At 70.5% G+C, this 54,422-nt stretch carries 57 protein-coding genes (2 of these 57 cut by a window edge); 39 read left to right on the top strand and 18 right to left on the bottom strand.

Features of this window, described 5'->3' with window-relative positions:
• Both K7W41_RS01865 and K7W41_RS01860 read right to left on the bottom strand, forming a co-directional pair.
• On the bottom strand, positions 1-1,018 hold the 5' portion of the coding sequence (locus tag K7W41_RS01865; RefSeq protein ID WP_224604115.1) for a YkoP family protein. 197 nt of this gene lie to the left of the window's left edge; the window shows 1,018 of its 1,215 coding nt (coding positions 1-1,018); the start codon lies at positions 1,016-1,018; its stop codon lies off the left edge, out of view.
• A 52-nt stretch (positions 1,019-1,070) separates the two neighbouring features.
• Positions 1,071-2,516 carry a carboxylesterase/lipase family protein gene (locus tag K7W41_RS01860; RefSeq protein ID WP_224604112.1) on the bottom strand — a complete coding sequence of 482 codons (1,446 nt, stop codon included), beginning with the start codon at positions 2,514-2,516 and terminating at the stop codon, positions 1,071-1,073.
• Between the two features lie 124 nt (positions 2,517-2,640).
• Here K7W41_RS01860 and K7W41_RS01855 point away from each other — a divergent pair, with 124 nt between their 5' ends.
• On the top strand, positions 2,641-4,377 hold the full coding sequence (locus K7W41_RS01855) for a hypothetical protein (RefSeq protein WP_224604110.1): 1,737 nt from the start codon (positions 2,641-2,643) through the stop codon (positions 4,375-4,377).
• 45 nt (positions 4,378-4,422) lie between these two features.
• Here the strand turns inward: K7W41_RS01855 and ilvD are convergent, their stop codons facing one another.
• Positions 4,423-6,117 (bottom strand): dihydroxy-acid dehydratase, encoded by a 1,695-nt coding sequence (ilvD, locus tag K7W41_RS01850; protein WP_224604109.1) that lies wholly within the window; start codon positions 6,115-6,117, stop codon positions 4,423-4,425.
• Between the two features lie 92 nt (positions 6,118-6,209).
• On the opposite strand from ilvD, the gene K7W41_RS01845 reads away from it, so the two are divergent.
• The 6 genes from K7W41_RS01845 (at position 6,210) to K7W41_RS01820 (ending at position 10,549) form a co-directional block, all read left to right on the top strand.
• Positions 6,210-6,371 carry a hypothetical protein gene (locus K7W41_RS01845; RefSeq protein WP_224604108.1) on the top strand — a complete coding sequence of 54 codons (162 nt, stop codon included), beginning with the start codon at positions 6,210-6,212 and terminating at the stop codon, positions 6,369-6,371.
• Positions 6,372-6,632: 261 nt separating this feature from the next.
• The gene (locus K7W41_RS01840) at positions 6,633-6,809 is read left to right on the top strand and encodes a hypothetical protein (RefSeq protein WP_224604107.1); all 177 of its coding nucleotides are present in this window, start codon (positions 6,633-6,635) and stop codon (positions 6,807-6,809) included.
• A 45-nt stretch (positions 6,810-6,854) separates the two neighbouring features.
• Positions 6,855-7,235 carry a hypothetical protein gene (locus tag K7W41_RS01835; protein ID WP_224604106.1) on the top strand — a complete coding sequence of 127 codons (381 nt, stop codon included), beginning with the start codon at positions 6,855-6,857 and terminating at the stop codon, positions 7,233-7,235.
• Between the two features lie 115 nt (positions 7,236-7,350).
• Positions 7,351-7,677: a hypothetical protein gene (locus tag K7W41_RS01830; protein ID WP_224604105.1), complete on the top strand. Its 327-nt coding sequence runs from the start codon at positions 7,351-7,353 to the stop codon at positions 7,675-7,677.
• Complete coding sequence (locus tag K7W41_RS01825; protein ID WP_224604104.1) at positions 7,677-8,660, top strand: DUF6745 domain-containing protein; 984 nt, start codon at positions 7,677-7,679, stop codon at positions 8,658-8,660. The genes K7W41_RS01830 and K7W41_RS01825 overlap by 1 nt, the downstream gene beginning before the upstream one ends.
• 41 nt (positions 8,661-8,701) lie before the next feature.
• Positions 8,702-10,549, top strand: a complete 1,848-nt coding sequence (locus tag K7W41_RS01820) for a vWA domain-containing protein (RefSeq protein ID WP_224604102.1) — start codon at positions 8,702-8,704, stop codon at positions 10,547-10,549.
• Between the two features lie 94 nt (positions 10,550-10,643).
• Here the strand turns inward: K7W41_RS01820 and K7W41_RS01815 are convergent, their stop codons facing one another.
• Both K7W41_RS01815 and K7W41_RS01810 read right to left on the bottom strand, forming a co-directional pair.
• Entirely contained in the window at positions 10,644-11,444 is an 801-nt protein-coding gene (locus tag K7W41_RS01815) for an intradiol ring-cleavage dioxygenase (protein ID WP_224604101.1), read from the bottom strand.
• A gap of 125 nt (positions 11,445-11,569) precedes the next feature.
• Positions 11,570-12,559: a peptidylprolyl isomerase gene (locus tag K7W41_RS01810; RefSeq protein ID WP_224604099.1), complete on the bottom strand. Its 990-nt coding sequence runs from the start codon at positions 12,557-12,559 to the stop codon at positions 11,570-11,572.
• A 91-nt stretch (positions 12,560-12,650) separates the two neighbouring features.
• Here K7W41_RS01810 and K7W41_RS01805 point away from each other — a divergent pair, with 91 nt between their 5' ends.
• Positions 12,651-13,715, top strand: coding sequence for a lipid II:glycine glycyltransferase FemX (locus K7W41_RS01805; RefSeq protein WP_224604096.1), 1,065 nt, complete (start codon positions 12,651-12,653; stop codon positions 13,713-13,715).
• Positions 13,716-13,775: 60 nt separating this feature from the next.
• Positions 13,776-14,477: a hypothetical protein gene (locus K7W41_RS01800; protein WP_224604093.1), complete on the top strand. Its 702-nt coding sequence runs from the start codon at positions 13,776-13,778 to the stop codon at positions 14,475-14,477.
• A gap of 4 nt (positions 14,478-14,481) precedes the next feature.
• Here the strand turns inward: K7W41_RS01800 and K7W41_RS01795 are convergent, their stop codons facing one another.
• A complete protein-coding gene (locus K7W41_RS01795; protein ID WP_224604090.1) occupies positions 14,482-15,858 on the bottom strand; it encodes an MFS transporter in 1,377 nt (458 codons plus the stop codon).
• A gap of 77 nt (positions 15,859-15,935) precedes the next feature.
• Here K7W41_RS01795 and K7W41_RS01790 point away from each other — a divergent pair, with 77 nt between their 5' ends.
• From K7W41_RS01790 to K7W41_RS01780, 3 genes are all read left to right on the top strand, one after another.
• The gene (locus K7W41_RS01790) at positions 15,936-16,931 is read left to right on the top strand and encodes an aldo/keto reductase (protein ID WP_224604087.1); all 996 of its coding nucleotides are present in this window, start codon (positions 15,936-15,938) and stop codon (positions 16,929-16,931) included.
• A gap of 235 nt (positions 16,932-17,166) precedes the next feature.
• A complete protein-coding gene (locus K7W41_RS01785) occupies positions 17,167-18,033 on the top strand; it encodes an ABC transporter ATP-binding protein (protein ID WP_224604084.1) in 867 nt (288 codons plus the stop codon).
• 56 nt (positions 18,034-18,089) lie between these two features.
• Entirely contained in the window at positions 18,090-18,971 is an 882-nt protein-coding gene (locus K7W41_RS01780) for an ABC transporter permease (RefSeq protein ID WP_224604081.1), read from the top strand.
• 538 nt (positions 18,972-19,509) lie between these two features.
• Here K7W41_RS01780 and K7W41_RS01775 read toward each other — a convergent pair.
• The gene (locus K7W41_RS01775) at positions 19,510-20,805 is read right to left on the bottom strand and encodes a hemolysin family protein (RefSeq protein ID WP_224604079.1); all 1,296 of its coding nucleotides are present in this window, start codon (positions 20,803-20,805) and stop codon (positions 19,510-19,512) included.
• 85 nt (positions 20,806-20,890) lie between these two features.
• Between K7W41_RS01775 and K7W41_RS01770 the strand changes: the two genes are divergently transcribed.
• The 7 genes from K7W41_RS01770 to K7W41_RS01740 all read left to right on the top strand — a co-directional run bounded on the left by K7W41_RS01770 (position 20,891) and on the right by K7W41_RS01740 (position 28,366).
• A complete protein-coding gene (locus tag K7W41_RS01770) occupies positions 20,891-21,916 on the top strand; it encodes an ABC transporter ATP-binding protein (RefSeq protein ID WP_224604076.1) in 1,026 nt (341 codons plus the stop codon).
• On the top strand, positions 21,913-22,716 hold the full coding sequence (locus K7W41_RS01765) for an ABC transporter permease (protein ID WP_224604074.1): 804 nt from the start codon (positions 21,913-21,915) through the stop codon (positions 22,714-22,716). Before K7W41_RS01770 ends, K7W41_RS01765 begins: the two co-directional genes overlap by 4 nt.
• A complete protein-coding gene (locus K7W41_RS01760; RefSeq protein WP_224604071.1) occupies positions 22,713-23,501 on the top strand; it encodes an ABC transporter permease in 789 nt (262 codons plus the stop codon). Before K7W41_RS01765 ends, K7W41_RS01760 begins: the two co-directional genes overlap by 4 nt.
• A gap of 16 nt (positions 23,502-23,517) precedes the next feature.
• Entirely contained in the window at positions 23,518-24,105 is a 588-nt protein-coding gene (locus K7W41_RS01755) for a hypothetical protein (protein ID WP_224604068.1), read from the top strand.
• A 413-nt stretch (positions 24,106-24,518) separates the two neighbouring features.
• Positions 24,519-25,601 (top strand): NADH:flavin oxidoreductase/NADH oxidase, encoded by a 1,083-nt coding sequence (locus K7W41_RS01750; protein WP_224604066.1) that lies wholly within the window; start codon positions 24,519-24,521, stop codon positions 25,599-25,601.
• Positions 25,602-25,836: 235 nt separating this feature from the next.
• Positions 25,837-27,258 (top strand): hypothetical protein, encoded by a 1,422-nt coding sequence (locus K7W41_RS01745; protein ID WP_224604065.1) that lies wholly within the window; start codon positions 25,837-25,839, stop codon positions 27,256-27,258.
• The gene (locus K7W41_RS01740) at positions 27,245-28,366 is read left to right on the top strand and encodes an ARPP-2 domain-containing protein (RefSeq protein WP_224604064.1); all 1,122 of its coding nucleotides are present in this window, start codon (positions 27,245-27,247) and stop codon (positions 28,364-28,366) included. Before K7W41_RS01745 ends, K7W41_RS01740 begins: the two co-directional genes overlap by 14 nt.
• A gap of 112 nt (positions 28,367-28,478) precedes the next feature.
• On the opposite strand, the gene K7W41_RS01735 is transcribed toward K7W41_RS01740, so the two are convergent.
• Positions 28,479-29,168, bottom strand: a complete 690-nt coding sequence (locus K7W41_RS01735; protein ID WP_221088883.1) for an ABC transporter ATP-binding protein — start codon at positions 29,166-29,168, stop codon at positions 28,479-28,481.
• Between the two features lie 75 nt (positions 29,169-29,243).
• On the opposite strand from K7W41_RS01735, the gene K7W41_RS01730 reads away from it, so the two are divergent.
• The 3 genes from K7W41_RS01730 to K7W41_RS01720 all read left to right on the top strand — a co-directional run bounded on the left by K7W41_RS01730 (position 29,244) and on the right by K7W41_RS01720 (position 32,125).
• A complete protein-coding gene (locus K7W41_RS01730; protein ID WP_221088882.1) occupies positions 29,244-29,939 on the top strand; it encodes a Crp/Fnr family transcriptional regulator in 696 nt (231 codons plus the stop codon).
• A 102-nt stretch (positions 29,940-30,041) separates the two neighbouring features.
• A complete protein-coding gene (locus tag K7W41_RS01725) occupies positions 30,042-30,794 on the top strand; it encodes a fumarylacetoacetate hydrolase family protein (RefSeq protein ID WP_224604063.1) in 753 nt (250 codons plus the stop codon).
• 398 nt (positions 30,795-31,192) lie between these two features.
• The gene (locus tag K7W41_RS01720) at positions 31,193-32,125 is read left to right on the top strand and encodes a diacylglycerol/lipid kinase family protein (RefSeq protein WP_224604062.1); all 933 of its coding nucleotides are present in this window, start codon (positions 31,193-31,195) and stop codon (positions 32,123-32,125) included.
• A gap of 138 nt (positions 32,126-32,263) precedes the next feature.
• On the opposite strand, the gene K7W41_RS01715 is transcribed toward K7W41_RS01720, so the two are convergent.
• Positions 32,264-32,959, bottom strand: a complete 696-nt coding sequence (locus K7W41_RS01715; RefSeq protein WP_224604061.1) for a hypothetical protein — start codon at positions 32,957-32,959, stop codon at positions 32,264-32,266.
• Between the two features lie 145 nt (positions 32,960-33,104).
• On the opposite strand from K7W41_RS01715, the gene K7W41_RS01710 reads away from it, so the two are divergent.
• From K7W41_RS01710 to K7W41_RS01695, 4 genes are all read left to right on the top strand, one after another.
• The gene (locus K7W41_RS01710) at positions 33,105-35,951 is read left to right on the top strand and encodes a helicase HerA-like domain-containing protein (protein ID WP_224604060.1); all 2,847 of its coding nucleotides are present in this window, start codon (positions 33,105-33,107) and stop codon (positions 35,949-35,951) included.
• Positions 35,952-36,334: 383 nt separating this feature from the next.
• Positions 36,335-36,742 carry a DUF3208 domain-containing protein gene (locus K7W41_RS01705; RefSeq protein ID WP_224604059.1) on the top strand — a complete coding sequence of 136 codons (408 nt, stop codon included), beginning with the start codon at positions 36,335-36,337 and terminating at the stop codon, positions 36,740-36,742.
• Positions 36,739-36,936: a hypothetical protein gene (locus tag K7W41_RS01700; protein ID WP_224604058.1), complete on the top strand. Its 198-nt coding sequence runs from the start codon at positions 36,739-36,741 to the stop codon at positions 36,934-36,936. Before K7W41_RS01705 ends, K7W41_RS01700 begins: the two co-directional genes overlap by 4 nt.
• The gene (locus tag K7W41_RS01695; RefSeq protein WP_224604057.1) at positions 36,933-37,550 is read left to right on the top strand and encodes a DJ-1/PfpI family protein; all 618 of its coding nucleotides are present in this window, start codon (positions 36,933-36,935) and stop codon (positions 37,548-37,550) included. The genes K7W41_RS01700 and K7W41_RS01695 overlap by 4 nt, the downstream gene beginning before the upstream one ends.
• A 265-nt stretch (positions 37,551-37,815) precedes the next feature.
• Here the strand turns inward: K7W41_RS01695 and K7W41_RS01690 are convergent, their stop codons facing one another.
• Entirely contained in the window at positions 37,816-38,634 is an 819-nt protein-coding gene (locus tag K7W41_RS01690; RefSeq protein WP_224604053.1) for a PIG-L deacetylase family protein, read from the bottom strand.
• Positions 38,635-38,718: 84 nt separating this feature from the next.
• Here K7W41_RS01690 and K7W41_RS01685 point away from each other — a divergent pair, with 84 nt between their 5' ends.
• The gene (locus K7W41_RS01685; protein ID WP_224604050.1) at positions 38,719-38,940 is read left to right on the top strand and encodes a hypothetical protein; all 222 of its coding nucleotides are present in this window, start codon (positions 38,719-38,721) and stop codon (positions 38,938-38,940) included.
• On the opposite strand, the gene K7W41_RS01680 is transcribed toward K7W41_RS01685, so the two are convergent.
• Positions 38,895-39,125 carry a hypothetical protein gene (locus K7W41_RS01680; protein ID WP_224604572.1) on the bottom strand — a complete coding sequence of 77 codons (231 nt, stop codon included), beginning with the start codon at positions 39,123-39,125 and terminating at the stop codon, positions 38,895-38,897. The two genes, K7W41_RS01685 and K7W41_RS01680, sit on opposite strands and share 46 nt — an antisense overlap.
• Positions 39,126-39,172: 47 nt before the next feature.
• Here K7W41_RS01680 and K7W41_RS01675 point away from each other — a divergent pair, with 47 nt between their 5' ends.
• The 7 genes from K7W41_RS01675 to K7W41_RS01645 all read left to right on the top strand — a co-directional run bounded on the left by K7W41_RS01675 (position 39,173) and on the right by K7W41_RS01645 (position 45,489).
• Positions 39,173-39,778, top strand: coding sequence for a ParA family protein (locus tag K7W41_RS01675; RefSeq protein WP_224604047.1), 606 nt, complete (start codon positions 39,173-39,175; stop codon positions 39,776-39,778).
• A 15-nt stretch (positions 39,779-39,793) separates the two neighbouring features.
• Entirely contained in the window at positions 39,794-40,024 is a 231-nt protein-coding gene (locus K7W41_RS01670; protein WP_224604045.1) for a hypothetical protein, read from the top strand.
• Complete coding sequence (locus K7W41_RS01665) at positions 40,003-40,521, top strand: hypothetical protein (protein ID WP_224604043.1); 519 nt, start codon at positions 40,003-40,005, stop codon at positions 40,519-40,521. Before K7W41_RS01670 ends, K7W41_RS01665 begins: the two co-directional genes overlap by 22 nt.
• The gene (gluQRS, locus tag K7W41_RS01660) at positions 40,518-41,423 is read left to right on the top strand and encodes a tRNA glutamyl-Q(34) synthetase GluQRS (RefSeq protein WP_224604042.1); all 906 of its coding nucleotides are present in this window, start codon (positions 40,518-40,520) and stop codon (positions 41,421-41,423) included. Before K7W41_RS01665 ends, gluQRS begins: the two co-directional genes overlap by 4 nt.
• Before the next feature lie 34 nt (positions 41,424-41,457).
• The gene (trpB, locus tag K7W41_RS01655; RefSeq protein WP_224604041.1) at positions 41,458-42,741 is read left to right on the top strand and encodes a tryptophan synthase subunit beta; all 1,284 of its coding nucleotides are present in this window, start codon (positions 41,458-41,460) and stop codon (positions 42,739-42,741) included.
• Entirely contained in the window at positions 42,738-43,541 is an 804-nt protein-coding gene (gene trpA, locus K7W41_RS01650; RefSeq protein ID WP_224604040.1) for a tryptophan synthase subunit alpha, read from the top strand. The genes trpB and trpA overlap by 4 nt, the downstream gene beginning before the upstream one ends.
• A 148-nt stretch (positions 43,542-43,689) precedes the next feature.
• Positions 43,690-45,489: a tetratricopeptide repeat-containing diguanylate cyclase gene (locus tag K7W41_RS01645; protein WP_224604039.1), complete on the top strand. Its 1,800-nt coding sequence runs from the start codon at positions 43,690-43,692 to the stop codon at positions 45,487-45,489.
• 185 nt (positions 45,490-45,674) lie between these two features.
• On the opposite strand, the gene K7W41_RS01640 is transcribed toward K7W41_RS01645, so the two are convergent.
• The 6 genes from K7W41_RS01640 to K7W41_RS01615 all read right to left on the bottom strand — a co-directional run bounded on the left by K7W41_RS01640 (position 45,675) and on the right by K7W41_RS01615 (position 50,543).
• Positions 45,675-46,616: a class I SAM-dependent rRNA methyltransferase gene (locus K7W41_RS01640; protein WP_224604557.1), complete on the bottom strand. Its 942-nt coding sequence runs from the start codon at positions 46,614-46,616 to the stop codon at positions 45,675-45,677.
• 108 nt (positions 46,617-46,724) lie between these two features.
• On the bottom strand, positions 46,725-47,648 hold the full coding sequence (locus K7W41_RS01635) for a phospho-N-acetylmuramoyl-pentapeptide-transferase (RefSeq protein ID WP_224604038.1): 924 nt from the start codon (positions 47,646-47,648) through the stop codon (positions 46,725-46,727).
• A 201-nt stretch (positions 47,649-47,849) separates the two neighbouring features.
• Complete coding sequence (locus K7W41_RS01630; RefSeq protein ID WP_224604037.1) at positions 47,850-48,623, bottom strand: hypothetical protein; 774 nt, start codon at positions 48,621-48,623, stop codon at positions 47,850-47,852.
• 130 nt (positions 48,624-48,753) lie between these two features.
• Positions 48,754-49,206: a hypothetical protein gene (locus K7W41_RS01625; RefSeq protein WP_224604036.1), complete on the bottom strand. Its 453-nt coding sequence runs from the start codon at positions 49,204-49,206 to the stop codon at positions 48,754-48,756.
• A 46-nt stretch (positions 49,207-49,252) separates the two neighbouring features.
• Positions 49,253-49,885: a GNAT family N-acetyltransferase gene (locus tag K7W41_RS01620; RefSeq protein WP_224604034.1), complete on the bottom strand. Its 633-nt coding sequence runs from the start codon at positions 49,883-49,885 to the stop codon at positions 49,253-49,255.
• 217 nt (positions 49,886-50,102) lie between these two features.
• Positions 50,103-50,543 (bottom strand): 23S rRNA (pseudouridine(1915)-N(3))-methyltransferase RlmH, encoded by a 441-nt coding sequence (locus tag K7W41_RS01615; RefSeq protein WP_224604032.1) that lies wholly within the window; start codon positions 50,541-50,543, stop codon positions 50,103-50,105.
• Between the two features lie 89 nt (positions 50,544-50,632).
• On the opposite strand from K7W41_RS01615, the gene K7W41_RS01610 reads away from it, so the two are divergent.
• Genes K7W41_RS01610 through pfkA form a run of 4 tightly spaced genes read left to right on the top strand, consistent with a single transcriptional unit; the run spans position 50,633 to position 53,266 of the window.
• Entirely contained in the window at positions 50,633-51,061 is a 429-nt protein-coding gene (locus K7W41_RS01610) for a hypothetical protein (protein ID WP_224604029.1), read from the top strand.
• Positions 51,058-51,291, top strand: coding sequence for a hypothetical protein (locus K7W41_RS01605; protein WP_221088859.1), 234 nt, complete (start codon positions 51,058-51,060; stop codon positions 51,289-51,291). Before K7W41_RS01610 ends, K7W41_RS01605 begins: the two co-directional genes overlap by 4 nt.
• Entirely contained in the window at positions 51,284-52,210 is a 927-nt protein-coding gene (gene rsmI, locus K7W41_RS01600; RefSeq protein WP_224604027.1) for a 16S rRNA (cytidine(1402)-2'-O)-methyltransferase, read from the top strand. The genes K7W41_RS01605 and rsmI overlap by 8 nt, the downstream gene beginning before the upstream one ends.
• 45 nt (positions 52,211-52,255) lie before the next feature.
• Positions 52,256-53,266, top strand: coding sequence for a 6-phosphofructokinase (gene pfkA / locus K7W41_RS01595; RefSeq protein WP_221088857.1), 1,011 nt, complete (start codon positions 52,256-52,258; stop codon positions 53,264-53,266).
• Positions 53,267-53,684: 418 nt separating this feature from the next.
• On the opposite strand, the gene K7W41_RS01590 is transcribed toward pfkA, so the two are convergent.
• Positions 53,685-54,092, bottom strand: coding sequence for an Hsp20/alpha crystallin family protein (locus K7W41_RS01590; protein ID WP_224604024.1), 408 nt, complete (start codon positions 54,090-54,092; stop codon positions 53,685-53,687).
• Between the two features lie 59 nt (positions 54,093-54,151).
• On the opposite strand from K7W41_RS01590, the gene miaA reads away from it, so the two are divergent.
• Positions 54,152-54,422 carry the start of a tRNA (adenosine(37)-N6)-dimethylallyltransferase MiaA gene (gene miaA, locus K7W41_RS01585; RefSeq protein ID WP_224604021.1) on the top strand. Its footprint extends 629 nt past the window's final position, so the window shows 271 of its 900 coding nt (coding positions 1-271); it begins with the start codon at positions 54,152-54,154; the stop codon falls past the right edge of the window.

The raw sequence follows: 54,422 nt of genomic DNA, 5'->3' as shown, positions 1-54,422 counted from the left end.
CCAGCACGTCGGCAAAGATGCTGATGCTGAACACCGCCGGGTGCTCGCGGCAGGCCGGGTCATCCTGCAGGGCGGCGGCGAGGTCCCGAATGGAGTGCGTCACAATGCGCCGCCCCGCCAGTGGCCGCTCGGCCAGTTCGACGAGGCGGGCGCTGTCCAGGTGAAACTCGGTGAGGCGCTCGCCGCGCCGGATGGTGAGGCCCCCGGGCAACTGGGGATGGGGCACCGTCACGTCGGCCAGCGGATAGGACGCCGCGCCCACCCGGAAGAGGCTGCTGACGTGGCCCCCAATGCGGTGGATGCCCCCCAGGCGGTCGTACAGCACATCCACCCCTTGCAGCGCGGTGGCGGGCAGGTCGCGCCAGTTCTCAGGCCGCACGCCCCGCAACCCGTCCAAGCCCCGGACCTCGTAACCACGCGCCTGCAGGTTGCCCAGCAGTGGGGGCAGGTGTACAGCCGCCGCCGGATCGGTGCCGGACCGCTGCAGCAGCGCGCCGGGGCGCCGCCCGCGCAGTGGCCCGCCCCACGCGCCGCCCGGCTGGCCCACCACGGGCGTCAGGCCGCTCCAGCGCCCAGCCAGGGCGGCGGCCACCCGGCTCACCCCGGGGCCGGGGGCGAACAGGGTGGGGGGCGTGCCCAGCAGGGCCGCGAAGTCATGCCGGGCCACCCGCACCTGCCGGGCCAGCGCCCACGGACCAGTCCACGGCCCCCGTCCCACCAGGGGCAACACCGTGTGCCCTTCGCGGGCGGCCTGCTGCACCAGGGCCGGGTGGGCGCGGGCGGCTGCCTGGTCAAAGAGGAAGGTGGCGGTGGCGCCGGCCGCCGGCAAGGCGCTCAGCAGGGGGGGCGTCACCTGGGGGTCCGGGCCACCTTGCAGCAGCAGCCCCACCCCTGGCTGGGCACTGCGGGCCCGGCGCACGGTGCCCAGCCCGGCCCAGCGCGCCGCACGTTCAGCCGCCCAGGCGAGGCCGCCCAGGGCCGCCCCCAGCGCCAGCACCCGCCCCCACGCCCTGTTCACAGCGGCCACTGTAGCAGCCTGCCCTGCGCGGGGCAGCGGGGCCACGGTCCCTTCAGGGCATGGGGACCAGGGTGTCCTGCCACAGGGCGCGCCGGGCCTGTTCGCCTGCCGTGGAAAGGGTGAGCCCCGAGAGCGACAGGGCGGCCACCTGCGGCGCCGGGGCAGAGTATGCCGGCCAGTCTGGACCCGGCGAACCGCGATGCACAAACGCCGCCCACGCGGTCTGCATCTGGCGGGCCAGGTCGGTGCGGCGCCCGGCCTCGCCCCCACGCAGCAGCCCCGAGGCGTGGCCCAGCGGGCGCGGCCACAGAAACAGCAGGTCCATGCCGTGCGTGGCCCCCAGCCCAAACAGGCGGGTGCCCCAGTCGAAGCGGTAGCGGTACACCGGGGCCGCTGGCGGATGGGCTCCCAGCAGGGCGTCGTTGCCCACATGGAAAAACAGATCCGTGCCCAGGGCCACCAGGCCGTCCGGGGTGTCCGGGTACTGGGCCAGCACCGCGCGCACCTGCCCCGGCGCCAGGTGGGGCACCATCACCCGGGTCAGCAGGGCGCGGTCGGTGCGCGGAAAGATGCGGTCGGGCACCTTTACGAACAGGGAATAGTCCTCGCGGGCGGCGCCCAGCAGCAGCGGCACAGGGGCCGCCGGGGCCGCCAGCAGGGCCTCTGGGCCGCCCGGCAGCACCCGGCCGTCCAGAAAGGGGCGGGAATTCAGGCGCCGGGGCCGCACCTGTTCCAGGCGGTGCAGCGCCCGCACGAACGCGCCCGGCGGCAGGGTGAGCAGCCGGTCCACGGTGCGCGGGCCCACGCCCAGCACGTCGGCATACGCCTGCGCCAGCGCAAGGCTGTTGTCCCAGGGACTCACCTGATTCAGCGTGCCGCTTTGCAGGATGGCCCCGGCGATCCAGGGGGCGGCCTGGGGATCGCGCAGCATCAGCGCCGCCGCCACGGCCCCCGCCGATTGCCCCCCCACCGTGATGCGCGCCGGGTCCCCGCCAAAGGCCGCGATGTTGGCCGCCACCCAGCGCAGGGCCGCCACCTGATCCTGGTAGCCCGCATTGGGGGTGAACCGCTCGTCCCCGAACAGACCCCCAAAGTTGGCGTAGCCCAGCGGCCCCAGGCGCGAATTGACCGTGACCACCACCACGCCGTGCCGGGCGGCGTACTCGCGCCCGTCGTACAGGCGCCCGCTGCCCGCGCGAAAGGCCCCGCCATGCAGCCACAGCAGCACCGGGTGGCCGCAGCCCTCGGGCGGCGCCCAGATGTTCAGGGCCAGGCTGCCCTCGGCAGGCCGGGCCAGTGTGACCGAGGGGTCCAGGGGCTGCAGCACGTCCGGGGCGTAGGCCCGCGCGTCCCGCACCCCCGTCCAGCCGGGGTGCGGCTGGGGCGGCGCAAAGCGCAGCGGGCCACAGGCGGGCGCGGCGTAGGGCACGCCCAGCCACGTGCGGGCGGCCTGGGTGCCCACCCGGAGGTCCAGGCCCTGAAGGCGGCCAGTGGCCATGTCAACCAGCGTGGGCACGGCTGACCTTAGCAGGTGGGCCAGGGCCGCGCCCAGGGTATGCTGACCGGCAGCTCAGTTGCGCTTTGCCTCTCCCTGCCGCTCTGCACTTTGCCCCGAGGTGTTCATGCCCACATCCCACACCATCCGCGCTGGCCTGCTGGCGCTGCTGGGCGGCGGTTTGCTGCTGCCCGCCGCCGGTCAGAGCCCCGAGCCCGACCCCGCGCTGCTGCGCGCAGCCGCCACCCTGTACGCCACCGCCCAGGTGGGCGCCGTGGTGCGTGACTGGTGCCTGAAGGTGGCCCCGGCCCAGCGCGCCACGACCGAACAGGGCTACGCCGCGTGGCGCGCCGCCGCCGGGCTGCCGGGCATCGAAGCGTACCTGCAGCGCCACGCCGCCGCGCAACTGCCCGCGCTGCGCGCCCCGGCCGAGGAACGCCGCGCCCAGCTGTACGCCGAACTGGACCGGGCCAGCCAGAACCCGGCCGCCGACTGCCGCACCATTCAGGCGCAGCTGACCGAGCAGGTGAATCTGGCCACCCTGAACCCGCAGGAGTACGCGCTGACCCAGGCGCTGCGGCGGGGCCCAGCGGCGCCCGTCACTCCGCCCCCGGCCGTATCTTCTGCCTCGGGCGACGGCGGCCCCTTCATTACCGGCACCGCCTTCAGTCCCCTGGCCCGCGCCGGGGTGCAGGCCCTGCTGGGCAAGGCGGGCGGGCAGCCGCCTTACCGGGGAGGTGGGCCCCTGAAAACGGGCACCTACGGCTGCGTGATGCAGCAGACGAACGATTTCGAGACCCTGCTGTCGCTGACCAGCTACACCCTGACCCTGTACAGCGACCAGGGCGTGCGGGTGACCGACCAGCAGTACCGGAGCCAGAGCAGCGGCGCCGTGTCCCCCCTGAAGAACCTGGAGGGCACCTACCGCTATCAGCCCGCCACAGGCGAGCTCTCGGCCCAGGCCGACTTCGCCAATGATGACCTGACAGAACTGCTGGGCCCCAATGGCCGCTACGACGGCGTGGGCGACGACGAGCCGCTGTACAACATCTTCCGCGTGCTCACCGACCGCAGCGGCACTCCCATGATTTACGGCCAGCAGGCGTACGGCTACCGCGACGGCCGCGTGACCGTGTGCCGCTACGCGGGCGCCGCGCAGGGCACCTCACCTGTGGCCCAGGCCCGGCAGGCGGCGCAGGCCGAGGCCGAGCGGCTGAACCGCTACCGCCTGAAGTCCAATGCCGGCCCCACCCTGGCCCAGATTGAGGGGCTGCTGCACACCTACGAGAACGAGTACGTGGGCATCAACGTGCTGGGCCGCGAGACCACCATTCTGCTCCTGAAAGACGGCACGGCCTACCTGAACCTGCGCTGGAGCCCCAACGATCTGGACGTGGCGGCCTCGCGCAGGGGCGAGCCGAAAGCCTGGACCAAGTGGCGCCGGCAGGGCGGCGGCTACGAACTGCTGGAGGGCGGGCGCTGGGTGCCCAGCAAAGGCACGCTGGGGTATCCGGCCAGCAAAAACGAGGCCATCAGCGGCAGTTACCGCTTTTTCAGTGCGTACACCTCGGGCACCCTGATGAACGGGGCCACCGCGTCCAGCGAGGACACCTACCGCTTTGGCCCGGGCCAGCAGTTCACCCGGCTGGGCCACAGCGGGGTGGCCGGCACCCTGAATACGGGCGCGGCAGTGACCACAGGCGCGGCCAGCGGGCCGTCCACCCGGGCGGGGGGCACGTACACCTTCAGCGGCTACACACTGGAACTCCGGCGCGGCGTTGAGGTGACCCGCACCTACGCCTTTTACTGGAGCAGGGACAAGAAGAATCTGAATATCGGCGGCACCACCTACACCCGCGAATAGGCGCGGGGCGGGGCAAAGCGCCTGCCCCGCCCCGCAGCTGCCCCCTCAGTCGGTGTACGCCCCCACCGCCGCGCTGCTCACCAGCTTGGCGTATTTGGCCAGCACGCCGCGCGTGTAGCGGGGTTCCGGGGCCACCCAGGCGGCGCGGCGCCGCTCCAGTTCGGCCGGGTCCACCTGCAGGTTTAGCACCCGGGTCTCGGCGTTGAGCTCAATCGTGTCGCCTTCCTGGACCAGCGCAATGGGGCCGCCCACGTAGGCTTCGGGTGCCACGTGCCCCACCACCAGCCCAAAGGTGCCGCCCGAGAACCGCCCGTCGGTGATCAGGCCCACGCTGTCGCCCAGCCCCTTGCCAATGATCGCGGAGGTGGGCGAGAGCATCTCGCGCATGCCGGGGCCGCCCTTGGGGCCCTCGTAGCGGATCACCAGCACGTCGCCGGCCCGGATCTGGTCGGCCATGATCGCGTGCATGGCCTGTTCTTCAGAGTCGAACACGCGCGCGGGCCCGGTGATCTTGATGCTCTTCAGGCCGCTGATTTTCGCCACGCTGCCTTCGGGCGCGAGGTTGCCGCGCAGAATGGCGAGGTGGCCCTCGGTGTACACCGGCTGATCAAAGGGCAGAATCACGTCCTGGCCCGCGTCCGGAGCGTCCGGCTCGTCGGCCAGATTCTGGGCCACCGTCTGGCCCGTGACCGTCAGGCAGTCGCCGTGCAGCAGCCCGGCCTTGAGCAGCATTTTCATGACGCGGGGAATGCCGCCCACCACATGCAGGTCGGTGGCCACATAGCGCCCACTGGGCTTCAGGTCGCAGAACACCGGGGTCCGCTCCCGGATCCGTTCAAAGTCGTCCAGGGTCAGGTTCACGTCGCAGGCGTGGGCAATGGCCATCAGGTGCAGCACGGCGTTGGTGGACCCGCCCACGGCCATGATGACGGTGATGGCGTTCTCGAACGCCTCTTTGGTCAGAATGTCGCGCGGGCGGATGTTCTGTTCAATCAGGCGCAGCAGGGCGCGGGCGCTGTCGGCGCTGGAGACGGCCTTTTCGGCGTCCACGGCGCTCATGGTGCTGGAAAAGGGCAGGCTCATGCCCATCGCCTCGAAGGCGCTGCTCATGGTGTTGGCGGTGTACATGCCCCCGCAGCTGCCGTTGCCCGGACAGGCGCGCTTTTCGATCTCGGTGAATTCCTCACGGCTGATCTTGCCGGCCCCATAAGCCCCCACCGCCTCGAACACGCTCACAATCGTGAGGTCCTGCCCGTTATAGTGCCCCGGCTTGATGGTGCCGCCGTACACGAAAATGGCCGGAATATTCAGCCGCGCCATGCCGATCATGGCCCCGGGCATGTTCTTGTCGCAGCCGCCCACCACGATCAGGCCGTCGTGTGACATGCCCCGGCTGGCCGTCTCGATAGAATCTGCGATCACCTCGCGGCTCACCAGGCTGCACTTCATGCCCTCGGTGCCCATCGAAATGCCGTCAGAGACCGTGATGGTGCCGTAAATCTGCGGCATGCCGCCGCCCTCGCGGATGGCCCCGGTGATGTGATCGGCCAGTTCGCCCAGCCCGTTGTTGCACGGCGTGATGTTGCTCTGCGCGTGCGCCACGCCAATGATGGGTTTCTCGAAATCCCCATCCTCAAAGCCCACGGCGCGCAGCATGGCGCGGTTGGGCGCCCGTTCGTCGCCCTGCGTGACGTGGTGGCTGTTCCAGTTCAGTCGGTGCTTGCGGGCGGTGTCCGTCATGCCCCAAGGTAGCGGCACGGGGGCAGGCCCGGCGGGGAGAAGCACAGACAGGCGTTAGGCTGATCTGGGAGGCGGACCACATGGGGATTCGGGTGGGGTTTTCTTTCGCGGCCCCAGACGGGGTGCTCTCGCATTTTCTGGCCTCGCCCCTGCGTGACTTTCGGGCGTGGTACGACGAGATTCAGCACGAATATGGGGACGAAGTGGATCCAGCCCGGGTCGCGCTGCTGGATGAGGTGCTCAGCCACGGCTAAGGCGCACTGCTGCAGAAGAGTCGAACACAGCCTCGCCTGGAGGACCTTCTGCTCACGGATTACTACGGCCTGTTCGCCGATTTTCGCGGCGTATTGACACCTGCGGAGGACAGTTGGGTCAATCTTCGCCACTACCAAGCCCTGGAGGCTGGGCTGGCGGCCCGTGGATTTCCCCACGCGGCGGCCCTCCTCGCCTTTCTGTCTTCTGGTCGTCCCATCCTGCGTGATCCACAGCAGGCGCCTTTTTACTCTGAGGACGGTGTGTTCCGGCTTTCCTTCTGGACGGCCGACGAGGTGCGGCATCTTGCCTCGCAGCTGCAGGTGGTTGGGCCACAGGGGCCTGACCGCCCCGAGGACCTGGATGTCCTTCCAAACGTGCAACTGGCACTGGCCGCTGCCCTTGAACGCCAGACCGGCCTGCTGATGCTGGTGTGCTAACCCTTCATTCACGGAGCCAGCAGCGGCGCCGTGTCAAGCTGAGGCATGGCGCCCCACCTGGTCTTCGTCTACAACGCCGATGGTGGCCTGCTGAACAGCCTGAAGGACCTGTGGCACAAAACCGTCTCGCCGCACACCTACGACTGCCAGCTGTGCGCTGTGACCTACGGCCCGCTGGGCATGCGGCGTGAGTGGCGAACCTTCCTGCAGGGCCTGAACGCCCGGGTGACCTTTCTGCACCGCGATGAGGTGCGGGCCCAGTTTGGCCTGTCTGACCTGCCCCTGCCCGCAGCGTTCGTGGCACAGGGCGGCCAGTTGCACCCCTGGCTGACCGCCGAGGAGCTGCGCGCCACGCCCACACTGGACGACCTGATGGCCCTGGTGCAGCGGCGCTGGCCCCAGGCCCTGGCGCTGGCCGCCGCGTAAACGCTGGCCAAAGGTGGCCTCTTTGACAAATCGCTGCCCTTCCATTATGCTGTAGGCGTAATTGATTGTTGTGTTACCCTTTGTCCCGCGCCCACCTGCACAGGAGGTCCGTTCCATGTCCTTTCCCCTTTACCGCCACGGCGATGTGCTGCTTCAGGCCACCTCGGCGCCGGCCACGCCCCTGCACCGCCAGCCGCACCTGACGCTGGCCCACGGCGAGGTCACCGGCCACCGCCACCAGATTCGCGATCAGCACGCGGCGGTGCTGTACAGCGTGACGCCCACGCCCACCCCGGGCCGCGATCAGTTTCTGCACGTCACGGCGCCGCAGGCCACGCTGACCCATGAGGAACACGCATCCATTCGTCTGCCGGCGGGCTGGTACCGGGTGTGGCAGCAGCGCGAATACACCCCCGGCAGCGTGCGCGTGGTGCTGGATTAATGATCCGCTTTCAGAGCGGCGGGCGCACCTTCCGCCGCCCGGCCGCCCAGACCCCTGATCCCGCGCCGGCCGTGCCCCAGGCCCGGGTGCCTGCACGCCCCGTCACCCCCGCCCCGGTGACCCTCAGCCCCGAGGACGCGCGCGCCCGCCTGCGCCGGGGTGAAGGGTTCGCGGCGCTGGTGGTTACCGGGCCGCTGAACCTCTCGGGCAGCCGCTGGCTGCGCACCCTGCCGGACTGGCTGCGCTGCACGGCGCTGACGGTGGACGACTGCCCCCACCTCAGCACCCTGCCCGCCGATCTGCAGGCCGACCGCGTGAGTGCCCGCCGCTGCCCGGAGCTGCAGGACCTGGAAGGGCGACTGTCCATCCGCGAGGGCCTGAACCTCTCGGGCAGCGGCCTGCGGCGCATTCAGGCCGACCTGCACGCCACCCGGCTGATCCTGGCCGGCTGCCGCGACCTGGCGGCCATCGGCGGCGCGGTCAGCGTGGCGCATCTGGACGTGCGGCGCTGCGCCGCGCTGACCACGCTGGACGCTGGCCTGCACGTCACCCAGACCATTGACGTGGCGGGCAGCGGCCTGCGCGGCCTGCCCGGCCAGCTGCGCGCGGGCCTGCGCTGGAACGGAGTGCCCGTGGACGCCCGCGTGGCCTTTCACCCCGAGAGCCTGACAGGCCGCGACATCATGGCTGTGCGCAACGTGCAGCGGCGCCGGGTGCTGCTGGAGCGCATTGGCATTGACCGCTTTCTGGAGGACGTGGGCGGGCTGGTGCTGGACCGCGACCGCGACGCCGGGGGTGAACGCCGCCTGATCCGCGTGCCGTTTGACGACGACGAGGATCTGGTGGCGGTGCTGGTGCAGTGCCCTTCTACAGGCGGGCGCTACGCCCTGCGCGTGCCGCCCCACCTGCGCACCTGCCGCGAGGCGGTGGCCTGGACCGCAGGTCTGGCCGTGCACGACTACCATCCCACCCAGGAAGCCTGAGCCGGCCCGTTCCTGTTCCCTCACTTTCAAGGAGTTTTCCCATGACCCCCACCCTCAGCGCCCACGCCAGCTTTGGCCCCTCGCAACTGCTGGCGCAGCACGCCACCCCCGCCGATCTGCTGGTGCGCTTCCGCCTGCCCGGCAGCGGCGCCCGCCGCCCGGTGAACCTCGCCCTGGCCATTGATGTCAGCGGCAGCATGGCCGGCTCGCCCCTGAAACACGCCATCCGCGCCGCGCAGGCGGTGGTGGACAGCTTGGACGCGCAGGACCTGCTGAGCGTGGTGCTCTACGACGATTCGGTGACCACCCTGATTGCCCCCACGGCCGTCACGGACCGCGCGGCGCTGAAAGAGCGCATCGGCAGCATCCGCGCGGGCGGCCTCACCAACCTGTCGGGCGGCTGGCTCAAGGCCATTGAGCATGTGCAGGCCGGCGCCTCGGGGGAGCGGGTCAGTCGCGTGCTGGTGCTCACCGACGGGCAGGCGAACGTGGGCATCACCAGGGACGACGTGCTGATCAAGACCGCCGGGCAGAAGGCCGAGGCTGGCGTGGGCACCACCACGCTGGGCTTTGGGTCGTCCTTTAACGAGGACCTGCTGATGGGCATGGCGCGCGCGGCGGGCGGGAATTTCTATTTCATTCAGTCTGCCGACGACGCCCGGGACGTGTTCAGCTTTGAGCTGCAGACCATGAAGGCCGTGGTGGCCCAGAACCTCACCGTGACCCTCGCTCCGGCGCCCGGCGTGACGGTGGCGGACATCCTGAGCCTGCACCGCCCCGGCCCCCAGCCGCTGACCCTGGACCTGGGCGACGTGTACGAGGACGAGGACAAGCTGCTGGGCCTGCGCCTGAACCTCCCCGAACGGGGGGCCGGCCTCCACGAGCTGCTGACCGTGACCTACAGCGCCGACACCGTGCAAGGCGGCGCCATCGCCCGCCTGGAAGGCACCCTGCCGGTGCAGGCCACCTTTGGCCCGCTGGACGCCAGCGTGACCAACGACATTGAGGTGACGCTGGACCTTGCCCGCCTGCAGATTGCCCGCGCCAAGGAAGAAGCCGTGACCCTGGCCGACCAGGGGCAGCACGCCCAGGGCGAGGCGCTGCTGCGCCGCGTGGTGGCCGAGCTGACGGGCGCCGGCCTGCACGAGCACTTTGAGATTGCCGAGGAAATCGAGCAACTGGAGCACTACGCCGGGCGCATTGCCGCGCAGACCCTGGTGGGTGACAGCCGCAAGGAACTGATGGATCAGGCCTTCCAGGGCCGCGCCCGCACCCGCGCCGACATGACCGGCCGTGGGGTGACGGTGGACACCGCCGTGCTGGCGCTGCCAGTGGTGGCCGAGCCTGGAAGCGGCGTAGAACTGCAGTGCGTGCGCGAGGGCGGCAAGCTGCGGGTGCGGGTGGGCTCGGCGGGCTACGACCAGGGGCTGAACGTGCAGTTTCCCCGCGCCCTGCGCGCCGAGGGGGCCAGGTACGTGGTGGACGGCCTGGAGCCCAGCGCCGACGGGAGCTTCTACCGCGTGACCGGCGAGATTCGCCGCCTGCTGCGCGCCGGGGAAAGCGACCCGCTGCAGCACCTGAGCGTGGGGGGCCGGGGTGCGCCCCGCGCCGCCAGCCGCCCCGGCGTGACCAAGGCCGCGCGCACCGCCGCCGACCTGGACACCACCGACAGCAGCGCGGGCGGCATTCTGGTGCAGTGCGTCAAGGAAGGCAGCAAGCTGCGCGCCCGTGTGGTGCAGGACGGCTTTGAGCCCGACTGGAACATGCGCTTTCCCCGCTCCATCCGCGAGGAAGGCACCCTGTACGTGGTGGATGAAGTGAACACCGCCCCGGACGGCAAGAGCTACATCGCCAGCGGTGAAATCCGCCGCCTCGTGCAGCCGGTGTAAAGAGAAGGGGAGAGGCAAGGGGCCTGGACGCACCATGTCTAGGCCCCTTGCCGTTCTTCATGCCGGGGCCCCAGCGCGCCCCACCTACCCTGCTCTAGCCGAGATTCAGCCCCACATCGAACGTGGCCGTATAGCCCCCCACCGGGTCGCCCTTCACGCTCAGCAGCAGCTGTGAGCCGCCGTTGCGGTAAATCGCGTCCTGGGCATTGGGGGTGTCGGCCTTGCCCTTCTGGCTGTAGGGCGCGCGGGCGAACACGGCTGCGTTCACGCTTTCGGGGAAAAACAGCTGCGAGGTGAATTCACCTGTGGCCTGCCCGGCGGCGTTCAGGGGCCGCAGCTTGAAATGAATGTGCACCGCGCGCCCCGGATACCAGCCCGGGTAAATGGTCGTAAAGCTGGCCCGGCCCTGGGCATCCGTCACCTGCGAGCCGCGCAAGGCGTCGCCGCTGTTCCCCGCCACCCCGGAATAGGTGCCTAGGGCGTCGCAGTGCCACACGTCAACCAGCACGCCCGCGCGGGGGGTGCAGCCGCCTGCCGCCACGCGGGAGGTCACGAACACCAGCTTCAGCGGCACCCCCGGGCTCAGCCGGCCCGTCTGGCTGTCCTTGCGAAGGTCGCTGCGCCGGGGCTCGCCGTCCACGAAGTAGGGGCCCTCCGTCATGGCGGGGCGCACCACGCAGCCGGGCAGCCGCGCCGCGCCGCTGCCTGCACTGGTGCCCCCTGCCCCCCGCTGGGCCAGCACGCCGCCTGCCGTCAGGGCCGCTGCGCCGCCCCCCAGGCCCAGCAGCCGCAGGGCGTGGCGGCGGCTCAGGAGCGTGCCGATCATTTCATCGTCATGGTCTTCGCCCGGGGGCAGGTGAACGGGGGCTGGGTGCGGACTGTGTGGGTCATTCATGGCAAGCACCTCCGGGGAACAGGGCATAGGATGCGCGGCGCCCGTTAAGCCGGCGTTGATGAGGGCCCTGACATGGCAGCAGCGGCCCCACCGAACCTGGCTGGGGCCGCTGCGTGCCTAGGGCTTTACTTCACCGTCACGCGGTCAGGGAAGGCCTCGGTGGCAATCTTGGCCACCTGGGCGTCCAGGTACTTCTGGGCGGCCTCGCGGGCCAGTTGCTCGCGGATCAGGGGCGCGGCTTCGGCCAGGGGCACCAGCCCGGCGGCGTTGCGCTTGGTCACCACCAGCACATGCCAGCCGAACTGCGACTGCACCGTCTGCACCTGATTCACGGGGCCGGTGAAGCTGGCCTTGTCGAAGGTTTCGACCATCTCGCCCTGCCCAAAGCAGCCCAGGTCGCCGCCCTGCGCCGCGCTGCCGGGGTCCTGGCTCTTGTCGGCGGCAATCTTGGCGAAGTCGCCGCCTGCCGCCAGGTCCTTCACGATGGCCTGGGCTTCGGCCTGGGTGGGCACCAGGATGTGCTTCACGCAGGCTTCGGCCTCGCGGGTAAAGCGGGGCTTGTTGAGGTTGTAGTAGCCGGTGACCACCGCGTCCCCGAAGGTAAAGCGCTTCTGAATGCTCTGCAGATACGCCCCCACGATGCCCTGGCGCTCCAGTTCGGCGCGCAGGTCGTCGGCGCTGGCGTAGCCCGTGGCCTCCAGGGCCTCGGCAAAGTCGGCGTCGGACTTGAAGTCGGCGCGGGCTTCTTGCATCTGCTCGTCCAGGGTGGCGGCGTTTACCTTGTTGCCGGCGGCGCGGGCCAGCTGGTACACGGCGCGGTCACGCACGTACTGCTTCAGGTAGTCGGCGCGGGCCCCGGCGAATTCGGCCAGATAGCTGTTCTCAAAGGGAATGCCCTGGGCGTTCACCACCCGCGCGGCGGCCAGCCGGAAGGCGCGGTCAAAGTCGGCCAGGGTGATGGTCTCGGTGCCCACGCGCGCCACCACGGTGCTGGGGTCGGCGGCGGGCGCAGCGGGGGCCGCCGCAGGGGTGGCCGGGGCGGTGGGGGTGGCGGGCGCAGTCTGGGCGAGGGCGGCGCCGGACAGCAGCGCCAGCGTGAGCAGCACTTGTTTCATCCCTGCACTCTAGCGTCCCGCCGCGCCCCCACCATGATGGGCGCGTGATGACGGCTTGGGGCGCGCGCCCCCTGCTGCTACAATCCCCCGCGTGCGCCTGAGCCTGCAAGAAACCACCGATCCGCGCGTGTACGACGACGCCGTGCGGTCATTGCCCATCACCAGTGCCCTGCAGGGCTGGGGCTACGGCGAGGCGCGGCGCACCCTGGGCCAGACCCCCGCGCGCTACCTGATCACGGCGGATGGCCGCACCGTGGGCGCCCTGCAGCTGATCCGCAAGCGCCTTGTGCCCGGCTTTTCCACGCTGTACGCGCCGCGCGGCCCGGCCCTGGAAAGCCTGGACCTGCTGCCCGCCGTGGCCGACGCCGTGAAAAAAGTGGCCCGCCCCGGCGACGCCCTGCTGAAAATCGAGCCGCCTGTGCCCTTTCTGGCCGACGATTCGGTGGTGCTGCCAGAAAGCTACGGCCCCTTTCGCCGCGCCGAGAGCGAGCAACCCGAACACACCATCGTGGCCGACCTGACCCGCAGCGAGGACGAGCTGTTCGCTGGCCTGCACTCCATGGCCCGGCGCAACGTGCGCACCGCCCAGAAGATGGGCGTGGTGGCTGGCCGCGACGATGATTTCGAGGCCTTCTGGGAAATCTTTACCGCCACCAACGAGCGCGCCCAGCTGGGGGCGTTTCCCCGCGCCTACTACGAAACCATGCTGCGCGAGGGGAATGCGTATGGCGGAGAAGCGTACATCGTGCTATCGCGCGTGGAGGGCCGCGCGCTGGCCGGGGGCTTTTTCCTGGCGATGGGCAAGGGCACCTATTACCTGTTCGGCGGCAGCATCCGCGATGACCGCACCAATGCCGACGGCAGCCCGCTCAAGGACGCCAAGGCCCCCGACGCCTTTTACTGGAACGCCATGCTGGACGCCAAGCGCCGGGGCTACGAACTGTTTGACTTCTGGGGCATTCCGCGCCAGCTGGACGAGGCCAAGCATTCGTTCGGCGTGTTCAAGATGAAACTGAAGTTCTCCGAGCAGCGCGTGTGGTACCCCGCTTACGACCTGAACCTGAACCCGGCCGCGCCCGCCATCGTCAAGGCGCTGCGCTGGCGCAAAACCCAGAACAACCTGCGCAAGCGCGGCAGCGCCGACGACGTGCTGTAAACAGTCCGTTGCCACCTTTTGGTGGATGGCGCGTGTGGGCAACCGGGAAAGACTGCCCGTATGTTCTACCTGGGCCTGCTGATGCTGGTGGTGGCCGCGCAACTGGTGCTGGGGCCAGTCCTGATGCTCCTGATTCGCCGGGCAACCCGGGGGCGACGCGGCGCCGAAAGGGTGGGCTGTTTTGCCCTGCTTTTGCCGTTGCTTTGTGGCATGGCTTTACTGGGCGGAGGCAGCTGGTATGAAGCAGTCACCGCTGATTTTTCGACCGGCAGTGACGAGTTCCACTGGACCCCGCTGGGCGGCGGGTTCTTCGCCTCCAGCACGTCGGACGCACACCACATGCTGATGAGTCAGAACGACTCGGACAGCTGGCCGCGCGAACTCAATGACCGGTATTGGATTCAGAAGTTCGGCTGCGCCGGTGGGCAACCCATCCTGGCCGTGGCCGGTCCCGAGGCATCTCCTGCCTATGTGCTGGTGCACCCGGCGGCCCGCGCCCTCGAAGTTGCGCAGACCGAGCGCCAACTCACCGACCTTGTCCTGCGCCGGGGCCTGACCCTGCCGGAGTGGTGGAGTAGGCGGGCGTTTGTGGAGAAGTGCGGCCCTCAGATGACCAGCGGGCAGAAGCTGCAGGCCCAGGTGGCCCTCTGGAGCCCCCTGGTGGCGCTGCTCCTCCTGTTCACGGGAACGCTCGTGTGGGTGCGGCGCCGGCCCCGCTTGGTTGTTCAGTCCCCCGAGCCTGAGGCTGGGCCGCAGGGATGAAGCCTCAATCCGCCGGCTGGGCCTCCGCCGGCTTGCTGACCATCACGGCGCGCAGGCCCAGGCTCAGCACAAACGCCACGGCCACCAGCCCCAGCGCCAGCAGGTAGGCGCGGCGCAGCCCCTCGGCCAGCGGGAACCCGCCCGCTTCAATGGCGGCCGGGCCAATCAGCAGCGCCATCAGGGCCACGCCCAGCGCGCCGCCCATCTGGCGGGCAAACAGCACGCCGCTGGTCACGGCGCCCAGTTCCGTGCGCGCCGCCGATTCCTGCGCGGCCAGCAGCAGGCTCAGCATGGCAAAGCCCATGCCCGTGCCCACCGCAAAGCCCAGGGCGCTGGTGACCCAGAGCGGCGCGTGGACCGCAAACGTCAGGGCCGTGAACATCGCCACCAGCACCGCGAAGCCCACCTGCGCAATCCGCGCCAGCGGCACCGTTTTTACCAGCCGCGCGGTCACGATGGCGGTCAGCGTCCAGCCCACCAGCATCGGCGTCAGGATGGCGCCGCCAGCGGTGGCCCCGCCGCCCGTCACGCCCTGGGCGTACAGCGGCAGGTAGGCAATCACGCCAAAGTACGCCGCGCCGCCCAGCAGGTTCCCGGCAAACGCCACGCGCGGCAGCCGCTGCCGCAGGGCTTTCATGGGCAGCAGCGGTTCTGGGTGGCGGCGTTCCAGGACCACAGCGCCCACCAGCGTGGCCGCGCCAATGCCCCCCAGCGCCCACTGCCGCTGTTCCAGGCCCCAGACCACCAGCCCGCTGCCCAGCGTAAAGAGGGCCGCGCCCGCCCAGTCCAGCCGCGCGGGCCGGGGCTGCCCCGTTTCCGGCAAGAAGCGCAGGGCCAGCGCCAGCGCCGCCACCCCAAAGGGCAGGCTGGCATAGAAGGTCCAGCGCCATGAGGCCTGCTCCGTCAGCCAGCCGCCCAGCAGCGGCCCCAGCAGCCCGGAAATCCCCCACACCCCGGAAATCAGCGATTGCACCCGGCCCCGTTCTTTCAGGGCGTACAGTTCGCCAATCATGGTGAGGGTCAGCGGCAACAGGGCCCCGGCGCCCAGCCCCTGCAGCGCGCGGGCCCCAATCAGGGCGCTCATGGAGGTGCTGACCCCGCACAGCGCCGAGCCCAGCAGGAAGATCACCACGCCCGCCAGATACAGCCGCCGCCGTCCCACAATGTCGCTGGCGCGGCCCCACAGCGGGCTGGAAACCGTGCTCGTCAGCAGATACACCGCAAAGGGCAGCGCGTACAGGCGCTCGCCCCCCAGGTCGCGGATCACGCTGGGCATGGCGGTGGCGACCACGCTGGCTTCCAGGGCGGCCAGAAAGACCCCCACGATCAGGCCGGTGGTGGCCAGCTGGCGGGCGCGGGGCGGCAGCGGGGCAGGCGTCACCCGGGCAGGCTACGCCCGGCGGCGCCGTGAAGAATGGGTGAGTGGCTTCATGGGGCCTGAATCGTTACAGTTGCGCCATGGCCTCCTCGTCCCAGACCCTGCACACCCGCCCCTTGGGCCGCACCGGCCTGCACGTCACGGAAATCGGCTACGGCGCCTGGGGCATTGGCGCCGATATGTGGGTGGGGGCCCAGGACGACGAGAGCCTGAAGGCCCTGCGCCGCTACGTGGAACTGGGCGGCAACTTTATTGACACGGCGATGGGCTACGGCAACGGCCACTCCGAGCGGCTGGTGGGCCAGGTGGCGCGGGAGTACCCGGGCACGCTGGTGGCCACCAAGATCAGCCCCAAGAACATGCAGTGGCCTGCCGCACCCGGCACGGCCGCCGAGCAGGCATTTCCCGGCGACTACGTCATCCGCATGACCGAGGCCAGCCTGGAGCGGTTGGGCCTGCCCCACATTGACGTGCAGCAGCTTCATGTCTGGAACGACAGCTGGCTGGGCCAGGGCGACTGGCAGGCCGCCGTGGCTGACCTGAAGCGCCAGGGCAAGATCAAGGCGTTTGGCATCTCCATCAACGACCACCAGCCGGACAACGCCGTGAAAGCCGTGGAAGCCGGGGCTGTGGAGACTGTGCAGGTGATTTACAACGTGTTCGATCAGTCGCCGCAGGACCGCCTGCTGGACGCCTGCCGGGCGAACGGTGTGGGTGTGATTGTGCGCGTGGCGCTGGACGAGGGCAGCCTGACCGGGCGCATCACACCCGAGACCACCTTCCCTAAAGGCGACTGGCGCCACACCTACTTTGGCGGGGACCGCAAGGCGCAGTTGCAGCCCCGCCTGCGCGCCATTGAGCAGGACCTGGGGATTTCCACAGGCGATCTGGCCGAGACCAGCCTGCGCTTTGTGCTCTCGCACCCGGCCGTCAGCACCGTGATTGTAGGTATGCGCAGCGTGCAGAACGTGGAGCGCAACGCCGCGCTGGCCGACGGTCAGGGCCTGAGCGCCGAACAGGTGCAGAAGCTGCGCGCCCACCGCTGGGACCGCAACTGGTATCTGCCCGCCGAGTAGACCCGCAGGAGAGGGGAGGGGCCGCGCCGCCGCCTGGGCGCGGCCCCTTGCGATGTGTGGGGGCCAGCTGTACGCCATGACGCGTATCGCTTCCGGGGACACTGGCGTCTACGCTGAGCGTCAATGATTGACGACGTCCGCTGCCTGCGTTAAGGCCCACTGCCCCGCGCGAGGTCGCCCCCTGCACAGGCGCGCGGCCCCAGCCTCGTTCTGTCTCACAACCCGGAGGTTTGCCATGACCCTGACCGCCCCCCCAGCGGCGAGCCCCTCTTCTGTACCCGCTGCCCGTGATCTCAGCGGCCGAGAGATTGCCATTGACGTGCAGCACCTCGTCAAGACCTTTCGCAAGCGCCAGGGTGGCCGCCCGCTGCGCCCGCAGTACACCGAGAGCCGCGCCGTGGACGACGTGACCTTTCAGGTGCGCCGGGGCGAGATCTACGGCGTGCTGGGCCCCAACGGCAGCGGCAAAAGCACCCTGATCCGCGCCATGAGCACCCTGCTGATTCCCGACGCCGGCACCGTGGGCATCTTCGGCCTGGACGTGGTGAAGGATGAAGCGCAGGTGCGGCGGCTGCTCAACCGCGTCTCTGTGGACGCCGCCTTTTACAAGAAGCTCAGCCCGCGCGAGAATTTGCTGTATTCGGCGCAGCTGTACGGCCTGGACCGCCATGTGGCGCAGGGACGCGCCCAGGCCACCTTGAAACGGCTGGGCCTGAAGGAAAAAGCCTTTTTCGAGCCCCTGGAAGAGATGAGCCGGGGCATGCAGCAGAAAGTGGCGATTGCCCGCGCCTTTCTGACCAGCCCGGTGATTGTGCTGCTGGACGAACCCACCACCGGCCTGGACCCCAAGTCGAGGCGTGACGTGCAGGAGTTTGTGCTGGAGCTGCGCGACGTGCACGACGCCACCATCATCCTGACCACCCACGACATGCCCGAAGCCGAGCGCCTCTGTGACCGCATCGCCTTTATCAGCGGCGGCAAATTCGTGGCCGAAGGCACCGCCGAGCAACTGCGCCAACTGGCCGGCGAAGGCAAGAGCCTGGAAGACGCCTTCATTGAACTGACTGGCGAAGGGCTGAGCGAAAAAGAGGAGAGCGAGTAATCCCAACTGGTCCCGCGTCCCGCCCACCGCTTCCCGCCTCCCCTCCTGGAGCCCCCATGACCACCCCAGCCCATCCACCCGCCCCGTCCCCCGATCCCCACCGCACCACGCCCGGCACGCTGGCCCACCAGTTGCGCGCCGCCTTTGCCTTCGTGTTCCGCGACTTTCACCTCACCCGGCGCTACTGGTCGTGGGTGCTGGTGTTCACCTTCTACGACATGGTCTCGGCCGCCAGCATCATGCTGATTGGCGTGGCGGCGGGCAGCCCGCGCCTCACGCTGACGCTGCTGCTGGGGGCGGTCATGTGGTCCTTTCTGGGCCGCCTGTTTGGCGAGATTGCCAACTCCATTTCCTACGAACGCTGGGAAGGCACGATTGAATACACCTTCATGGCGCCGGTCAGCCGGCTGACGCATCTGGTGGGGGTCAGCCTGTTTGCAGGCGCCTACGCCCTGCTGCGCGGGGTACTGGTGTTCCTGTTCATGGGCCTGTTCGTGGATATTGGCGCCAGCTTTGGACAGGTCTTGCAGTGCCTGGTCGTGTTTATGGTGGCCAGCCTGGGCTTCATGGGCATTGGCCTGATGGCCGCTGTGCTGCCCGTCATGAGCACCGAAAACGGCGCGCAGGCCACCAATATCATTCAGGCGGTGTTTCTGCTGATTTCCGGTGTGTACTACCCCGTCAGCGTGTTGCCCGGGTGGTTGCAGCCGATCAGTGCGCTGTCGCCGGCCACGTACGCGCTGGAGGCGTGTCGCAAGATTCTGGGGGTGAATGGCACCGGCACGGCCATTGAGGCCGGCGTGGGGCTGGGCGGGGTGCTGCCAGAGCTGGGGATTTTGCTGGTGTTCGGGGTGGTGACGATTCCGCTGGGGCTGCTGGTGTTTGGGCGGGCGGAGGTGTGGGCGAAGCGGACGGGGAAGTTGAAGCGGGCGGGGTAGGGGGGATTGAGGTTTCCCCGATTGCCCCACCCCCCCAGCCCCCCTACCCCAGAGGGGCAGGGGGGAGCAGACGTTAGCACTGGGCAAGAGTTTCTACTGACGTCGGCTGGGGTTGCTCGACCAATTGACGTGTCCGGCTTCGACGCCATCCTTCGCCCCACCGCAATGGCCCGCGCCCTTCGGGCACGACGGCCTCGCCTGGACCTGGGCGGTAAAGGGGCAAGCTATCTTGGTGCGGCCCAGAGGGTTCTACTTTGAACAGCAGCTTCGGCATTTGGCCGTTGTGTTGTTCAAAGTAGAACCTCGTGTCTTAAGCGTCCCCACCCTTCACCCCTACAGGGTGAGCAACGGAAGCCGTCGTGCGCGAAGCGCGCGGGCGTACGGCGATGGGCGGAGCAAGGCCACGGCGTACAACGCGGGGCGAAGGCAAGCTGCCCCGAACCGTCAGTCAACGTTTGCCAGCGCAGCGCCGCTCCCCCCGTCCCCTCTGGGGATGGGGGGCTGGGGGGGTGGGGCAACCGCAGCAAACCACCCCGCCTCACTCCACCTCCCCCCCAACCACCACCCCCACCGGCGGCACAATCAGCACCCTATCAATCCGCGCCCCATCCAAATCCACCACCTCCAGCAGCCAGTCCTCCACCCTTACCTGCGCCCCCACCGGCGGAAACTCCCCCAGCGCCCCCAGCACATACCCCGCCAGCGTGCTGAAATCCTCGCGCTCCAGGCGGGGCAGCGGCAGTCGCTCGCGCAGGTCGTGCATGGCCAGGGCGCCGTCGGCCAGATACGAGCCGTCGTCGCGGCGGAACAGTTCGTTGGGATCGGCGGGGTGGTCGGCGCCGGCCAGTTCGCGCAGCAGGTCGGTGGAGGTGATCAGGCCGGTAAACATGCCGAATTCATCCACGGCAATGGCAATCTGCTGGTGCCCCTGCTGGGTCAGGCGGTTCAGGACATCCTCGGCCCAGGCGGTTTCGGGCACGTAGATCACCGGGCGCACCCGGTCCAGCCACGCCTCACCGGTGTGGACCGCCTGCAGCAGGTCCACCACGCTGATCTGGCCCACCACCTGGCTGTGGCCGTCCACCACCGGGTAGCGGTCATGCGGCGCGGCCAGGGCGCGGCTCACCACGTCGTCCAGGGGCGCGGTGGCCGGAATCAGGGTGGCGTCGCCCCGGGGGGTCATCAGTTCGCGCACCCGGCGGTCGTTAAAGCGCAGCACATGGTCAATGCGCTCGCGCTCGCCCTCTTCCAGGCCGCCGGTTTCGCTGGCCTGCAGCACAATGGCCTTCACATCCTCCTCGGTGACGTGTTCCTGGGGCTCGCCGCGCAGGCCCAGCAGCCACAGCAGCCCGCGCGTGGTAGCTTCCAGCAGCCACACGATAGGCCGGGTCAGCCCCGACAGCAGGGTGAAAAACGGCGCCACCCGCAGCGCCAGGGCCTCGGGGTTGCGCAGGGCAATGCTCTTGGGGGCCAGTTCGCCCAGCACCAGCGACAGGTAGGTCACCAGCAGCACCACCAGCCCCTTGGCCACGGGCGCAGCGGCGGTGCCCAGAGAGGGCTTGAGGGCCGCCTCCACAAACGGGGTCAGCCGGTCGCCGGCAAACACGCCGCTCAGGGTGCCGATCAGGGTAATGCCAATCTGCACGGTGGCCAGAAAGGCCCCGGGGCGCTCGGCCAGATTCAGGGCGCGCTGCGCGGCGCGGTTGCCCCGGTCGGCCAGTCCCTGCAGCCGGGACTTGCGCGCCGAGACCACCCCCAGCTCCGAGCCGGAAAAGAAGCCATTCAAAATCAGCAGCACCACGAGAATGCCCAGGATCAGCAGTGGGTTGTCCACGCGCCACAGTGTAGGGGAGTGGCGCCTACCCCGCCGTCTGGCTTACAGCCGCCGCCCGCGCCGCTGCTCTAGGCTGGGGGCCACTATGACTTTGCCCTCACCTGACGCGGCGGTGTACGTGCGCGACCTCAGCAAATCCTACGCCGTGCACGACAAGGAACCGGGCTTTCTGGGCAGCGTGCGGGCCTTTGTGCGGCGCCAGACCCGGCAGGTGCAGGCGGTGCGCGGCGTGTCCTTTGCGCTCTCACCCGGCGAGGTGGTGGGCTTTCTGGGTCCCAACGGCGCGGGCAAAACCACCACGCTGAAAATGCTCTCGGGGCTGCTGCACCCCTCGGGCGGCGAGGTGCGGGTGGCGGGCTTCGAGCCCCGGCGCCGCGAGCGCGACTTCCTGAAGACCATCACCCTGGTCATGGGGCAAAAGCAGCAGCTGATGTGGGACCTGCCCGCCCTGGATTCCTTCCTGATCAACCAGGCGGTCTACGAAATCCCCGACGCCGAATACCGCGCGACTATGGCCGAATTCACCGAGGTGCTGGACCTGCAGGGCATCCTGAAAAAGCAGGTGCGCAAGCTCTCGCTGGGCGAGCGCATGAAATGTGAACTGGCCGCCGCACTGCTGCACCGCCCAAAGGTCCTGTTTTTAGACGAACCCACCATCGGCCTGGACGTGAACATGCAGGAAGCCGTGCGGGCCTTTGTGCGCGACTACAACGAGCGCTACGGGGCCACCGTGATGCTCACCAGCCACTACATGGCCGATGTGACCGCCCTGGCGCGGCGCATTCTGGTCATTGACGCGGGCGAGGTGGTCTTTGACGGCGACCTGCACGCCCTGGCCGAACGCGGCAGCAGTGGCAAGACCATCCGCCTGCAACTGCGCCGCCCTGCGTCGGCCCAGGCGCTGGCGGCCTACGGCGAGGTGGTCAGCAGCGACGGCCTGAGCGCCGAACTCACCGTGCCCCGCGCCGAGGTCAGCGAGCGCGCCGCCCGGCTGCTCTCGGCGCTGGATGTGGCCGACCTGACGGTGGAAGACCCCCCGCTGGAAACTGTGATGGCCGAGCTGTTCGGCGCGCGCCCGGCCCCCACCCAGGCCGGGGAGGTGGTCCGGTGAACTGGGCGTGGCGCAAGGTGCGCGTGCTGTTTGCCACCCAGTTCGCCCTGATGACCGAGTACCGCGCCGAGGTGGTGATCTGGATGCTGTCGGGCACCCTGTCGCTGGTGATGATGCTGGTCTGGATGGCGCAGGCCGAGGCCGCCCCCGGCGGGCAGGTGCGCGGGTACACGCCCGCCGAGTTCGCCACCTACTTTCTGTCCACCTGGCTGATTTCGCAGCTGATGGTGGTGTGGGTGGCCTGGGAACTGGACCCCGCCATTCGCCAGGGGCAGCTGTCGCCGTGGCTGCTGCGTCCGCTGGACCCCTTCTGGACCTACTTTCTGGGCCATGTGGCCGAGCGCTTTGTGCGCCTGCCCGCGCTGCTGGGGCTGGTGGCCCTGTTTGCGTGGCTTTCGGGGGCGCAGTTCACGGCGCAGTGGTGGGCCTACCCGGCGGCTATTGGGCTGGCGGTGCTGGGGTTCACAGCGCGCTTTTTGTGGGAATACACCATCGGCCTGCTGGCCTTCTGGACCGATTCCTCCACCAGCTTTCAGGAACTGGTGTGGCTGCTGTACGCCGCGCTGGGCGGCATGTTCGCGCCCCTAGCCTTTTACCCGGACTGGGTGCAGCGCGTGGCCGTCTGGACCCCTTTTCCTTACATGCTGGGCCTGCCCGCGCAGCTGCTTTCCGGCAAGGCCACGCTGGCCCAGGCCCTGCAGGGCGGCGCGGTGCTGCTGGCCTGGGGCCTGATTTTCGGGGTCGTGCGCTACGCCGTGTGGCGCGTGGGCCTGCGCCGCTACGGCGCGGTGGGGGCATGAGGCGCGCCCTGCGCCTGATCCGGGTGTTCACCGCCGCCAGCGTCTCGGCGCAGCTGGAGTACCGCGCCAACTTTGTGGGGGCGGTGCTGGCCAGCCTGGGCGAAGCGGGGGTGGCGCTGCTGGGCCTGTCGCTGCTGTTCAGCCAGCCCGGCGTGCAGCAGGTGGGCGGCTGGACCTTCCGCGAGGCGCTGCTGGTCACGGGCTTTTTCATGCTCACCGAAGGCTTTATCTCGGTGGTGGTGCAGCCGAACATGAGCAAGATTGCCGAAGCCATCCGCACCGGCAACATGGATTTCACGCTGCTCAAGCCCATTGACGCGCAGTTCAACGTGTCGGTGCGGTATCTGAATCTGCTGCGGCTGCCGGACTTGCTGCTGGGCCTGGGTCTGCTGGTCTACGCAGCCAGCGGTCTGAACCTCACGCTGGCCGGGTGGCTGGCGGCGGGCGCGCTGTACCTCTCGGCGCTGGTGATCGTGTACTGCATCTGGCTGGGCCTGAGCACCACCGCCTTCTGGTTCGTGAAAACCCAGAATGTCACCGAACTGTTCAACGGCCTGTTTGGGGCCGCGCGCTTTCCCGCCACCGCCTTTCCGGTGCCGGTGCGCCTGCTGCTGACCTTTGTGGTGCCGGTGGCCCTGATCACCACCGTGCCTGCCCAGGCCCTGACCGGGACCCTGACGCCCGCCCTGGCGCTGGTCTCGCCCCTGGTGGCCGCTGGCCTGTTCGCCCTGACCCGCTGGTTCTGGCGCCGCGCGGTGGCCAGTTACACCAGCGCCAGCAGCTGATGCCCGTGCCCCGCCCATGACCCTGGACCGTTGGGCCGCCCTGGGCCAGCCGCGTCCCCGCGCGTTGCCCCTAAGCCCGGCCGGCCGCGCCCAACTTTCGCACCTCACTGAACTACGCGACCTCGACTCGCCAGGGGCCGCCGCGCGGATCGGCGCCGAGCTGGCGGGCGAGCGCACCCTGGCCCCCGACCTGCTGGGCGTGCGGCCCTGGCTGCCGCGCGACTTGGGGCCGCGCGCGGTCCCGGCGGCCCTGCTGCGCAGCGAATGGACCGGGTTTCTGGCCCTGCTGGGCGAGCACGGCCCCTGGGTGTACGCGCCGGACGTGCGCGCGGTGCAGCGGCTCTCGGCGGCCTACGGGGCGCTGGTGACGGCAGCGCAGGCCGTAGCCGAGGAGGTGGCCCTGCAAGCGGCACAGGCAGCGGTGGCCCGGGCCCCCCACTGGACCCTCCTGCCGCGCCTGGAGGCGGTGCCGTACCGACAGCCCCGGCGCGGCGCGGCCACAGCTGGGGCGTTGTTGGAGCAGGAAGCGGCTTTCTGGACCCTGGCCGCCGACCTGGCCCAGGCGGCGCATGCGGCGTGGCAGGCACGGCGCACGGGCGGGTAGGGAATGAGGGCTACCGACTGTGCGGTGGACCGGGGAGTTCTAACGGCAATCAGCAGTGAAGACCAGAACGGCATCGTCTGGAACGTGCCTTGCCGTGCGGCGCAGCTCTCCCGGTCCAGTTTGGATGGCAAGACGCAAGAGGGAAGAGGTCATCGCCCGCCTTGGCAAAGACATGTGGACCTGCTCGGGTTACCGGCGTTTCGACAGCAACTCGCAACGGCACCCGGCGGCAAGGCTCAAAGTGGCTTCCTTTCGGTCCTCCCACAGGCTCAAAGCGCATCGGTCCCCACTTCCCCCACCCTGCCCATCCGCTCCGATGACACCCTCTGGCCTCGGCCCTCCTGTTCACCCTCTGTTTTCCGTAAACCCGGCGCCCCTGGCGGCTGGCAGGCCAGCGGCACTAGGCTGGCGCCATGACCGCCGATCCCCTGTTATTCCGCCCCCTCAAGGTGCGCGGCCTGACGCTGCCCAACCGCGTGGTGGTCTCGCCCATGTGCATGTATTCGGCCCAACAGGGCTTAGCCAACGACTTTCATCTGGTACACCTGGGCCAGTACGCCCTGGGCGGCGCTGGGCTCATTTTTACCGAAGCCACGGCGGTCAGCCCCGAAGGCCGCATCAGCCCCGAGGACCTGGGGCTATGGGACGACCGGCACATCACGGCGCTGGGCCGCGTGACGGACTTTGTGCATGCCCAGGGCGGGCGCATTGGCGTGCAACTGGCGCACGCGGGGCGCAAGGCCAGCACCTACGCCCCCTGGCGCGGGCGCGGCGCCGTGCCCGACGAGCGCGGCGGCTGGGCGGTGCTGGGCCCGGACGACCAGCCCTACACAGAGGCGCTGCGCACCCCCACCCCCATGACGGCCGATGATCTGGCCGCTGTGCCCGCCGCCTTTGCCCGCGCCGCCCGCCGCGCCGAGATTGCCGGCTTTGACGCCGTGGAAATTCACGCCGCGCACGGCTACCTGCTGCACCAGTTTCTCTCCCCGCTCTCGAACAGCCGCACCGACGCCTACGGCGGCCCCTTTGAACACCGCGTGCGCCTGCTGCTGGAGGTGACCCGCGCGGTGCGTGAAGCGTGGCCCTACCACAAACCGCTGTTCGTGCGCCTGTCCGCCACCGACTGGGCCGAGGGCGGCTGGGACCTGGACCAGACGCTGGCCCTGGCCGACCTGCTGTCGCGCGAGGGGGTGGACGCCCTGGACATCAGCAGCGGCGGCCTGACCCCGGCGCAGCAGATTCCGGTGGGCCCCGCGTATCAATCGCCGCTGGCCGCCCAGGTGAAGGCCGCCGTGCCGGACCTCGCCGTGATGGCGGTGGGCATGATTGACACCCCAGAGCGCGCCGAGGGCCTGCTACAAAACGGCCACGCCGACCTGATCGCCCTGGGCCGCCCCCTGCTGGGCGATCCCCACTGGGCCCAGGCGGCGGCGCAACTTTTGGGGGCACCGCTGGAACTGCCGGCGCCCTACGCACGGGCCGCACGCACGACGTAACGAGGAGCCTCCCGCTGCGCCATTGCGGCAGCTGGCCCTCCGTCATCTGGCGGGTCGCTCTGGGCCCGCCGTGCTCTACAGTGGAACACGGAACGCTGCCTGTGGGACTCTGGCGTGACTTCCGAGACATCCCTTTGGAGGTTGCCCCTTGCCGTCACGCCGCCCTTCCCCGGGCGGCGTTCTGCATGTCCCCCCCTCGGCACTCCCCCATGCTGGTCCCAGGGAGGGGACCCCCATGCCCAGCCACGACACCATTGCCCGCGAAGACCTGATCCTGTTTCTGAACGCCGCGTTTGCCTGCAGTGGGCAGCGGGAGTTCTACCACACCGCCGACGAACAGCGGGTCAGTGTGCAGTTTCTGCACGCCTACATTCTGGGCAACTACCGGCGCCTGTATGCGCGCACCCTGGCGGCAGGCGTGAACGATTTCAACGCCGCCGAAATTATCGTGAACCTGCTGCGCACGGGCCGCGAAACCCCGCCTGACTTCCGCGCCGAGGAAAACGCGCTGCTGGGGGCCGCCCTGCGCCGCCTGCCACCGCAGCGCAGCTGGAAAGTGCTGGCGCGCCTGCGCCGGGAACGGGTGAACAACCGGCGCACGCGCGCCCTGGTGCGGGCCCACATGGCTGGGCAGCGGGACCTGACGTTTCAGGCGGTCAAATACCGCCGCTTCGTGCGCGCAGCAGCCCTGCACGCCCACCTTCACCTGGGCGGCGAACTGCCGGAGTTCCTGTTCGGCACCTTTCGCCGCGCTTTTCGCACGCCGCTGCTGGAAACCTATCGCCAGGCCCGCTACAGCGCCCAGGCGGTCTATGCGCTGCCCTACAGCGTGGCCCAGGGCCTGGCCGCCCGGCACGGAATTCCCCCGCAGGAACTGGCCGGGCGCATGACCGCCCGCCTGACGGAAGGCGAGCGGCTGCGTGTGCAGCGCCGCAGTGCGGCGGTGGTGGAGGTGCGCCCGGAGCGCCTGCCCCTGACGGCCCTGTGTCTGTACGTGCTGGGCCTGCCGCTGACCGAACGGCAAGCCCGCGCCGCCGAACTGGAAGACTGGCTTGGCCGCGCCGCCCAGGCCGTGCTGCACAGGGCGCCGCTTCCTCTTTCACCGGGCCGGGTGGCGGCGGTGCTGGACAATTCCTATTCCGCCTCGGGGTCCCGTGAGAAGCGCCGCCGCCCCCTGGCGCTGGCCCTGGCCACCGATCTGCTGCTGCGCGCCGGGTGCCCGGCTGGCACCTACCGCGCTTTCTGGACCCAGCCCACCGCCTCTTCTCTTCTGGTGCAGGCGGCTGGGCAGACCAATCTGACCGAACGGCTGCTGGACGCTCTGAACTGGGGCGCGCAGACGGTGCTCGTGGTCTCCGACGGGGTGGAGAACGATCCGCCCGGCGTCTTCCACGCGGCCCTGCGCGCCGCCCGGCGGCTGTGTCCGGCGCTGAAGGTGCTGCACGTGAACCCCGTCTTCGATGCCGAGATGCTGACGGTGCGCAGCCTGAGCCCCGACCTGCCCGCCGTGGGGCTGCGCGACGCCGATGATCTGCCCACCGCCCTGGGTTTTGCCCACTTTGCGGCAGGCGGCGCCGAGGTCTCGGACCTGGAAACGTACCTGCTGGAGCGCGTGCGCGCCTTCCTGAACCCCGGAGAAGCCCATGTTGACCCTTGAAGGCCTGACCCCTGCCCCGGCCCAGGTGCGCGGCGCCTTTCGGCTGGTGCCGCTGCTGCGCGACCGCCCCTGCGAGGACGTGCGCCTGACCCTGCAGCCCCTGTCGCGGGACGTGAAGGCCGTGGCCCTGCCCGACGGGACCCAGTACGTGGCCTTTGTGCCCCACGCCCTGCACCTGGACTGGGGAGAGGGCCGCCCTCCCGAGGTGGCCCTGGGGGGGCAGGTGGGCCGCCCGCGTGAAGGCTGGCGCCGGCTGGAACTGGTGGACCGGCTGCGCCGGCGCGAGGGAAGCGGCCTGCGCTTTCTGCCGCTGCACCTTGCGCTGGAAGGCCTGCTGGCCCTGCACTTTGGCCCGCCGCGCGTGGCCTGGAAGGAGCTGTCGCGCGACTTTCTGCGCGCTGGCCTGGGGGTGCGTACGGAATCGGGTGTGCCGGGCAACCTGCTGCCGGGCTTCGAGGATGCCCTGCGCACCTTTGAACTCCACGACAAGCAGGTGGGGATGCTGGTGTATACCGGCGAGCAGCTGGCTTCAGCGTTCGTGGTGCCGTCGGCCGCCGATTACCGCCAGCTGCACCGCACGCTGCTGGCCGACCTGTACGGTGACCTCGTGCTGCGGTATGCGGCGGTGTATCCCGAACCGCCGCTGCTCGAGGCCACGCCCCAGTTTGACGCGGCGCGCACCGTGGCTGACCTGCGCGTGGCCCTGGCCGCCGTCCGCCGCGACTGGGCCACCTTCGTGCAGACGGAACTGCTGCGCGACCTGCTGGGCCGCTCTCTGATGACCGAGCCCGTGTATTCAGCCGGAACCCTGGAACTCGACCGTTTTGTCACCGACCTGAATCCGGCCCAGATCAACCACATCGGCGAGCGCCTGCGCCGCCCGGATGGCGAGGTGCTGTACCTCAAAACCTTTCAACTGTCGGCGGCCCAGACCCGGCGGGCCTATCTGCTGCACCAGCTCGCCACCCACGAGTGGCATCTGGGCCAGGCGGCGGCAGTACTGGGTCAGACGGTGCCTGAACTGGTGGAGCGGATTGAACGCGCCGGCTTTGGCTACCTGCTCACCCAGGCCGTGCGGGAGACGGCCGCCAAGGCCCGGCGTGCCTGAGCGAATTGCACGCGCAGAACGGGCGCAGCGCAGGTCGAACACTCTGCCGACCTCAGCTGACCTCCAAAGATTTCTTTCCCCAGACCTCTGGGCGCCCGGTCTTCTCCTGACCCTACGCGAAATCCGGCGCTGCATCGGTGAACTGGCCGTCCAGCAGGTGCAGCGTGCGGTCGGCGTGGCGGGCCAGCCGCTCGTCGTGGGTGACCAGCAGCACCCCGGCTGCTTCCTCGCGCGCCAGGGCCACCAGCAGCGCGGCCACCGCCTGGGCATTGGCGCGGTCCAGGCTGCCGGTGGGTTCGTCGGCCAGCACGGCGGCGGGGCGGGCGGCCAGGGCGCGGGCCACCGCCACCCGCTGGCGCTCACCGCCACTCAGTACCCCGGGCAGGTCGGCCTCGCGCCCGCCCAGGCCCACCCGCGCCAGCAGGTCCCGCGCCCGCGCCTCGTCGCCCCGGCCCGACAGGCGACAGGGAATCAGCACGTTGTCCAGCACACTCAGGTCGTCCAGCAGGTAGTGATGCTGAAACACCAGCCCCAGTTGCCCCGCCCGCCGCGCGGCGCGCACCTGGGTGCCCAGGGTGTCCACCCGTTCGCCCGCCCACCACACCTCGCCGCCCTGCGGCGTATCCAGCCCGCCCAGCAGGTGCAGCAGCGTGCTCTTGCCGCTGCCCGACGGCCCGGTGACGGCCACCACCTCGCCCTGGGCCACGTCCAGACCTACGCCACGCAGCACCTGCAGGCTGCCGTACGCCTGCGTGAGGTCGCGGGCCATCAGGGCGGGGGGGGGCAGAGACACGCGGCGCATGGTAGCTCATGGCCCCTGCATGAAGAAGGGCGGGCGTTGTGGCCCGCTGCCCAGGCACGCTAGGATAAGCCCCTGATGGCGCGCCTGGACGATCTGAAAGCATCCTTTCTCTTCCACAACGTGCCCGCTGAGGCCCTGCAGGAAGCGCTGCAGGTCATCACCGAGCGGCACTACCGCCCCGGGCAGACCATCCTGGAACAGGACGCCGAGGGCGAGGCCCTGCACATCCTGACGCGCGGCGTGGTGCGGGTCAGTCGGATCAGCCTGGGCAGCCGCGAGCGCGTCATGGGCGACGTGTACGCGCCCGGCGTGATCGGTGAAACGGCCGTGCTGGGCGGCGGCGAGCGCAGCGCCACCGTGGTGGCCCAGACCGACGTGACCACTTTGATGCTTTACCGCACGCACTTCAAGCAGATTTTGCGCCGCCACCCGGACGTGCTGTGGAACCTCAGCGTGATGCTCGTGCGCCGCGTGACCCACCTGAACGACGAACTGATCGCCTTCGGCCTGAACACCGAAGCGGCCCTGAGTCATGTGTTCACCAACCTCTACCGCCAGCGCGTGCAGGCGGGCGTGCCGCAGCCGGAAGTGCTGCCGATGTCTACCCAGGACATCATGAGCCGCATTTCCAGCTCCCGCGAAACTGTCTCGCGCGTGATGCGCAAGCTGGAAGGCCAGCGCCTTCTGAAAAGCAACGGCCAGACCGTAACCCTGCTGGACCCCGAGGGCCTGGAAAACGTGACCCTCGAAGAAGCCGACAGCCTGGACTGACAGTGGCGGCCCCTGTCCACTGCGGCCACTCACGTCCAAAGGCGGTGAGGTCGCCCCGGGGCAGCGTTGGGTTCCGCTGTGGAGGGCCGCTATCCTGCCCGCATGCAACTGATCCGCATGACATGGCAGGGCCAGCCCTGCTGGGGCGAGCTGGACGGCGAGCGCGTGCATCTGCGCGTCGGCATGCTGGGCGCCCGCACCGGGCAGACAGCCCCCTACGACCCGGCCGCCCTGCTGGCCCCCGCTGAGCCCACCAAGATCGTGTGTGTGGGCCGCAATTACCTGGACCACATCCGCGAACTGGGCAACGACAAGGGCGACCTGCCCACCGAGCCCGGCATTTTCCTGAAGGGCCCCAACGCCCTGGCCGAGCCCGGCGGCGCGGTGCAGAAGCCCGACTGGACCCAGAACTTTCACTTTGAGGGTGAACTGGCGGTGGTGATGGGCCAGCGCGCCCGCCACCTGAGCGAAGGGGCGGCCCTGGGCGCCGTGGCCGGCTACACCTGCGCCCTGGACCTGACGGCGCGCGACCTGCAGAAGACGGACCTGCAGTGGTTCCGCGCCAAGGCCGCCGACCGCTTTTGCCCCCTGGGGCCGCATTTGGTCACTGGCCTGGACCCCGCCGACCTGCGCGTACAGACCCGCGTGAACGGCGAGGTGCGCCAGGACAGCCGCACGCGGCACATGATTTTCCCGCTGCCCCAGATTCTGGCGTACGTGACGCGCTACGTGACCCTGGAGCCCGGTGATGTGGTGCTCACCGGCACCCCGGAAGGCGTGGGCCCGCTGCAAGCGGGTGACGTGGTGGAAGTTGAAGTGGAGGGCGTGGGCGCGTTGCGCACCCCGATTGTTTAAGAGCTGAAGACAGAGCCGCCTTGAGTTGAGGTGGACGAGGCGTGTGTCTGAGAAGGGTGGGGGCGAGCTTTCATGCCAGGGCGGATCAGGCCGCCTGACCCAGCTGGGCCAACGGCAAGAAAGGTTTGTCCGTCGGCCAGGGCGGTCAGAGAAGCAATGTCGCCCTGAACGGCTATGTCCATCTTAGTTCTCCGAGTCCCTCCAAGAAGAGCGAGGCCACGGTGGCTCCCTTGTCTCTCCACACGGACTTTTAAATCCAGCCGAACCCCTGGAACCGTTGCGGACGCGCTTTAAGCCCAGGGGCGCTGGCCGTTTCAGCACCCTCCTCTCGCCCAAGCAAGCGCCCTCCACTCCTCCGAACCGCGCTGCATGAAGGTTTGCTCTATGCTGGGCCGACCGTGAACCATGAGGACAGCCCCGTTCCGCCCCTTCCACCCCTGGCGGTGGTGCTGAATCCGCAGGCCGGGCGCGGTCTGGCCGCCCGGGAATGGCCGCGCCTGCAGCGCGAATTGCAGGCGCGCGGTCTGCAGCACACCGTGATTCAGGAGGCGTCCGGTGAAGCCGCGCTGGCCCGCGTGCAGGCCCTGCCCCCCGAAGTGGCGGTGATGGCCGTGGGCGGCGACGGCACCGTGGGCGCCCTGCTGGGGGCCGTGGTGGGCACCGGGCGCCCCCTGGCGATTGTGCCGCTGGGCACCGGCAACGATTTCGCTGGCCTGCTGGGCCTGAAACCCGGCGCTTTTGCCGAAGCCCTGGACCGCCTGAACTACCAGCCGCGCGCCCTGGACGCCCTGCAGCTGGACATTCTGGCCGGCGACGAGGCCGGGCGCCGCTTCGTGCTGCTCAATGGCCTGGGCATGGGCTTTGATTCTGACGTGACCGCCAACATGGACCGCGCGCCTGCGCACCTGCGCGGCTTTTCACGCTACGCCTATTCCGCCCTGAGCACCCTGCGCGCCCTGCAACTGGCCGAGGTGGACATCGTGGCCGATGGGCAGCCGCTCTACGCGGGCCCCAGCGCCATCGTGGCGGTCATGAACGGCGTGCGCTACGGCGGGGGCTTTCGGATCAGCCCGCAGTCGGATGTGCGCGACGGCTGCCTGAATGTGGTGGCGGGCGGCGCCATGAACCGCCGGCAGCTGGCTGGCCTGATGGCCCGGGTGTTGCGCGGCACCCACCTTACGCACCCCTTGGCCCACCACACGGCGGCGCGCGAGGTCCGGGTGCGCTGGGCCACTCCGGTGCGCATTCACCTTGACGGTGACCTGCACGGCCGCGTCAGCGACATTCAGGTGCGCGTGCTGCCGGGCGCGGCGAAGCTGCTGAATGCGTAAGGGGGTGTGGGACGTGGGGTGTGGGTTGTGGGAAAAGACAGAGAGTCATGTGCACGGCCCTGCTTTTCCAACAGGCTAAAAGACAGAGGAGGTGGGGTGTGGAAGTCTCCTCCCACACCCCACCTCCTCCCCACAACCTTACTTCAGCTTCGCCAGGGTGGCGCGGGCCTCGGCTTCGTTGCGCTTTTCCCAGAAGGTGTCGGCGTTCATGGCCAGGGCCTTTTCCAGCTGGGCGGCGGCTTCGACCTTCTTGCCCTGCAGCAGGAGGGCATTGGCGTACTCAATGCGGTGAACAGCCACGTTGGGCTCCAGCGCAATGGCTTTTTCAAAGTTGGGGATGATCTGGTTGCGGTCGGCGCCGGTCGCCCGGGTGGCGATAAAGCCCTTGGCAATCAGGTTGGCGTGCCACAGGCCCAGGGCCACGTAGGCGCCCGCCAGCTTGGGGTTCAGGCGAACGGCGGTGTCGAGGTTCTTCTTCATGTCGCCGGCCAGCCCCAGGCTCTGCAGAATGCCGCTGAACTGCGCCAGACGGCCCTGGGCGCGGGCCAGCTCAAAGTAGGCCTCGGCGTTGTTCTTGTCCTTGGCAATGGCCTGGCGAGCGTAGTTCTGGGCCTTTTCAAACAGCGCCTTTTTCTGGTTGTCGGGCACCAAGCCGGCGCCGGCCGTGGTGGCCTCGGCGGCCAGGGCGAGGCCGTCGGCGGTGTTCAGGGCGGCAGCAGCAGTGGCGGCTTCCTGCCACTTGCCCTGGTCAAACAGGGCTTTGGCAGCCTGCTGGCTCTGGGCGGCGGCGGTCACGGACAGGGCAAGGGCAATGGACAGGGCAAGGGTACGCATGGGTTCCTCCTGGGGGGAAATAGACTGGGTTGAAAGCTGGGCAGAGTATACACAGTTGCCCTCCCGGGTAGCTGACGGCTTCGTCAGGAACGGTGGACCCACCCGTTTCTTGAACCCGGTTCAGTGCGCGCGGTAGGCTGGCCGCGTGGATTACCGGGCGGCGCTGGCCCAGTTGCGGGCCCACCTGCCCCCCCCGTCGGGCGGGCAGGCGCGCGGCAGCCTGCGCTGGCTGGAAACCCAGATGCGCGCGCGCGGCGCCAGCCCCAGCAGCGTGCGCAACATCGTCTACCGGGGCGTGGGCACCCCGGCCGACAAGGCCGCCCTGCGCGCCATCCTGCAAGAACTCGCCCAGGAGCTGGGCTGCGCGCTGCCCGAGGCCCCTCCGCCTCGCCCGGCCCTGCCACCCGAACTGGACCTGCTGGGCCGCAGCAAGATTCGCGCCTACCGTCAGTTTGTGGCCGGGGTGCGGGCGAGCCGCGCGCCGCGCCTGATCGTGGCCGGGCGCCCGGGGGCGGGCAAGACCGTGCTGCTTACCCAGGTGGCCCGCACCCTGCGCGACCAGGGGCTGCCCGTGACCCAGCTGACGCTCTCGGGCGACCTGCAAGGCGTGTTGCCGCTGGGCACGCCGCCCGGGGCCTCGTTCGCCGCGCAGGCGCAGGCCCAGCAGGACGCGGCGCGGCGGGCCCTGCCCACGCGGGGGGCCCTGCTGGTGCGGGTGGGGCGCGACCTGCACTGGAGCGGCGCCCCCCCCCGGGCCAGCAGCGGCGATGCCCTGGGCGGCGCGGCCTGGGCCATTCAGCACCTGCTGGAGCGGGCGCCAGCGGGCGTGGCGGTGCTGCTGGCCCTGGACGGCGACTGCCCTCCGACCAGCGCGGCCGAGTGCATCGAACTGCGCCCGCCCACCCCAGCCGAGGCCCGCGCGTACCTGATGAGCCACCTGAATGTGACGCGGGGCGAGGCCGAGCGCTTGGTGCAGGAGGGGGGCCGCAGTCCCGAGCGCCTGATGCTGCTGGCCCGGCTGGCCCGCGCGGGGGCTGGCCCCGCCGAGCTGCTGGGCGACCCGGACACCCGCTGCCTTGCCGAGGCCACCGCTGCCCTGCACGCCGCCCTGCCCGACCCGGCCGCCCCCTGGCCCGCCGCGCTGCTGGCCGCCGCCCTGGGCCATGACCCGGCCACGCTGCCCCCCCACGCCCGGCTGCTGCTGGAGGCAGGCCCGGACGGCTACCGCCCGGCGGCGGCCCTGCGCGGCGCGTGGCCCGGTGTTCTGCCCGCCGCGCAGGTGGCCCCCCTGCGCGCCCTGGCCGACACCGAGGACCCCGCCCTGGCCCCCGCCCGGCTGGCGGCCTGGGCCGCGCTGCGCGACGTGGGCGCGCTGGCCGCCCATCTGCAGGCCCACCCGGACGACGCCCGGCACCTGCCGCCCCTGTGGCCCGCCCTGCGCGCCGCCCCCGGGGGCGACCACCGCGACCTGCTGGCCCGCGCCGTGGTGGCGCACCACGCCGGGCGGGGCGAATACGGCGCCGTGACCCTGCGCGACGCCCTGTTCACCCTGCTGGAATCCGCCCGGCAGGCGGTGCGGGCCTGGGCGCGCGTGAAGCTGGCCGAAAGCAGCCTGGAACACGGCAATATGGACGCCGCGCAGGCCCAGCTGGCCCACCCGGACGTGACCGGCATGGCGGGCCCTGATCCCTGGACTATGGCTGCCCAGGCCGACGCCCTGCTGGTGCAGGCGGCGCTGGCCCGCTGGCGCGGTGACCTGACGGCCGCCACGCAGGCCGCTGCTGACCCCCGCGCCGCGCAGGGGGGGCCCCGCGCGTGGCTGTGGCGCGGCCTGATCGCCAAGGATGCCGGGCAGTGGACCCAGGCCCTGGCCGCGTTGCAGGCCGTTCCGGCGGGCAGTCCTTTGCTCTCGGCGCGGGCGCGCTACCAGGAAGGCGACCTGCTGCTGCGCCTGGGGCAGCCCGCCGCCGCCCTGGCTGCCCTGCAGGACGCCGCCGCCCGCCTGCAGGAGGCCGGCAGCGCCCCCGAGGAGCAGGCGCGCGTACTGGCCCGCACCGCCACCGCCCGGCGCCGCCTGGGCCGCCCGGCGGCGGGCCTGCGTGACCTGCGCCGCGCCCTGGCCCTGGTGCCCCCCGATCCCCGGCGCCACGCCGACGGGGTCCCGCGTGCCCGCCTGCTGTCCGAGGGCGTGCCCCTGCTGCTGGCCCTGGGCCGCCCCGATGAAGCCCTGACCTGGGCCGCCCAGGCGCTGGACCTGCTCGCGCGCCCCGAGGCCCGCCCCGCCGAGGCCGCCTACCGCGCCCGGCGCACCCGCTACCGCACCGCGCTGGCCTACCTGTCGCGCGGGCTGGGCCGCCCCTACCTGCAGCCCCTGGCCGGCCCCACGCGCGATCACCCGGACCTTGTGCACGCCCGCGCCCTGCTGGACACCCTGCTGGCCGGGGAGGTGCGCGGCGCCGACCGCGATCACCTGCTGGCCCTGGACCTGCGCCTGAGCCGCGCCCTGGCCGAGCCCGACGCGGCGCGCGCCCTGACCCTGACCCAGAGCGCTCTGGCCCTGGCCGCCCACCCCTACGAACAGGCCCAGGCCCTGGCCCTGCACGCCGAGGCCGCCCTGCGCGCCGGCCAGCCGGACACGGCTCTGGCGGCGGTGAACCGCGCCCACGCCCTGCTGCGCCGGGTGGGCCCTGGCCCCGCCCCCGCCGACCCGGGCCTGCACGCCCAGCTGCTGGCCCTGGAAGCCGGCGCCAGCGTGCAGGACGGCCCCGCCCTGCTGCCCTGGTTGCGCGCGGCCCTGGCCGACCCCGCGCTGGCCCCCTTCCGCGCAGGGGTATGGCGCGAGGTGGGCGCGGCCCTGCTGACGGTGCCCGGCGGCGCGGGCTGGCTGGCCGACTGGGGCGTGACCTCGCAAGGTGCCCTGGCCCTGCCGGACGCTCTGGTGGTCTATGAGCAGGCCCAGTTTCCGCCCAGTGGGGATGAGCTGGAGGGGTGAGGGTGGCGGGGGACAGGACGGTTCCATCGGCCCTGAAGAGGTTGGCGCACCTCCCATCTGGCCTGGGCGTTGCCCATCCTTGGTGCTGCGGGGCCAGGACATGGCCCTGTCTCTTCAGCCGCCTCATACGAAACCCGGGTGAGCCACAGGCGAGCCTGAGCGGACTCGTAGAGCTGTATCGCAGAGCGAACACGAGAACATAGGGGACTCTGGCGAGGGAAAAGCACCCCCGCGCTCTCCCCAATAGGCTTTGGAATCAGAGGCGTCCCGTATCATCCCTTGCCCGATCACCCGTCCCAGGAGCGTCGCCTCTCCTTCACATGAAGAATCGCTGGGGGCGCGGCAGGCCCTTTGTTTGCTGCCGGCCCCAGGCCAAAGCCGGTATGCTACGGCGCGTGAGCACCAGTGAACCGCAGCCCGTGGGCCGCGCCGCCGTGCGCCTGCTGCAGGGCTACGTGTGGCATCCCCAGGAGGCCGATATCGACCTGGAGCAGTTTCTGCCCCACGAACTCGACCTGCCCGCCCGGGAAGCCGCCGAGGACACCGAGCAGGAAGCGGCGCATGTGCTGTGGGACGCCGTCAATCCGCCGTTTGCCTTTTTCGAGAACGGTGAGCCCACGGCCTCGCAGGCCTTTTACCAGTTCACGGTGCTGCGCGTGTACGACACCCGCCCCAGCAACGACGCCCTGCACGCCGACGCCAGCGCCGCCAGCGAGCAGCTCAGCCCCCTGCTGGACGTGACCCCCGAGGGCGTGGGCTGGCAGCTGTGGGAGGACCTGCGCGACCTATGATCACCTGGCTTGATCTGCTTGTGGAAGGCGACCCCCACCCCCGGCGCTTTGACAGCCGCCAGACGGCCCTGGCCTACCTGCTGCGCGTGGAGCGCCTGTCCGAAGAGGCCGCCCAGCACCTGCTGGACCACGGCGAGGTGGCCCCGCCCCTGGCGCGGCGCGAGTACCGCCTGCAGCCTCTGACTCCCCCATGACCGCTTCCGGCCACGGCCCCGAACCTGACGCCCAGACTGGCCCGGTGGTGGCGCTGCCGGTGTACCACGGCGTCAGCGAACTGGAACTGGGGCTGATGGTCACCGTGCTGCGGCTGTGCGGCGGCGACAAGGTGGCCGTCACCGTGAACCGCTCGCGCATCAGTGTGATCACGGCGGGCGGGCTGGTCATGACGCCGCATGTGCTGTACGCCGCGCTGCCCGAGCCCCAGGCGCTGCTGCTGCCCGGTGGCCCCGGCGCGGCCAAGGCGGCCCGCGCTCCCCTGCTGCGCGCGTTCCTGGCGGCCCACCCGGGGCTGCCCACCGGCGCCAGCGGCAGCGGCCTGCTGCTGCTGGGCGAGGCCGGCACCCTGGACGGCCGCGTGGTGGGCGGCCCCACCGACCTGGCCGATACGCTCTGGGGCTTTACGCCCGCCGACGTGCGCCCCGGCCAGGTCGTGACGGATGGAAGGCTGTGTACCACCCCCGCAGGACTGGGCGCCCTACACGCGGCGCTGCATGTGGCCGCATCGCTGTGGGGTCAGGACGTGGCGCGGGACGCGGCAGAGCGCATTGGCTCGGCCCCGCTGCTGGTCGGCTCCGTCAGCGTGAACTGATCAAAGGTCAACGTCACTTCGCAGGCGGTGGTGCGGATCAGCGGGCGGCCCGGCGTCTGAAGGCGCAGAATGCCCCACGGAAGGTCCGAGCGTTCATCCGCATCCACCACACTGCACTGCAGACCCTGAACGCCCGTGTCCGTTGCGGTCGTCTGACCTTCGCTGGACCAGGGCGCGCGCGTCAACGTCAGGGCCTGCTGCGCCGGATCAAACCGGAAGGCCTGAATGAAAGAGAAGTGTTGCTCCAGACGGGCAGGCTAGTCCTCTACTTCAGATGCTCAAACCCCGCAAGGCCGTCAAACAGCCCGCGCAGAGGGAACTGGGGTATGGCCGTGCGGGTGCCGCCCAGGCTGAAGCGTTCGTGGCCCAGCAGCATCGCTTCCATGGCCTGCCGCTCCTCGGCGCTCATCTTGCCCATCACGCTCTGTTCGCCCGTCTGCGTGCCGTGGGCCTTGAGGGCGGCCCGCTTGTTCTCGGCGTAGGCGGCCACGTCAATCTGCACGGCCACCGTGCCTTCCGACACGCCGTACACCTGGGGGTCCAGGCCCTCGCCCATGCGCGACAGGTTCTGCGCCGCCTGCACGGTCAGCGCGGTGTAGTACAGCCGCTGCGGCCCGCCGCCCGGCAGATGCCCGGTGCTGAAAAACGCGGCGCTGGCGGCCCGGTGAATCTGCAGGTGGTCAATGTGCCCGTAGCCCCCGTGCGGATCAAAAGTCACCATCACCTGCGGCTGAAGGTCGGCAATCAGGTCGCGCAGCTTCGGCTCCACCTTCAGGGGGTCCACGTTCATCAGGGCGCGGGGGTCGTCGTGGCGGGTGCGTTCGTACCGGCCGGAATCGTGGTAATCCAGAAAGACCGGCGGCTCAATCTCCAGCGCCTCGCAGGCCCGGCGCAGTTCCTGTTCGCGCTGGGCGCCCAGGTCGTCCACCGTCATGCCGGGCACGGTGATCTTGCCCGCTTCGCCCCGGGTGGCGCAGGCCAGCACCACCCGCACCCCCTGGCGCGCGTAGTGGGTCAGCGTGCCGCCCACGCTGAAGGCTTCGTCGTCGGGGTGGGCAAATACGGCCAGCAGGGTGGGGTTCATCGCGCCCCAGTGTAGAGCGCCTGCGCGCCGGGCAGGGGCGGGCGGCCACGGGAACGCGCCCCTGGGCAGGCCCGTACCGGCACCATGCGCCCCTGGACCACCTTGCTATATCTGCTGCTGGGTCAGCCCCAGCCGGGCCTGGACCCCGCCGCCCGGCGCGCACACGCCCGCAAACGCGCGCGGCTGCGCCGGGCCGGGCCTGTCTCGGCCTGGGCGCTGGTGCGGACGGCGCTGCGTGAACTGCTGCTGGCCCTGTGGGGTCAGCCCTCGCCAGCCTCGGCGGCCAGGCGCCGGCCCCGCTCGTAAAAGTCCCAGCAGGCCGCCGGCCACGTCCGCAGAATCAGGCGGCGGTTCTGGGCGTCGGCCGCCTCCAGGGCCTCGCCCAGCGCGCGGTAAAAGCGGCTGCCCTGTTCCTGCATGGCGCGCGCGGTCCAGTAGACCGGGGCCTGTTCCAGTTCCTGTTGCTGCGGCGGGCTGAGCGGGTGGGTCACCCCGCCATGATGCCGCGCGGGCAGGGCCTCTGGTACGCTGGGGCGGCATGAAGGTCGTGGCGATCACCTCAGAAAAGGGCGGCGTGGGCAAAAGCACCCTGGCGGTTCACCTTGCGGGCGCCGCGCACGCCCAGGGTCTGACGCCGCTGCTGGTGGACGAGGACGGCCGCGTGGGCAGCAGCCTGCGCTGGGCGCGGCGCGCGGGTGCCCTGCCGTTCGAGGTGGTGGAAGCCGACGACGTGCGCCCCAAGAAACTTGCCCGCTACGACCTGCTGCTGCTGGACACCGAGGGCCGCCCCAGGCGCAAGGAACTGCGCCAGCTGGCCGGGCGCGCCGACCTGCTGCTGGTGCCCAGCGGCGTGAGCGCCCTGGAACTGGACGCCACCCGCGAACTGCTGGATTTTCTGCACGAGGAAGGCGCGGCGCGCAAGACCCGCGTGGTCCTGACCCGGGTGCCGCCCGTGGGCCACGCCGCCGAGGACGCCCGCGAGGACCTGCGCGAGGCGGGCCTGACCGTCTGCAACACCGTGGTGCGCCAGTACGCCGCCTTTCAACGCGCCGCCGAGGCCGGGGTGCTGGTGCGCGACGTGCCCGGCGAGCGTTCCGCCAGCGCCTGGAGCGACGTCCTGCGGCTGGCCCAGGAACTCTGGTAGGGGCGGGGCACGCGCGTGGGCCGGTTTGACTATCTGACAGAGGGCCAGAAGGCCGGCAAGCGCCGCAAGGTGACCCCCGAACCCGACGGGCGCCGCACCCAGGCGGCCGGCGAGCCGCTGGAACCCGTGTACCTGCGCCGCGAAACCGTGCGCGCGGTGTGGAAACAGGTGAAAAAGGACGGCGGCGAGAGTGTCAGCGAATTGGTCGAAGACCTGCTGCTGGCGTGGCTCCGGGCCCGCAAGTGAAGGGCGGGGCCGCGCGCGCTGGCCGCCTGCTGGGGCTGCTGGCCGCCCTGTGGGTCACGGTTCCCGGGGTGCTGCACCCGCTGAACCCGGGCTGGCTCTCGGGCGTGAACCTCATTTTCCACGAGGCCGGGCACATGCTGCTGATGTTCGCCGGAGAAACCCTCATGCTGCTGGGCGGCAGCCTGCTGCAACTGCTGGTGCCGGGCGCCTGCGCCGCCGCCTTTCTGTGGCGCGGCGACCGCTTTGCCGCTGGCCTGACCACCCTGTGGCTGGCGCACTCGCTGTCGGGGGTGGCCGCCTACATCCGCGACGCCCCCAGGCGCGACCTGCCGCTGATCACTGGCGACCCCGACACCCATGACTGGTGGCAGCTGCTGGGCGGGTGGAACGCGCTGGACGCCGCCGATCCCCTGGGGCGCTTCGTGCTGTTTCTGGCGTATGCGGCGGTGGTGGGCGGCGTGCTGCTGGCCCTGTGGGACGAGGTGGCGGCCCCATGAGCGTGGTGGGCCGCTTTGCCCCCAGCCCCACCGGGGCCATGCACCTGGGCAACGCCCGCACCGCGCTGCTGGCGTGGCTGCACACCCGCGCGCACGGGGGGCGCCACCTCCTGCGCTTTGAAGACCTGGACACCGGCCGCGTGCGCCCCTGGGCCTACGACCTCACCCGCCGCGACCTGGAGTGGCTGGGCCTGGACTGGGACGAGGAGGCTATTCAATCCGCCCGACTCCCTCTGTACGCGGCGGCGCTGGCCCGGCTGGACACCTACCCCTGCACCTGCACCCGCAAGGAGGTGCAGGCGGCCATTCAGGCGAGTGCCGGCGCGCCCCACGGCGCTGAACCCGTTTACCCGGGGAGGTGCCGCGCAGGCACCGCGCACCCCGGCCGCCCCGCCGCGCAGCGCTGGCGCGTGCCGGACGAGGTGGTCTGCGCCCACGACGCCCTGAACCACCAGACCCTGTGCCAGCACCTGCCGGGCGAGGTGGGTGACCTCGTGCTGCAGCGCAACGACGGTGTTTTCGCCTACCACCTCGCCGTGGTGGTGGACGACGCCGAGGCCGGCGTGACCGATGTGGTGCGCGGCGCCGACCTGTGGACCGCCACGCCCCGGCAGGTGGCCCTGGGGCGCGCGCTGGGACTGCCCACGCCCCGCTACCTGCATGTGCCGCTGCTGCATGACTACCGGGGCGAGCGGCTGGCCAAACGCGGCGGCGCCCCGCCCCTGTCAGCCCTGCGCGAAGGAGGCGAGGCCCCGGGCCGCGTCTTGGCCGAACTGGCCCGCAGCCTGGGCTGGCCTGTGCCCGCCGAGGTCGGCCTGGACGAGCTGCTGCCCCTGTGGCGTGCCGAGCTGGCAAAGGTGGCCTTTTCTACAAACTTAGATGACCTGTCTAAGTTGCCCTAACGCCCGTTCGCCCGTCCCCACCTACCCTGGGGCCATGCCCCTGACGCTCCCCACCTACCCCCAGCCGGACGCGCGCGGGCGCTTCGGCCGTTTTGGCGGGCGGTATGTGCCCGAAACGCTGATTCCGGCGCTCGACGAGCTGGAAACGGCCTACGCGGCGGCCAAGACCGACCCGGCCTTCCTAGGAGAACTGGACCGCCTGCTGCGTGAATTCGTGGGGCGGCCCAGCGGCCTGTACCTTGCCCAGCGCCTCACCGAACACGCGGGCGGCGCCAGGATTTACCTCAAGCGCGAGGACCAGAATTACACGGGCGCCCACAAGATCAACAACTGTCTGGCCCAGGCCCTGCTGGCCGTGCGCATGGGCAAAAAGCGCGTGATTGCCGAAACCGGCGCCGGGCAGCACGGCGTGGCCAGCGCCACCGCCGCCGCCCTGCTGGGCCTGTCGTGCGTGGTGTACATGGGCGCCGAGGACATTCGCCGTCAGGCCCTGAATGTCTTTCGCATGAAGCTGCTGGGCGCCGAGGTCCGCGAGGTCACCTCCGGCACCGCCACCCTCAAGGACGCCACCAACGAGGCCATCCGCGACTGGGTCACCAACGTGCGCGACACCTTTTACATCCTGGGCAGCGTGGTGGGCCCGCACCCCTACCCGGCGATGGTGCGCGACTTTCAGTCTGTCATTGGCGAGGAACTCAAGGTGCAGCACCAGGCCCTGGAGGGCCGCCCGGCGCCCGACGCCATCGTGGCCTGCGTGGGCGGCGGCAGCAACGCCATCGGCATCTTTGCGCCCTTTGCCTACCTGCCCGAGGAAGAGCGGCCTCTCCTGATTGGCACCGAGGCCGCCGGGGAAGGCGTGGACTCCGGGCGCCACGCCGCCAGCGTGGCCGGTGGGCGCATCGGTGTGCTGCACGGCGCCATGATGTACCTGTTGAACGACGACGAGGGCCAGATCGTGCCGCCGCATTCGGTGAGCGCGGGCCTGGACTACCCCGGGATTGGCCCCGAGCACTGCCTGTACGCCCAGACCGGCGCCGCGCAGTACGTGCCCGTCACCGACGCCCAGGCCCTAGACGCCCTGCAGCTGCTGACCCGCTTAGAAGGCATTATTCCCGCGCTGGAAAGTGCCCACGCCATTTACCACGCGGTCGAACTGGCCCGCACCATGCGCCCGGACCAGACCGTGGTGGTCAACCTCTCGGGCCGGGGCGACAAGGACGTGGCCGAGGTCATGCGCCTGCTCAGTCTGCAGGACCCGGTGGGCGAGACACCGGGCCAACTGCTGTCCCCGTCCCTTCTTTCCGAGGTGCACGCATGACCACCCTGGCTCCCACGCGCGGCGCCGCGCGCCTGCACGCCGCTTTCGAGCAGGCCCGCACAGAGGGCCGCGCCGCCTTCATTCCCTACATGACGGCCGGCTATCCCACCGCCGCTGGTTTCCCGGCCCTGGCGCAGACGCTGCTGGCCCACGCCGACATTCTGGAAGTGGGCATTCCCTACAGTGACCCCCTGGGCGACGGCCCCACCATCCAGCGCGCCAGCGAGCAGGCCCTGGCGGGCGGCACCAGCACCCGCCACTCCCTGGCCCTGGTGGCCGAGCTGCGCGCCAGGACCGACAAGCCCATCGTGGTGATGACCTATGTAAACCCCATCTACGCCGTGGGCCCGCGCGAATTCATGCGGCTGGCCCAGCGCGCCGGTGTGGACGGCCTGATCCTGCCGGACCTGCCCCCCGATCAGGACCTGGAAATTGCCGATCTGGCCGCCGAGCACGGTCTAGCCGTCACTTTCCTGATTGCGCCCACCAGCACCCCGGCGCGCGTGGCCCTGGTGGCGCAGGCCTGCACCGGCTTTCTGTACGCGGTCAGCGTGACCGGCGTGACCGGCGCCCGTGAAGGCGCGGCCCTGGGCGAGGTGCCCGCCATGCTGGCCCTGGCGCGGCAGCACGCCCGCGTGCCGGTCGCCGTGGGCTTTGGGGTCAAAGACGCCGCCACCGCCCGGCAGGTGGCCGGGGTGGCCGACGGCGTGGTGGTGGGCAGCGCCTTTATTACCGCCGCCGCCAACGGTCAGGATGTGGACGCCCTGGCCGCCAGCATTCGCGCGGGCTGCGTGCGCTAACCTGCGGTAAAACAGGGCCGGGGGTGGCCCGCTGGGCCCGGCTGAAGTGGCCGCGCTGTCAGCCGCCCGTGAGAGGCCTGTCCCTACACTGCCCCCAAGCAGACTGGGCACGCGGGCTCACCCGCCGCGCGGCCCCCGGAGGACGCCCATGCACGACGCCGCAGCCGGGCCGCTGACCGCCCCCGAGCGCATAGACGACCTGAACCGCCGCTCCGCCCAGCTGGTGTTTCAGCACCCCCGCGAGGCCCTGGCCTTCAGCGAGGAAGCGCTGGCGCTGGCCCGCGCCGCGGCAGATCAGCCGCGCATGGCCCTCAGCGCGCTGCGCCTGGGCACGGCGGCCTCGGTGTCGGGCGACGACGAACGCGCCGCCCTCCTGGTGGCCGAGGCGCTGGCGCTGTTTCAGGCGGTGGGTGACACCCAGGGCGAGGCGGGCGCCTACCTGAGCCTGTCCACCGTCTGTCGCAACCTGGGCCGCCTGATTGACGGCCTGCAGCACGCCCTGCAGGGCCTGGACATCGCCCGGCGCGAGGGGCTGCAGCGGCTTCAGGGCGCCTGCCTGAGCAACGTGGGCCTGATTCACACCGACCTGGGCGACCACCAGAAGGCCCTGGAAGCCTTTCTGGCGGCCCTGCCCCTGACGCGCGCCGCTGGCCTGCCGGGCGACGAGGCCATGTGCCTGACCAACCTGGGCGACGTGTGCCAGCAGGCCGGCGAGGCCGCCCAGGCCTTGACCCACTACGGGGCGGCCCTGGCGATCATCCGCCGCCTGGGCCACACCCACCATGAACTGGACGTGCTGTGTGGCCTGGGGCAGGCGCATGTGAAACTGGGGCAGGCCGAGGAGGCCCTGAGCCTCCTGCGCGGCGCGCTGGACGTGGCCCAGGCCCGGGGCGACCACAAGTGTGACGCCCGGCTGCTGCTGGGCCTGGGGGACGCCTACCAGCAACTGGGGCAGGCCGAAGATGCCCTGCACGTCTACCGGCAGGCCCGCACCCTGGCCGCCGAGGCCCGCGCCGCCCACGAGGAGTCGCGCGCCCTGCGCTGGCTGGGGGCCCTGCACCTGAAGCGGCGCGAATCGGCCCAGGCCCTCGATGCCCTGGAAGAGGGGCTGGCCCTGGCCCAGGGCTGCCGGGCCCAGCGCGACGAGCAGGAGATTCACGCCCTGCTCAGCGAAACCCACCGCCAGCGCGGCGCCTACCGCGCGGCCCTGCAGCATTACCAGCGCTATCACCAGCTGGAACGTGAGCTGGACAACCTGCAGGCCCTGCACCGCACCCAGGCCCTTCTGCTGCAGGTGGACCTGGATCAGGCCCGCCACGCCGCCGAGGCCCAGCGCCAGATCAACGCCCGCCTGACCGAACTGAACCAGGAACTCGCGGCGGCCAACGCACAGAAGGCCGAGTTGCTGGCCCGCCTGCAAGCCCAGGCCGAGCACCTCGTGCGGCTCTCGCAGGAAGACGCCCTGACCGGCCTGTCCAACCGGCGCCACTTCAACGAGTGCCTGGAGGCCGAGGTGCAGCGCGCCCTGCGCTATGGCCGACCCCTGAGCGTGGTGCTGCTGGACATTGACCACTTCAAGGCGGTGAACGACACCTACTCGCATCAGGTGGGCGACCTCGTGCTGCGCGAACTGGCCGGGCTGCTGCGCGCCAGCTGCCGCCAGATGGACACCGTGGCCCGCTTTGGCGGCGAGGAATTCGTGCTGCTGCTGCCCGAAACGGCTGGCCCCGCCGCCCAGACCATGTGCGAGCGCCTGCGCCAGACGGTGCAGAACCACGACTGGAGCGGGCTGCACCCCGGCCTGCGCCTGACAGTCAGCCTGGGGGTGGCGTCGTACTGCACCCTGGGCGCCGCCCAGTTGCTGGCCCTGGCCGACGCCGAGCTGTACCGCGCCAAGGGCGCCGGCCGCAACCGGGTCAGTCTGGCAAGTGAGCCGGGGTGCGAGTAGGCTGGCCCGCCTGTGCTTGCCGCGAACGGCTCTCCATCCGGGCTCCTCATAGCGGTCAGCCCATGACCGGAAGGTGAACCTTTCCGGTTATGTGGGGCGAGCGGCGCGAGTGACCGCCACAGACAGCGGTTGAAGTGGCGTTGAGGGGGGTGCGTTCCTCCTCGTAACGTCACGGAAGACCGCTGTCAGTTCAGCGTCCACACCTGCACCTTCAGGTGCCCGGCGCCCGGGTAATCCTCGCCCGCACCGAAGCTGCCCTGCAACTCGGCCCGCCGCCCCTGCTCGTACAGCCCGCTCTGCACCATGCGCTCCAGTTGCGGGCCAGACACGCCAGCGTGGTTCAGCAGCGCCAGCACCTGCCCCCCCGGCGCCGTGACCCGGGCCGCCAGCCCGGCCAGCCGGGCGTAATCGCGCTCGGCCCGCCATACGCCGCTCTTGCCCCGCGCGAAGCTGGGGGGGTCCAGCACCACGAGGTCAAAGCGGTCGCCCCGGCGCTCCAGGCGAGCGAGCCACTCGAACACGTCGCCGTACAGAAAATCCTGGTCTGGCGCGCTCAGGCCGCTCTGGGCGTAGTTGGCCTGCCCCCAGGCCAGCACCTTGCGCGACAGGTCCACGTTTTTCACCGCCGCCGCCCCACCCAGCGCGGCACTCAGGCCAAAGCCGCAGGTGTAGGCAAAGGTATTCAGCACCCGCCGCCCCGCGCTGTGGGCCCGCACCCAGGCGCGCGCCGGGCGGGCGTCGGTAAACAGGCCGGTGCTCAGGTCGGCACCGGGGCGGATCAGGAAGGGCACGCCGGCCTCGGTCGCCACCAGTTCGGGCAAGGGCCCACCCCACACCGGCTCTGGCGGCGAGAGCTGCTCGCGGGCCACATTCGCCACATGCCGTGCCTCCGGTGGGCGGCGCTTGAGGTACACCCCCTGCAGCCCGGCCGCCTCGCCCCAGACTGCGGCCAGATCGTGCTCCTGGGCGGCCGTCAGCGGCACGTACAGGCTCAGAATGCCGGCCCGGCCCGCCACGTCCACCGTGTACACGCCCTCTGTTTCGGTCAGGTGCGCGGCGCGGTACAGCGTGGTGCCCTGCGCGCGCAGGTGGGCGCGGCGCGTCAGCAGGGCGGCGGGGTCGGGCAGTCGGCTCACGCGCCCGAGTGTACGCGCAGAAGCAGGCACAGGCGAAGCCACACAGAAACAGGGGAGAGGCGGCGCGCGCCCCTTCCCCGTCCCCGGCCTTGGGCGCCGCTACGGCCGCCCGCCCAGCAGCCACCACACGCCCGCCGTGGCCACCGCCGTGATCACCCAGAAGCGCATGGTGACGTGCGTTTCGGGCCAGCCGATGTCCTTGTGCTCAAAGTGGTGCTGAATGGGCGCCATCTTGAACACCCGCTTGCCGCGCAGCTTGAACGACGCCACCTGAATCACCACGCTCAGCACCGCCACCACCGGAATGATGGCCGCCAGCGGCAGCAGCCAGACGTCGGCGTGCAGCACGTAGGCCCCGGCCGCAATCGCCCCGATGGCGTGGCTGCCCATGTCGCCCATGAACACGCGCGCCGGGTGGGCGTTGAACCACAGGAAGCCCAGCAGCGCCGCTACCAGCAGGGCGCTGATGGGTGAGAGCCCCAGCAGCGGCAGCAGCACGATGATGGCAATGCCCGACAGCAGCCCGTCCAGGCCATCGGCGAAGTTAAAGGCGTTCACGCTGCCCACCATCACCAGGGTCAGCAGGACCACGTCGCCCACCCGGCCCAGGCCCGGCACCAGTTCGTGCGAGGCCAGCGGCGCGGCGAAGTAGGCGAACAGCGCCGCCACCAGAAACTGCAGCGGGAACTTCTCGCGTGCCAGCAGCTCGCTTTTCCCGCTGCCCTTCATGCGCGAGCGGATTTTCAGCAGGTCGTCGGCCCCGCCGATCAGACCCATGCCCAGGGCGGTGAGCATGATGATCAGTTCGCGGCTGTCGCCGCCCTGCCCGCTCAGGTACAGCGGCACGAACACCAGCAGCATGGCCACCACAAAGGGCACGCCGCCCGCCGTGGGCGTGCCGTCCTTGACCAGGTGGGTCTGCGGTCCGTCGGCGCGCACGCGCTGGCCCCAGCCGCGCGCCTTGCTGACCCGCACGAACAGCCCCACCAGAAACCACGACAGCAGCGCCGTCACGACCATCATGGCCGCACCGCCCGAACTCCACGCACAGTCTGCATCTCAACCGGGGAGCCTACCACGCGCCCTGAGGGCAGAACCCAGCGCCGCTGAGGTGGGGGCCCGGCCAGTGGCTGAGGGGCGAACAAGGTGCATGGGTTAAGAAGACAGCGGTGGCCCGGCGGAGAGAGGGGCCAGCCCAAGCAGAAGCAGCCACCCCAGCACCCTTTACTCCTCCAGGGCCTGGGCGGCGGCCCGGATGGCGCGGCTCATGGATGGTGGCACGCTTTCGTGGGCCTCCAGATGCGCCAGCAGGGCCAGCGCCGCCTGCGGGGTGCCCGCGTACCCCGGTGCAAAGGCCGGCAACTGCGCCGCCAATCCCGGGGCCCGCGCCTCCACCCGCCGCTCGGGGCTGAAGGGATCTGCGCCGGCCGCCGGCAGGGCGCCGCGCGCCGCCGCCAGCGCCAGTACATGCCCCAGTGCGTAGCCCTGCACAAAGGTCATGGCGCTCAGCCGCTCGCCGCGTCCGTAGCGGCCCAGGCCCACCAGCAGATTGGTCAGCGCCTCGCCCAGATGGTGGGCGTGCGCCTCGGCCGGGTGTGGGGGCGGCGGCGCTGGCGGCACGGCGGGCAGACCCGGGAAGTCCGGGGCGGCCCAGACCACCCGCGCACTTGCCAGCGGCAATTCGGGCAGGCGGGACCCTTCAAAGGCCGCAAATTCCGCATAGATGCCATCTTCAAACAGCACCTTGGCCCCGTCCGGGGTATTGCGAAACGTAAAGGCCAACGGCGCGGCCTGCGCCAGCCACGCGCCGTCCAGAAACCGGCCCACTTCGCCTGGGCGGGCGATCACAAAAAAGTCGAGGTCAGACCATCGGTCCAGCCGCTCCCGTTCACGGCCCACCGAGCCCAGCCCCAGCAGGGCCAGCGCGTGACCGGAGTCGGCCACCACCCGCGCAAGGGCATTCAGGCGGGCCAGCAGGGCATCGGGCGCAGTGGGCACGCCCCTGTTCTACCGCGCGCAGGCGACCACTACCGTCATGACGGGGCCTGGGGATGTCCTCACTGCCCCTGGGGCGAACGAGGTGACGGGCCGCACAGGACTGTGGCGCCAAAGGAACGCGCCGCCGCGCTCAGTCCGCCAGATAGCGGATAAAGTCGCGCATCTCGTTCACGCAGGCATCGGCGCCGTCGGCCGCGCTGCTGCCGGTCACGGTGCGCAGGAGGCCGCTGTCACTCAGAAACAGCTGGCTGACGCGGTAGCTGGTGCCGCCCTCCTTGAAATCGTAAGCGGCCAGCACGCTCCAGCGGCCCGCGCGGTCCACCGGCTGCGTGACCACGTTGCGCATGGTGCGCCCCAGGCTGCCCTGCAGTTTCAGGGCGAAGGCCCGCGCCTCGTCCGGGCTGGTAAAGGCCGGAAACGCCTGTCCATGACGCTCCTCGCGCATCAGGCAGTTGCCGCTGGCGTCGGTCCAGTAGTTGGCGTCGCCGCCCACCGGGGTCCAGCCGGGCATGGGCACAATCAGGGCGCGGGCGCTGGGCACACTCAGCGCGGCGAGGGCAGCGGCAAGCAAGAGGCGGCGCATCAGAGGCCAAGCTACCAAAGCTCTGATGACAATCTTGAACCTTTTCTCATGGAAGAGGCGGCGCGGTCCGCCCCAGCAGGTCGTCCAGTCGCCGGTCCAGCGCCGCGCGTACCCCAGGCCACTCGGCCGCCAGGATGCTGAACATCACGCTGTCGCGCGCGTGGCCGTCCGGCCGCACCTGATACGCCCGCAGCACCCCCTCCTGCACCGCGCCCAGCCGCCGCATGGCCCGCAGACTGCGTTCGTTGCGCGCGTCCACCTTGAAGTGCACCCGCCCCGCGCCCAGGCCTTCAAAAGCCCGGCCCAGCAGCAGCCGCTTGGCCTCTGGGTTCACGGCGGTGCCCTGCGCGGCGGGCAGCAACATGGTGCCAATCTCGACCCAGCGGTCCTCTGCGCGCACCTCGCTGTAGCTGATGCGCCCCACCACCGGCCCATCCCCAAGGCGCACGGCAAAGTTCACCCGGCGCGGCAGGGCGTTCAGCCGCTCAATGTAGTCGGCCCAGGCGGGCACCGTCTGCGCCGTGGGCCCGCCGCGCGCCAGAAAGCGGATGGTGTCTTCGGTGGCGCCCGCGTGCAGGTCGGCGGCGTGCTCTGGGTGCAGGGCTTCCAGGGTCACGGCCCGCCCGCGCAGGGTGGGGGCGCGCAGCCACTCGGCCGCAGGGGCAGGCAGGTCGGTCATCTTGCTGCCCAGCGTAGCCCAGGGGGTCCAGGGCACAGGGCCGGCCGGAAGCGTGGTGTCTAGGGGCGTTTCGGCGGTGTGCGCGCTGGACAAGGGGCTGAGGCCGCAGGGCTTGAACTGGCTTCCGGGGGTACCGGCTGGGCCAGAACACCCGCGAGTGGCCCCTGAGCCGTTGGGCCAGAAGGCGCTACTCCGCCTGCACCTGCGAGAAGGGTGCCTAGCCCCGGTGGTACGGCTCCCCTGCGCTGATGGTCCCGGCGCGGTACAGGGCTTCAAGCAGCACCACCATCGCCAGATCGTGCGGCAACGTCAGCTGCCCCAGGCTCCATAACCGGGCCGCCCCGGCGCGCAAGTCGTCGGTGTGGCCGTCCGGGCCGCCCACCGCAAAGGCCAGTTCGCCCACGCCAGAGACCGCCTGCGCGTCCAGAAAGGCACTCAGGCCCTCAGAGGTGAACTGCGCGCCGCGCGGGTCCAGCAGCACCAGGGGCGCCCGCCCGGCCGCACGGCGCACCGCCTCGCTTTCTTGCGCCTGGGTGCGGGCGGACACCCGCGTGACCTGCACGCGGTGAAAGCGCCGCAGCCGCTTTTCGTACTCGTCCCACCCGGCCCGCGCATAGGCCAGCTTGGGTTCGCCAACGGTAATCAGGTGCAGACGCACGCGGGGCAGCTTACGGTATTTCGTGTGCCAGGGCCCGCCCGCTACACTGGGCCCATGCCCGCCTTGACCCTTTGCCCCGCAGGTGGGGCATGAACTACGCGGCCACGCTGGCGGTGCTGGTGGTGCTGGCCTTCAGCTTTCCGCTGACGGTGCAACTCGGCGCGCGCATCGGCGTGCCGGAAGCCATCACCCTCTCGGTGCTGGGGGCGGCCTTTACCTTCAGTCTGGCCACCTTTCTGGTGCGCTGGCAGGTCAACCGGCACCGCGCGCATCTGGCGCGGCTGGACACGGCGCGGGCGCAGGTGGCGGCCGAACCGGACAATCCCCGCGCGTATTTTGTGGGGGGCGAGCATCTGGGCGCGCTGCTGCTGCGCCTGGACCGCCGCCGAGAAGCGGCCGAGGTGATTGACCGCTACGCCCGGCTGGGCGGCGCACGTGAAAGTGAGATCGTGGCGCTGCGCGAAGCGCAATCGGCGGCCGAACGTCGGGTGCGCCGCGCGCAGGGGAGGGACACATGAAAGCGTACAAAGGCGTCGTGGAAAACGGCGTGGTGGTGATTATCGGCGGCCGTCTGCCCGAGGGCGCGGTCGTGACGGTGACAGTGGGCGAAGGCGAACTGCTGCGCGCCCGGATCACCAATGTTCTCAAGCGGCCCCGCAAGGTGCGCGTCCGCCTGAAGCCCACCCCCGGGCTGGCGGCCACGGCGGCAGGGCCCCTGCACGCCGCCTTGCCGGGGGCCGATGACTGAGCCGGTGAATGGGCCACTGGATGGGCCGCTGGAGACGGCCTGGACCGAGCCAGACCACGCCCCAGAGCCGCCCCACGACCAGAGCGGCGCCCGGGTCTGGCTGGTGCCCACCCCCGTGGGCAACCTGGGCGACATTACCCTACGGGCCCTGGAGGTGCTGCGCGCCGCCGACGCCGTGGCCTGCGAGGACACCCGCCGCACCGGCGCGCTGCTGACCCACCTGGGCATCCGCAAACCCCTGGTGCGCCTTGACGCCCACACCATGAACCGCGCGCCGCAGGTGCTGGAGCGCCATCCCCGCCTGGCTTACGTGAGCGACGCCGGCACCCCCGGCATCAGCGACCCCGGCGCCGAACTGGTGCAGGCCGCGCTGGCGGCCGACGTGCCCGTGGAAGTGCTGCCCGGCCCCACCGCGCTGGTGCCCGCGCTGGTGCTCTCGGGTTTGCCAGCTGGGCGCTTTGCCTTTGAAGGCTTCCTGCCCCGGGCAGGCCGCGACCGCCGCGAGCGTCTGGCTGCGGTGGCCGCCCGCGAAGAAACCTCGGTGCTGTACGAGAGTCCCCACCGTCTGCACGACACCTTGCAGGACCTCGCCGCCGCCTGCGGCGAGACGCGCCCCGCCAGTGTGACCCGCGAACTCAGCAAGCGCTTTGAAGAAACGGCGCGCGGCACCCTGGCCGAACTGGCCGCCCATTTTGAGGGCGGTGTGCGCGGCGAGATTGTGGTGGTGGTGGCGGGCCGCGACCCGGCCGAGGCGGCGCAGGGGCCCGACTTCGCGGCCCTGGCCCAGACCCTGGCAGAAGCCGGCCACAGCGTGAGGGATATACGTGAGCAGTTGCAGCGCCAGGGTTTGCGTAAGAATGACGCTTACACCTTGGCGCTTCAGGCCACCGGAAGCGCTTCCGACCGTTCCACCGACTGAAGTTCCTGCCCTGGCGGCACCGCCGACCGAAACGAGGCCCCCTCCATGACCGATGTTCCGCACTGCCCGCCCCAGCCCAATCCCGCCGGGATTCGCCGCGTTGCCGTTCTGACCAGCGGCGGCGACGCCCCCGGCATGAACGCCGCCATCCGCGCCGTGGTGCGCACCGCCACCTCGCAGGGCATAGAGGTGATTGGGGTGCGCCGGGGCTTTTCTGGCCTGCACCGGGGCGACTTCGTGACCCTGGGGCCCCGGGACGTGGCCAACACCATTCAGCGCGGCGGCACCATCCTGCTCTCGGCCCGCAGCGCCACGTGGCGCACCCCCGAAGGCCGCGCCCGGGGTGCCCGGCACCTGCGCGCCCACGACGTGGACGCCCTGATCGTGATTGGCGGCGACGGCTCCTTCCACGGCGCCCATTTCCTGCAAGAAGAGCACGACATTCCGGTGGTGGGTCTGCCGGGCACCATTGACAACGACCTGTACGGCACCGACCACACCATCGGCTATTTCACGGCCGTGGAAACTGCCCTGGACGCCGTGGACAAGCTGCGCGACACCGGCGCCAGCCACGAGCGCATCTTCGTGATTGAGGTCATGGGCCGCCACGCCGGCCACATTGCCCTGGACGTGGCGGTGGCCGGCGGCGCCGAGGAGGTCTTTATCCCCGAAGACGCCAAGGACATGGCCAGTGTGCTGGACACCGTGCGCAGCAGCGTCAAGCGCGGCAAGCTGGGCAGCATCATCATCGTGGCCGAGGGCTATCCGGGCGGCGCCACCGGGGTCGCCGCCGCCATTCAGGAAGGCACCGGCATGGAAACCCGCGTGAGCATCCTGGGCCACATCCAGCGCGGGGGCAGCCCGGTGTCCTCGGACCGGATTCTGGCCAGCCGCCTGGGCGAAGCCGCCGTGTACGCCCTGATGGAAGGCCGCAAGGGCGTGATGATCGGCCGCCAGAACCATGAGGTGAGCTACACCCCCCTGAACGAGACCTGGGAGCAGCGCAAGGACGTGAGCCGCGACCTGTACCGCTGCGCCCGCACCCTGAGTATCTGAGGTCAGAGCGAGTGGGGGAGCGTCTCAGGGTGAACCTCAACAACCAAGCGGGTGGGCCGGGACAGAACACCGAACCCGCCCGCTTTCGTTATGTGCAATCAGGGCGTGGAGGAGTTGGGAGTGGGGTGATCGAGCAGGACAAACACCTCGACTGGGCAAGAGGGCGGGCCGTTCTTATATGAGGCGCGGCGACTGCGAATTGTCGTCAGAGACCCTGAGCCCGCTTGCCGGCCTCTGCGGCGCCGCTGTCAAGGTCCCATCCGCTGCGAGTTCCCGCAAGGATGGCGAAACAGCGAGGTTATCGAGCGGCTCTCTGCGGAATGCTGAGGCTGTCCACGCTCCGGCTCTGAGCCGCTGAACCCGCTACCCAGCCCCTGAACGCGAAGGATTGAATCTGTCCTGCAGCCGCCCTTCGCGCCTACTCCCCCTGCTCTTCTCGCCCCAGATCGCTGGAAGGCACGCTGATGGTGGGGTGGCGCTTTTCAAAGCGGATCGTCAGCACGCCGTGGACCAGGGAAGCCTGCCCCGACTGGGGCCGCACGGGTTCAGGAAAGGTGAGGGTGCGCCGGAAAATACCGCTGGGGCGCTCGCCGCGCAGCAGCCGCTCGGAGGCCGGGCGCTGGCCGGCCACCGTGACGGTCTCGCCGTCTTCCTGCACCTCCAGGGACTCGGCGTCCACGCCGGGCACGTCCAGCTGCAGGCACAGGTGGGCGTCGTCATCGGTCCAGTCGGCGGCCGGGGTCCAGGGCACGGGGCTGGATAGGGTTTCCACCTCTTCCCGCAGCGTCATCAGGTGGTGCAGTCGCGCCAGTACGGGCTCGTTCATGCCCCCTACGGTAGCACCCGCCCCCTGGGGCCGCGCCCGCATCCTCTATGATCCTCGCCGTGCGCGCGCTGCCCATCCTGACTGCCCCCACCGCCGCTGGCAAAAGCGCCCTGGCCCAGGACTGGGCCCTGCACGCGGGCGGCGAACTGGTCTGCGCCGACGCGTTCACCGTGTACCGGGGCCTGGACATCGGCACCGCCAAGCCGGGCCCCGCCGAGCGCGCGCAGGTGCCCCATCACCTGCTGGACGTGGCCGAGGTCCACGAGCCGTTCGATGTGGCCCGCTTTGTTGCACTGGCCGAGGCCGCCGTGGCCGAGGTGCTCTCACGGG

It is taken from the genome of Deinococcus multiflagellatus (assembly GCF_020166415.1).
GTDB classification, from domain to species: Bacteria; Deinococcota; Deinococci; order Deinococcales; family Deinococcaceae; genus Deinococcus; species Deinococcus multiflagellatus.
The sequence above is the reverse complement of the archived record's forward strand: the minus strand, read 5'-3'. Positions and strand labels throughout refer to the sequence as shown.

Coding starts and splice junctions, on each gene's coding strand:
- K7W41_RS01860 (WP_224604112.1), bottom strand. CDS start 2,516: ATGGCCACTGGCCGCCTTCAGGGCCTGGACCTCCGGGTGGGCACCCAG.
- K7W41_RS01855 (WP_224604110.1), top strand. CDS start 2,641: ATGCCCACATCCCACACCATCCGCGCTGGCCTGCTGGCGCTGCTGGGC.
- ilvD (WP_224604109.1), bottom strand. CDS start 6,117: ATGACGGACACCGCCCGCAAGCACCGACTGAACTGGAACAGCCACCAC.
- K7W41_RS01835 (WP_224604106.1), top strand. CDS start 6,855: ATGGCGCCCCACCTGGTCTTCGTCTACAACGCCGATGGTGGCCTGCTG.
- K7W41_RS01830 (WP_224604105.1), top strand. CDS start 7,351: ATGTCCTTTCCCCTTTACCGCCACGGCGATGTGCTGCTTCAGGCCACC.
- K7W41_RS01825 (WP_224604104.1), top strand. CDS start 7,677: ATGATCCGCTTTCAGAGCGGCGGGCGCACCTTCCGCCGCCCGGCCGCC.
- K7W41_RS01820 (WP_224604102.1), top strand. CDS start 8,702: ATGACCCCCACCCTCAGCGCCCACGCCAGCTTTGGCCCCTCGCAACTG.
- K7W41_RS01815 (WP_224604101.1), bottom strand. CDS start 11,444: ATGAATGACCCACACAGTCCGCACCCAGCCCCCGTTCACCTGCCCCCG.
- K7W41_RS01810 (WP_224604099.1), bottom strand. CDS start 12,559: ATGAAACAAGTGCTGCTCACGCTGGCGCTGCTGTCCGGCGCCGCCCTC.
- K7W41_RS01800 (WP_224604093.1), top strand. CDS start 13,776: ATGTTCTACCTGGGCCTGCTGATGCTGGTGGTGGCCGCGCAACTGGTG.
- K7W41_RS01790 (WP_224604087.1), top strand. CDS start 15,936: ATGGCCTCCTCGTCCCAGACCCTGCACACCCGCCCCTTGGGCCGCACC.
- K7W41_RS01785 (WP_224604084.1), top strand. CDS start 17,167: ATGACCCTGACCGCCCCCCCAGCGGCGAGCCCCTCTTCTGTACCCGCT.
- K7W41_RS01780 (WP_224604081.1), top strand. CDS start 18,090: ATGACCACCCCAGCCCATCCACCCGCCCCGTCCCCCGATCCCCACCGC.
- K7W41_RS01770 (WP_224604076.1), top strand. CDS start 20,891: ATGACTTTGCCCTCACCTGACGCGGCGGTGTACGTGCGCGACCTCAGC.
- K7W41_RS01760 (WP_224604071.1), top strand. CDS start 22,713: ATGAGGCGCGCCCTGCGCCTGATCCGGGTGTTCACCGCCGCCAGCGTC.
- K7W41_RS01755 (WP_224604068.1), top strand. CDS start 23,518: ATGACCCTGGACCGTTGGGCCGCCCTGGGCCAGCCGCGTCCCCGCGCG.
- K7W41_RS01750 (WP_224604066.1), top strand. CDS start 24,519: ATGACCGCCGATCCCCTGTTATTCCGCCCCCTCAAGGTGCGCGGCCTG.
- K7W41_RS01745 (WP_224604065.1), top strand. CDS start 25,837: ATGCCCAGCCACGACACCATTGCCCGCGAAGACCTGATCCTGTTTCTG.
- K7W41_RS01740 (WP_224604064.1), top strand. CDS start 27,245: ATGTTGACCCTTGAAGGCCTGACCCCTGCCCCGGCCCAGGTGCGCGGC.
- K7W41_RS01735 (WP_221088883.1), bottom strand. CDS start 29,168: ATGCGCCGCGTGTCTCTGCCCCCCCCCGCCCTGATGGCCCGCGACCTC.
- K7W41_RS01730 (WP_221088882.1), top strand. CDS start 29,244: ATGGCGCGCCTGGACGATCTGAAAGCATCCTTTCTCTTCCACAACGTG.
- K7W41_RS01725 (WP_224604063.1), top strand. CDS start 30,042: ATGCAACTGATCCGCATGACATGGCAGGGCCAGCCCTGCTGGGGCGAG.
- K7W41_RS01715 (WP_224604061.1), bottom strand. CDS start 32,959: ATGCGTACCCTTGCCCTGTCCATTGCCCTTGCCCTGTCCGTGACCGCC.
- K7W41_RS01705 (WP_224604059.1), top strand. CDS start 36,335: ATGCTACGGCGCGTGAGCACCAGTGAACCGCAGCCCGTGGGCCGCGCC.
- K7W41_RS01700 (WP_224604058.1), top strand. CDS start 36,739: ATGATCACCTGGCTTGATCTGCTTGTGGAAGGCGACCCCCACCCCCGG.
- K7W41_RS01695 (WP_224604057.1), top strand. CDS start 36,933: ATGACCGCTTCCGGCCACGGCCCCGAACCTGACGCCCAGACTGGCCCG.
- K7W41_RS01690 (WP_224604053.1), bottom strand. CDS start 38,634: ATGAACCCCACCCTGCTGGCCGTATTTGCCCACCCCGACGACGAAGCC.
- K7W41_RS01685 (WP_224604050.1), top strand. CDS start 38,719: ATGCGCCCCTGGACCACCTTGCTATATCTGCTGCTGGGTCAGCCCCAG.
- K7W41_RS01675 (WP_224604047.1), top strand. CDS start 39,173: ATGAAGGTCGTGGCGATCACCTCAGAAAAGGGCGGCGTGGGCAAAAGC.
- gluQRS (WP_224604042.1), top strand. CDS start 40,518: ATGAGCGTGGTGGGCCGCTTTGCCCCCAGCCCCACCGGGGCCATGCAC.
- trpB (WP_224604041.1), top strand. CDS start 41,458: ATGCCCCTGACGCTCCCCACCTACCCCCAGCCGGACGCGCGCGGGCGC.
- trpA (WP_224604040.1), top strand. CDS start 42,738: ATGACCACCCTGGCTCCCACGCGCGGCGCCGCGCGCCTGCACGCCGCT.
- K7W41_RS01645 (WP_224604039.1), top strand. CDS start 43,690: ATGCACGACGCCGCAGCCGGGCCGCTGACCGCCCCCGAGCGCATAGAC.
- K7W41_RS01635 (WP_224604038.1), bottom strand. CDS start 47,648: ATGATGGTCGTGACGGCGCTGCTGTCGTGGTTTCTGGTGGGGCTGTTC.
- K7W41_RS01625 (WP_224604036.1), bottom strand. CDS start 49,206: ATGCGCCGCCTCTTGCTTGCCGCTGCCCTCGCCGCGCTGAGTGTGCCC.
- K7W41_RS01620 (WP_224604034.1), bottom strand. CDS start 49,885: ATGACCGACCTGCCTGCCCCTGCGGCCGAGTGGCTGCGCGCCCCCACC.
- K7W41_RS01610 (WP_224604029.1), top strand. CDS start 50,633: ATGAACTACGCGGCCACGCTGGCGGTGCTGGTGGTGCTGGCCTTCAGC.
- K7W41_RS01605 (WP_221088859.1), top strand. CDS start 51,058: ATGAAAGCGTACAAAGGCGTCGTGGAAAACGGCGTGGTGGTGATTATC.
- rsmI (WP_224604027.1), top strand. CDS start 51,284: ATGACTGAGCCGGTGAATGGGCCACTGGATGGGCCGCTGGAGACGGCC.
- pfkA (WP_221088857.1), top strand. CDS start 52,256: ATGACCGATGTTCCGCACTGCCCGCCCCAGCCCAATCCCGCCGGGATT.
- K7W41_RS01590 (WP_224604024.1), bottom strand. CDS start 54,092: ATGAACGAGCCCGTACTGGCGCGACTGCACCACCTGATGACGCTGCGG.